This window comes from Limnothrix sp. CMB-01 (assembly GCF_055193175.1).
This window is the reverse complement of record NZ_CM143720.1, coordinates 346029-403699: the sequence shown is the minus strand read 5'-3', so window position 1 is coordinate 403699 and position 57671 is coordinate 346029. Positions and strand designations below refer to the sequence as shown.

52 protein-coding genes and 2 tRNA genes (1 of these 54 only partly in view) are annotated in these 57671 nt (G+C 55.7%); 34 read left to right on the top strand and 20 right to left on the bottom strand.

Translation table 11 applies throughout. The features are described from left to right. Nucleotides 1-42, bottom strand: the 5' end (the start) of a protein-coding gene (gene uvrA, locus ACZA91_RS01655) for an excinuclease ABC subunit UvrA (protein ID WP_463184377.1). The gene continues 2961 nt to the left of window position 1, outside the view; the window shows 42 of its 3003 coding nt (coding positions 1-42); its start codon is at nt 40-42; its stop codon lies beyond the left edge, outside the window. Nucleotides 43-516: 474 nt separating this feature from the next. Here uvrA and ACZA91_RS01650 point away from each other — a divergent pair, with 474 nt between their 5' ends. The 9 genes from ACZA91_RS01650 (at nt 517) to ACZA91_RS01610 (ending at nt 3834) form a co-directional block, all read left to right on the top strand. Beyond that, nucleotides 517-930 carry an element excision factor XisH family protein gene (locus ACZA91_RS01650; RefSeq protein WP_463184376.1) on the top strand — a complete coding sequence of 138 codons (414 nt, stop codon included), beginning with the start codon at nt 517-519 and terminating at the stop codon, nt 928-930. Next, nucleotides 918-1253, top strand: coding sequence for a XisI protein (locus ACZA91_RS01645; RefSeq protein ID WP_099532830.1), 336 nt, complete (start codon nt 918-920; stop codon nt 1251-1253). Before ACZA91_RS01650 ends, ACZA91_RS01645 begins: the two co-directional genes overlap by 13 nt. 99 nt (nt 1254-1352) lie before the next feature. Next, on the top strand, nt 1353-1799 hold the full coding sequence (locus ACZA91_RS01640; protein WP_463184374.1) for a DUF3024 domain-containing protein: 447 nt from the start codon (nt 1353-1355) through the stop codon (nt 1797-1799). Between the two features lie 26 nt (nt 1800-1825). Next, on the top strand, nt 1826-2149 hold the full coding sequence (locus tag ACZA91_RS01635; RefSeq protein WP_463184373.1) for a nucleotidyltransferase family protein: 324 nt from the start codon (nt 1826-1828) through the stop codon (nt 2147-2149). After that, nucleotides 2146-2493, top strand: coding sequence for a HepT-like ribonuclease domain-containing protein (locus ACZA91_RS01630; RefSeq protein WP_190531698.1), 348 nt, complete (start codon nt 2146-2148; stop codon nt 2491-2493). Before ACZA91_RS01635 ends, ACZA91_RS01630 begins: the two co-directional genes overlap by 4 nt. 6 nt (nt 2494-2499) lie before the next feature. After that, nucleotides 2500-2814, top strand: coding sequence for a nucleotidyltransferase family protein (locus tag ACZA91_RS01625; protein ID WP_190353781.1), 315 nt, complete (start codon nt 2500-2502; stop codon nt 2812-2814). Further along, nucleotides 2807-3154 carry a HepT-like ribonuclease domain-containing protein gene (locus ACZA91_RS01620; protein ID WP_190353780.1) on the top strand — a complete coding sequence of 116 codons (348 nt, stop codon included), beginning with the start codon at nt 2807-2809 and terminating at the stop codon, nt 3152-3154. The genes ACZA91_RS01625 and ACZA91_RS01620 overlap by 8 nt, the downstream gene beginning before the upstream one ends. A 43-nt stretch (nt 3155-3197) precedes the next feature. Further along, entirely contained in the window at nt 3198-3530 is a 333-nt protein-coding gene (locus ACZA91_RS01615; RefSeq protein ID WP_190353779.1) for a nucleotidyltransferase family protein, read from the top strand. Further along, a complete protein-coding gene (locus ACZA91_RS01610) occupies nt 3514-3834 on the top strand; it encodes a HepT-like ribonuclease domain-containing protein (protein ID WP_347343115.1) in 321 nt (106 codons plus the stop codon). The genes ACZA91_RS01615 and ACZA91_RS01610 overlap by 17 nt, the downstream gene beginning before the upstream one ends. A 99-nt stretch (nt 3835-3933) precedes the next feature. Here ACZA91_RS01610 and ACZA91_RS01605 read toward each other — a convergent pair whose 3' ends face one another. Next, complete coding sequence (locus ACZA91_RS01605; protein WP_463186493.1) at nt 3934-4194, bottom strand: hypothetical protein; 261 nt, start codon at nt 4192-4194, stop codon at nt 3934-3936. Here ACZA91_RS01605 and ACZA91_RS01600 point away from each other — a divergent pair. The 3 genes from ACZA91_RS01600 (at nt 4102) to ACZA91_RS01590 (ending at nt 6311) form a co-directional block, all read left to right on the top strand. Then, on the top strand, nt 4102-4752 hold the full coding sequence (locus ACZA91_RS01600) for a Uma2 family endonuclease (RefSeq protein ID WP_463184368.1): 651 nt from the start codon (nt 4102-4104) through the stop codon (nt 4750-4752). The genes ACZA91_RS01605 and ACZA91_RS01600 overlap by 93 nt on opposite strands. A 157-nt stretch (nt 4753-4909) precedes the next feature. Then, nucleotides 4910-5431, top strand: coding sequence for a hypothetical protein (locus tag ACZA91_RS01595; protein WP_463184366.1), 522 nt, complete (start codon nt 4910-4912; stop codon nt 5429-5431). A gap of 55 nt (nt 5432-5486) precedes the next feature. Then, a complete protein-coding gene (locus ACZA91_RS01590) occupies nt 5487-6311 on the top strand; it encodes a peroxiredoxin-like family protein (RefSeq protein ID WP_463184365.1) in 825 nt (274 codons plus the stop codon). Between the two features lie 7 nt (nt 6312-6318). Here the strand turns inward: ACZA91_RS01590 and ACZA91_RS01585 are convergent, their stop codons facing one another. Beyond that, nucleotides 6319-7428 carry a tetratricopeptide repeat protein gene (locus tag ACZA91_RS01585; RefSeq protein WP_099532818.1) on the bottom strand — a complete coding sequence of 370 codons (1110 nt, stop codon included), beginning with the start codon at nt 7426-7428 and terminating at the stop codon, nt 6319-6321. A 204-nt stretch (nt 7429-7632) separates the two neighbouring features. Then, nucleotides 7633-9081, bottom strand: coding sequence for a glutamate--tRNA ligase (gene gltX / locus ACZA91_RS01580; RefSeq protein WP_190531707.1), 1449 nt, complete (start codon nt 9079-9081; stop codon nt 7633-7635). Nucleotides 9082-9223: 142 nt separating this feature from the next. On the opposite strand from gltX, the gene ACZA91_RS01575 reads away from it, so the two are divergent. Next, nucleotides 9224-9865 carry a Uma2 family endonuclease gene (locus ACZA91_RS01575; RefSeq protein ID WP_190531709.1) on the top strand — a complete coding sequence of 214 codons (642 nt, stop codon included), beginning with the start codon at nt 9224-9226 and terminating at the stop codon, nt 9863-9865. A gap of 40 nt (nt 9866-9905) precedes the next feature. Here ACZA91_RS01575 and ACZA91_RS01570 read toward each other — a convergent pair whose 3' ends face one another. The 4 genes from ACZA91_RS01570 to ACZA91_RS01555 form a co-directional block, all read right to left on the bottom strand. Further along, the gene (locus ACZA91_RS01570; RefSeq protein ID WP_463184363.1) at nt 9906-10664 is read right to left on the bottom strand and encodes an energy-coupling factor ABC transporter ATP-binding protein; all 759 of its coding nucleotides are present in this window, start codon (nt 10662-10664) and stop codon (nt 9906-9908) included. Between the two features lie 130 nt (nt 10665-10794). Beyond that, complete coding sequence (locus tag ACZA91_RS01565; protein ID WP_099532869.1) at nt 10795-11439, bottom strand: energy-coupling factor transporter transmembrane component T family protein; 645 nt, start codon at nt 11437-11439, stop codon at nt 10795-10797. A gap of 68 nt (nt 11440-11507) precedes the next feature. Further along, nucleotides 11508-12440: an energy-coupling factor ABC transporter permease gene (locus tag ACZA91_RS01560; RefSeq protein ID WP_463184362.1), complete on the bottom strand. Its 933-nt coding sequence runs from the start codon at nt 12438-12440 to the stop codon at nt 11508-11510. A 471-nt stretch (nt 12441-12911) separates the two neighbouring features. After that, nucleotides 12912-13820, bottom strand: coding sequence for a fructosamine kinase family protein (locus ACZA91_RS01555; protein ID WP_463184360.1), 909 nt, complete (start codon nt 13818-13820; stop codon nt 12912-12914). Between the two features lie 161 nt (nt 13821-13981). Between ACZA91_RS01555 and ACZA91_RS01550 the strand changes: the two genes are divergently transcribed. Further along, entirely contained in the window at nt 13982-15184 is a 1203-nt protein-coding gene (locus ACZA91_RS01550) for a DNA double-strand break repair nuclease NurA (protein ID WP_099532809.1), read from the top strand. Between the two features lie 224 nt (nt 15185-15408). Here ACZA91_RS01550 and ACZA91_RS01545 read toward each other — a convergent pair whose 3' ends face one another. Continuing rightward, nucleotides 15409-15531: a hypothetical protein gene (locus ACZA91_RS01545; protein WP_255508510.1), complete on the bottom strand. Its 123-nt coding sequence runs from the start codon at nt 15529-15531 to the stop codon at nt 15409-15411. A gap of 53 nt (nt 15532-15584) precedes the next feature. On the opposite strand from ACZA91_RS01545, the gene ACZA91_RS01540 reads away from it, so the two are divergent. Further along, complete coding sequence (locus ACZA91_RS01540; RefSeq protein WP_463184358.1) at nt 15585-16604, top strand: DUF1565 domain-containing protein; 1020 nt, start codon at nt 15585-15587, stop codon at nt 16602-16604. Nucleotides 16605-16780: 176 nt separating this feature from the next. Here ACZA91_RS01540 and ACZA91_RS01535 read toward each other — a convergent pair whose 3' ends face one another. Further along, nucleotides 16781-17890 (bottom strand): RuBisCO accumulation factor 1, encoded by a 1110-nt coding sequence (locus ACZA91_RS01535; RefSeq protein WP_190353763.1) that lies wholly within the window; start codon nt 17888-17890, stop codon nt 16781-16783. A 334-nt stretch (nt 17891-18224) separates the two neighbouring features. Here ACZA91_RS01535 and nuoH point away from each other — a divergent pair, with 334 nt between their 5' ends. The 4 genes from nuoH (at nt 18225) to nuoK (ending at nt 21311) form a co-directional block, all read left to right on the top strand. Further along, entirely contained in the window at nt 18225-19343 is a 1119-nt protein-coding gene (gene nuoH, locus ACZA91_RS01530; protein ID WP_099532868.1) for an NADH-quinone oxidoreductase subunit NuoH, read from the top strand. 226 nt (nt 19344-19569) lie between these two features. Beyond that, the gene (gene ndhI, locus ACZA91_RS01525) at nt 19570-20169 is read left to right on the top strand and encodes an NAD(P)H-quinone oxidoreductase subunit I (RefSeq protein ID WP_463184355.1); all 600 of its coding nucleotides are present in this window, start codon (nt 19570-19572) and stop codon (nt 20167-20169) included. A gap of 106 nt (nt 20170-20275) precedes the next feature. After that, entirely contained in the window at nt 20276-20875 is a 600-nt protein-coding gene (locus ACZA91_RS01520; protein ID WP_099532803.1) for an NADH-quinone oxidoreductase subunit J, read from the top strand. A 130-nt stretch (nt 20876-21005) separates the two neighbouring features. After that, nucleotides 21006-21311: an NADH-quinone oxidoreductase subunit NuoK gene (gene nuoK, locus ACZA91_RS01515; RefSeq protein WP_099532802.1), complete on the top strand. Its 306-nt coding sequence runs from the start codon at nt 21006-21008 to the stop codon at nt 21309-21311. A gap of 148 nt (nt 21312-21459) precedes the next feature. On the opposite strand, the gene ACZA91_RS01510 is transcribed toward nuoK, so the two are convergent. After that, the gene (locus ACZA91_RS01510; RefSeq protein ID WP_463184353.1) at nt 21460-22551 is read right to left on the bottom strand and encodes an RluA family pseudouridine synthase; all 1092 of its coding nucleotides are present in this window, start codon (nt 22549-22551) and stop codon (nt 21460-21462) included. Between the two features lie 236 nt (nt 22552-22787). Between ACZA91_RS01510 and ACZA91_RS01505 the strand changes: the two genes are divergently transcribed. From ACZA91_RS01505 to ACZA91_RS01495, 3 genes are all read left to right on the top strand, one after another. Then, complete coding sequence (locus ACZA91_RS01505) at nt 22788-23477, top strand: phosphate-starvation-inducible PsiE family protein (RefSeq protein ID WP_463184352.1); 690 nt, start codon at nt 22788-22790, stop codon at nt 23475-23477. A gap of 162 nt (nt 23478-23639) precedes the next feature. After that, nucleotides 23640-25163, top strand: a complete 1524-nt coding sequence (gene ffh / locus ACZA91_RS01500; protein WP_463186369.1) for a signal recognition particle protein — start codon at nt 23640-23642, stop codon at nt 25161-25163. Between the two features lie 195 nt (nt 25164-25358). Further along, nucleotides 25359-25835, top strand: a complete 477-nt coding sequence (locus ACZA91_RS01495) for a tellurite resistance TerB family protein (protein ID WP_463184350.1) — start codon at nt 25359-25361, stop codon at nt 25833-25835. Nucleotides 25836-26719: 884 nt separating this feature from the next. Here ACZA91_RS01495 and ACZA91_RS01490 read toward each other — a convergent pair. Beyond that, a complete protein-coding gene (locus ACZA91_RS01490; RefSeq protein ID WP_463184349.1) occupies nt 26720-30040 on the bottom strand; it encodes a DEAD/DEAH box helicase in 3321 nt (1106 codons plus the stop codon). A 337-nt stretch (nt 30041-30377) separates the two neighbouring features. On the opposite strand from ACZA91_RS01490, the gene ACZA91_RS01485 reads away from it, so the two are divergent. Further along, a tRNA-Thr gene (locus ACZA91_RS01485) sits at nt 30378-30449 on the top strand. A 336-nt stretch (nt 30450-30785) separates the two neighbouring features. Here the strand turns inward: ACZA91_RS01485 and ACZA91_RS01480 are convergent. Beyond that, complete coding sequence (locus tag ACZA91_RS01480; protein ID WP_099532796.1) at nt 30786-31151, bottom strand: VOC family protein; 366 nt, start codon at nt 31149-31151, stop codon at nt 30786-30788. Between the two features lie 1045 nt (nt 31152-32196). Between ACZA91_RS01480 and ACZA91_RS01475 the strand changes: the two genes are divergently transcribed. Further along, complete coding sequence (locus ACZA91_RS01475; RefSeq protein ID WP_463184347.1) at nt 32197-33369, top strand: response regulator; 1173 nt, start codon at nt 32197-32199, stop codon at nt 33367-33369. A 126-nt stretch (nt 33370-33495) separates the two neighbouring features. Here ACZA91_RS01475 and ACZA91_RS01470 read toward each other — a convergent pair. Next, nucleotides 33496-33582 (bottom strand) — tRNA-Ser (locus ACZA91_RS01470). A gap of 274 nt (nt 33583-33856) precedes the next feature. Between ACZA91_RS01470 and ACZA91_RS01465 the strand changes: the two genes are divergently transcribed. Further along, complete coding sequence (locus ACZA91_RS01465; protein WP_099532794.1) at nt 33857-34921, top strand: ABC transporter permease; 1065 nt, start codon at nt 33857-33859, stop codon at nt 34919-34921. Between the two features lie 38 nt (nt 34922-34959). Here ACZA91_RS01465 and ACZA91_RS01460 read toward each other — a convergent pair whose 3' ends face one another. Next, on the bottom strand, nt 34960-35949 hold the full coding sequence (locus tag ACZA91_RS01460; protein WP_463186367.1) for an alpha/beta hydrolase: 990 nt from the start codon (nt 35947-35949) through the stop codon (nt 34960-34962). 775 nt (nt 35950-36724) lie between these two features. On the opposite strand from ACZA91_RS01460, the gene ACZA91_RS01455 reads away from it, so the two are divergent. Beyond that, entirely contained in the window at nt 36725-38095 is a 1371-nt protein-coding gene (locus ACZA91_RS01455; protein ID WP_347343120.1) for an ammonium transporter, read from the top strand. 183 nt (nt 38096-38278) lie between these two features. On the opposite strand, the gene ACZA91_RS01450 is transcribed toward ACZA91_RS01455, so the two are convergent. Then, a complete protein-coding gene (locus ACZA91_RS01450) occupies nt 38279-40540 on the bottom strand; it encodes a transglycosylase domain-containing protein (RefSeq protein ID WP_190531724.1) in 2262 nt (753 codons plus the stop codon). 423 nt (nt 40541-40963) lie between these two features. Here ACZA91_RS01450 and ACZA91_RS01445 point away from each other — a divergent pair, with 423 nt between their 5' ends. Beyond that, nucleotides 40964-41266 carry a hypothetical protein gene (locus ACZA91_RS01445; RefSeq protein WP_099532790.1) on the top strand — a complete coding sequence of 101 codons (303 nt, stop codon included), beginning with the start codon at nt 40964-40966 and terminating at the stop codon, nt 41264-41266. A 20-nt stretch (nt 41267-41286) separates the two neighbouring features. Then, the gene (locus ACZA91_RS01440; RefSeq protein ID WP_463184345.1) at nt 41287-43035 is read left to right on the top strand and encodes a succinate dehydrogenase/fumarate reductase flavoprotein subunit; all 1749 of its coding nucleotides are present in this window, start codon (nt 41287-41289) and stop codon (nt 43033-43035) included. A 224-nt stretch (nt 43036-43259) separates the two neighbouring features. Here ACZA91_RS01440 and ACZA91_RS01435 read toward each other — a convergent pair whose 3' ends face one another. After that, on the bottom strand, nt 43260-45251 hold the full coding sequence (locus tag ACZA91_RS01435; RefSeq protein ID WP_463184343.1) for an amino acid permease: 1992 nt from the start codon (nt 45249-45251) through the stop codon (nt 43260-43262). 213 nt (nt 45252-45464) lie between these two features. Between ACZA91_RS01435 and ACZA91_RS01430 the strand changes: the two genes are divergently transcribed. From ACZA91_RS01430 to ACZA91_RS01420, 3 genes are all read left to right on the top strand, one after another. Further along, nucleotides 45465-46288, top strand: a protein-coding gene (locus ACZA91_RS01430) for an IS5 family transposase (RefSeq protein ID WP_463184342.1) whose coding sequence is annotated in 2 segments (ribosomal slippage) — nt 45465-45843 and nt 45843-46288 — 825 coding nt in all. Because the reading frame shifts where the segments join, the coding sequence is not laid out codon by codon here. Between the two features lie 1656 nt (nt 46289-47944). Then, on the top strand, nt 47945-48982 hold the full coding sequence (locus ACZA91_RS01425; protein ID WP_463184340.1) for a histone deacetylase family protein: 1038 nt from the start codon (nt 47945-47947) through the stop codon (nt 48980-48982). A gap of 331 nt (nt 48983-49313) precedes the next feature. Continuing rightward, nucleotides 49314-49631: a DUF6679 family protein gene (locus ACZA91_RS01420; protein ID WP_099532785.1), complete on the top strand. Its 318-nt coding sequence runs from the start codon at nt 49314-49316 to the stop codon at nt 49629-49631. A 491-nt stretch (nt 49632-50122) separates the two neighbouring features. On the opposite strand, the gene ACZA91_RS01415 is transcribed toward ACZA91_RS01420, so the two are convergent. Together ACZA91_RS01415 and ACZA91_RS01410 are read right to left on the bottom strand one after the other, a co-directional pair. Continuing rightward, on the bottom strand, nt 50123-51589 hold the full coding sequence (locus ACZA91_RS01415; RefSeq protein WP_463184338.1) for a slr1306 family protein: 1467 nt from the start codon (nt 51587-51589) through the stop codon (nt 50123-50125). A gap of 114 nt (nt 51590-51703) precedes the next feature. Beyond that, on the bottom strand, nt 51704-52498 hold the full coding sequence (locus ACZA91_RS01410) for a ComF family protein (protein ID WP_463184336.1): 795 nt from the start codon (nt 52496-52498) through the stop codon (nt 51704-51706). A gap of 370 nt (nt 52499-52868) precedes the next feature. On the opposite strand from ACZA91_RS01410, the gene ACZA91_RS01405 reads away from it, so the two are divergent. Continuing rightward, complete coding sequence (locus tag ACZA91_RS01405; protein WP_463184335.1) at nt 52869-55211, top strand: hypothetical protein; 2343 nt, start codon at nt 52869-52871, stop codon at nt 55209-55211. A 61-nt stretch (nt 55212-55272) separates the two neighbouring features. Here the strand turns inward: ACZA91_RS01405 and ACZA91_RS01400 are convergent, their stop codons facing one another. Next, nucleotides 55273-56052, bottom strand: coding sequence for a photosystem II S4 domain protein (locus ACZA91_RS01400; RefSeq protein ID WP_099532766.1), 780 nt, complete (start codon nt 56050-56052; stop codon nt 55273-55275). A gap of 177 nt (nt 56053-56229) precedes the next feature. On the opposite strand from ACZA91_RS01400, the gene ACZA91_RS01395 reads away from it, so the two are divergent. Together ACZA91_RS01395 and ACZA91_RS01390 are read left to right on the top strand one after the other, a co-directional pair. Beyond that, entirely contained in the window at nt 56230-56748 is a 519-nt protein-coding gene (locus ACZA91_RS01395) for an Npun_F5560 family protein (RefSeq protein ID WP_099532763.1), read from the top strand. Further along, on the top strand, nt 56745-57440 hold the full coding sequence (locus ACZA91_RS01390; protein WP_463184333.1) for a hypothetical protein: 696 nt from the start codon (nt 56745-56747) through the stop codon (nt 57438-57440). Before ACZA91_RS01395 ends, ACZA91_RS01390 begins: the two co-directional genes overlap by 4 nt. The last annotated feature ends 231 nt before the right edge of the window (nt 57441-57671 follow it).

Here is a 57671-nt window from a genome sequence, read left to right as displayed (position 1 = left end):
CTGGCGATCAGGATGGGGACGGGAATTAGCAGAACTAGCCATGGGGGCAACCACCGCAACAAACGCCAGCAAATCGAAAATAGCGCTCTTTATCCTAGCGTTCGATCGGGGTGGGCGGCGGCGCAACGGTCAAGGGTCGCGTGCAAAATTGAACGATGGGAAGCGGGATTCGTTGGCGCTGTCGCCGAAGCGGCTCAAGATTTTGGCTATTTTCCGAGCGATCGCCCTGGGGTGTGGGTGGAGTGTGAGCCGGACGGTCAGTTACGGGATCCGGAATCAATCCCGTTGGCAGATCCAATTCGCGGCTATGTTTTGCGGGAGGTGAAACCGCATGTGGAGGATACGTCGATCAATTTGAGCAAGACTACAATTGGCTATGGGATTAGCTTTAACAAGTATTTTTACAAGCGCCAGTCGTTGTGATCGTTGGTGGAGGCAATGGCGGAGATTCTCCAACTTGAGGCAGAAACGGAGGGCTTACTCAAAAATCTGGTGAATTTTGCGGGGTTATGAGGAATGGCTAGAGATATGTTTCATGATCTGGTCAAGGCTGGATTGGAGGCAGAGGGATGGGTGATTACGGCCGATCCGTTATATCTATCGTTTGGTCGCGTTAATTTTGAGGTGGATTTAGCGGCGGAGCGGGTTATCGCAGCGGAACGGGAAAATCGGAAAATTGCAGTCGAAATCAAAAGCTTTGTGAAGTCGTCATTCATAACCGATTTTTATGGTGCGTTGGGTCAATTTCTAAGTTATCGGTTGGTGCTTCAGAGAGTCCAGCCAGATCGAGAGTTATTCTTGGCAGTGCCGCTGGAAACTTATGAACGCTTTTTTTCACTGGAATTTACGCAATCAGCAATTCAAGAATATTCACTACAACTAATTATTTACGATTCTGAGCAGGGAGGTTTAGTGCGATGGATCGATTAATCATGTATCGCAATGCAATTAAACAATTATTGTCTGAGTACCACTCTGGGGAGCGTGTGGGAAATGCATACGAGTCTCAGTTGATTTTGGATGAGGTTCGCGATCACTATCTTTGGTTAGATTTAGGTTGGGAGGGGTCGAAGCGTATTTACCATCCGATTATGCATTTCGATATCAAGGATGGGCGAGTCTGGATTCAGGAAAATATGACGGATCAAGATCCGGCGGAAGATTTGATCGAGTTGGGGGTTGAGCGATCGGATATTGTCCTGGGGCTACAGCCACCGTTCAAGCGTCCATTTACTAATTATGGAGTGGCATAGTGATGAATTTTCTGAAACATAAGCGATCAGAAGAGCTGAATGAACTAAATTAAGTTTTGATTGTTGAAGCTGTAACCGGAAAAACCAAGGTCTAAAACCATGTCAAAATCAAGAAAATACCAATGGGTTTATTCTCCCTCGAAGCAAAACAAACCCAAAGTCCCCGAAGCCGAAAAACAAGCCATTACCCAACAGGTGCAAGCGCTAATCGACACTGACCTAGCCCCACGCTATCTCCACCAAGACCAACACGCCTACTTCCAAATCGAAAGCCTATTCATCAAATGGCATCGCAGCTTTATTTATCTCTGCTATACCTGCCGCCTCAAGAACTCGGAAGCCGTTGAAGCCGCGATCGCAGAATTCAAAGACAGCGTGATTAGAGAGGCGATCGAAGAGCGATTCACCCGCCTCGAATACGTCGCCCCCGATCAATTTAATCTCGCCTACTTCCGCCACACTGGTAAATGGTGGACAACCCACGAAAACATCACCCTTGATGCCGCCCTCACCACCATTCGCGAATACGAAATCTATCACCCCTAATCCACGCCACCCAGGGCGATCGGCCCATGACCCCAGACACCCAAGCCCAACCCCTCACCGCCGAAACCGTCCTTGCAACCCTGCGCCAACTTTTCCCAACGCTTCAACAACAATACAACATCAAAAAACTCGGACTCTTTGGTTCCTACAGCCGCAACCAAGCCACCGAAGAAAGCGATATTGATCTACTCATCGAACTTGATTCCGACATCACCTTCGGACTCATCACCTTTTGCCACATCGAAAATACCCTAAGCGAAAAACTCGGCAAAAAAGTTGATCTCGTGATTTCTGAAAACCTGAAATCCAGCCTAAAACAAAATATCTTAGACGACGTAATTTATCTATGACTCCCAGAAAAATTAGAGACTTTCTCAACGATATGATTTCCTCAATCGACCTTACTCAGGAATTTATAGCCGGTCTAACCTTTAAAACATTTGAGGATGATCAGAAGACCATTTTTGCCGTAAGTCGAGCCATTGAAATCATTGGTGAAGCCTCCAAACAGATTCCAAAAGAGATTTGCGAACAATATCCAGCGATTCCATGGAAAGCGATCGCAGGCATGAGAGACAAAATGATTCATCACTACTTTGGTGTGAACTTAAAAATACTCTGGAATACTGTTAATAATGATCTACCAGTCCTCAAACCAGAATTACTCAAAATCCTCAACAACCTAAAAGACTAGAAAATTATGCTCAATGAACCAAAGCCAACAACCCTCACCGCTGAAACCGTTCTTGCAACCCTGCGCCAACAACCGAACCTTTTTGAACAATACAACATCAAAACCTTGGCACTCTTCGGTTCCACTGCTCGCAACCAAGCTACCGAACACAGCGACCTCGATTTCTTAGTCGAATTTGTCGGAAATCCCACTTTTAAAGGATATATGAAACTAAAGTTCTATCTAGAAGAGTTGTTTCATAAGCCCGTCGATCTAGTGACTCAAAGATCAATAAAATTAATAATTCGAGACCAAATTCTAAGTGAAGCAATCTATGTCTAGAAATATTCGGCTTTATATTCAAGATATTCTCGAAAGCATCTCTAAAATCCAAAAAGCAACCAGGGAGTATCAAAAGGCAGATCTACTAAAAAACGATATCGTTTTTGATGGTGTTATCTTGAATCTGCAAATCATTGGAGAATCAGTCAAGCAAATTCCGCTATCTATTCGAGAAAAATATCCACAAATTGACTGGAACAGCATCATTGGCCTGCGAAATATCATCGCCCATACTTACTTTTCACTAGATCCAGAAATTATTTGGGACATCACTCAAACTGAACTTAATCCGCTCAAGAGCTGCATCGAAACCATTGAACAGAATGAAGCCCTCGGTTAAATTCAGTCTGACTTAAAAAGTACTATCACGATCAACACAAAAAATGACAAACCTCACCGCCGAAACCGTCCTTGAAACCCTACGCCAACAACCGAACCTCTTTGAGCAGTACAACATCAAAACCTTGGCCCTCTTTGGTTCCACCGCCCGCAACCAAGCCACCGAGCACAGCGACCTCGATTTCTTGGTTGAATTTGCTGGCGATCCAACCTTGAATTTGTATATGAGTCTGAAATTTTTTCTCGAAGACTTATTTCAGAAAAAAATAGACTTAGTAATCCAAGAAGATATTAAACCCCAGATCAAAGAAAGCATTATTCAAAAGGCGATCTATGTCACGCAACCTCAAACTGTATCTAGTGGATATTCTCAATAGCATTGACAACATTCAAAGCGATACTACAAACATAAGTTATGAGGAATTTGTACAAGATCGACGGACAAAAGATGCAGTGATTCTCAACCTGCTCATTATCGGAGAAGCAACAAAACAGATTCCGCAAGATATTCGTGATCAACATCCAGAAATTCAATGGAAGCAAATTGCAGGCATGAGAGATATGATCGCCCACGCCTATTTCAGTATCAACAATAAAATTGTCTGGAATATTATCGAAAATGATCTAGATTTTCTAAAAACCTGTATCAAAAATATTCAAAGCAATGAAGAAGACCGTTGAAATGTTAGAAATAAGGATACTTAGCATGGTCAGCCAAACGAACACACATATTCTAACCACCGAAATCGTCCTCGAAACCCTACGCCAACAATTAGTGGATTAGTCGATCGCAACTACCACCAAAGTGGTAACCCCAGTGACCATGATTCCAACCTCGCGATCGAGGCGGGCGGCGGCGCGGCCGAGACCGAAACGGTAGGATGGAAAGTGACGGGGCGATCGACTCAAGCCAATTTGCCCCAGTTCCCCGGCCAGGAGATTTTGCCCATGATCGCCCAACTGGACAAGCACCCCCAAAGCCTTGTTGTCTACAGCCCGGAAGCGTATCTCGATCGGGAAGTCAACAGCGATCAGCGTCATGAATACCGAGATGGAGTCATCATCCCCATGACTGGCGGAACCCCCCAACACAATCGCATTAGTGGATTGTTCTACGCACGCCTACTATTTGCACTGCTCAATCGTCCCTATGAAATCTTTCATACGGATCAGCGGCTGTGGATTCCTGAGCGGCGGATGTATACCTATCCCGATGTGATGGTGTTGCCCAAGCCGATCGAACTGCAAGCGGGTCGCAAAGATACGGTAACGAATCCCTTGCTGATTGCAGAAGTGTTGTCCAAATCCACTCGAAACTATGATGGGGGCGAAAAATTTGCCGCCTATCGCACCATTCCCAGCTTTCAGGAATATCTCCTAATTGACCAATACGAAATGCGCGTTGAGCAATTCATCAAATTAGAAGATTGTGAGTGGCGATTTTTGGAATATCGCAAGCCTGAATCTACCCTTCAGCTCAGAACCGTTGAATTAACTTTGCAATTAACTGATCTTTATAGCAATATTGATTTTTCGGAAATGGATTCATCGACTGATGAGCTGGCGATGGATCAGCCGGAAGATCAACAGAATATTTGAAACGTCAAAACTGAGAGGCTGCGGATCTTAACAATTGATGCAGACAAAATGCTTAAGCAGCTTGCGCCACAATCGTCTTTACTTTGTTAGTCCCCAAAGATCTTTTTCAGATACCCTCGCAAGCTCTGAGATTCAATTGAAAACCAAATTAACAGGCATGACTCAAAAATTCCAGCAAAATGCCGCTCAAAAGCCAAGCGAGCAGTCCCAAATTCAGCTCAAAATCTTGAAGAATAGGCTCATCAATCGTGGAGCTTGGCTCGGCTCTGGGGCGATCGCGATCGGGCTAATTCTGATGGCTAATCCTTTGCGGGCCCAGCTCCCCAGCAACAGCGATGATCCAAATAATGCGCCCGATCGACAGCCAACTATGGCCTTGATTTTGGAAAACCGTACCAAAGATGCTTTTATTCGGCGGTTTGTGATCCGAGAACGGCGCAATCGCCCTGGAACCGATTTATTAGCAAATTCCATTGGCATTTATCCCAACGAAGCTCGCCTCATGACCGGTAATTATCCGCGTCGGCTTTTGAGTTGTGTGGAGGTGGTTCCTGTCGGAGGGGGCGAGCCAGTCCGCCACATTGATATGGGACGGGTGCAAGTTGCAGGCAATCGGATTCGGTTCAGCATTGAAGGAAATTGGAAAGAATCACCCTTTGCATCGGGCCCTTGCCCCTAGAAAATGTCCGAGAAATTCTAGCCTTGCCAACAGTTTTGGAAAGATCTTGAATGCCATGGATTCTTGCTACCCAATTTTGCAAAATTGCCAGCGTGAACGTGTGAGTGACGGCGCGATCGTCCCTGTTTTGGATGGGTGCGATCGGGCAGCCAAAATTCTGTTTATTGCTCTGCCTCAATTGGGGGATTTTGATAGCTTGGAATATGCCTGGTGGTTGCGTCGGGAGGCCGATCGCCTGCGTGATCACGCAATTGTGCTGCGGGCTGTGGGAATTGGCGATCGCTCCTCGGGGGAAAAGTTTTGCGATTACACGGGGTTTCCCGCTGAAGCGCTGTCGATCGATCCCACGGCGGATCTCCATCGAGAATTGGGGTTGTATGGCGGCTTGACCCGATCGTGGTTGGGCTTGCGATCGGGCCAAAGTGCTTGGGTGAATTTGATGTTGATGTGCGCGGGCATTGGCAGTCCGGGCACGCTGGCGGAGGTGTTTCGGGGTTACCGGGGCGATCGCGCCGCGCCGCAGTTGATCGCTGACGACGAAACGATCGACACGAAATTACTGCCCCCGATGAAGGGTGAATTTTTTGCCCTGGCCGGTGGGCGCGGGTTTCAGCGTCCCTTTGAGCTGGCCACCCTGCGACTGCGAAATATGGTGGAAGTGTTGAGCCACTGGAATCGCTACGTTCCCGATGCTCAATACATGACCCAACGGGGGGGAACCTTTGTGTTCGATCGCGCCGGGACGTTGCTTTATGAACACCGCGATCGGGGAATTCTGGGCTTTGCCGCGAACATGGCTAATCCCTTGGCTTTCCTAGATCAGTTGGAACCGCCGAATTTGAACCTATCCCAGGCCGCGACGGTTGGCGACCCGGCTTAACCGCCCATCACTTGGGCAGGGCATCACGGGCGGCGATCGCATCGGGAACCCCCAAGGCGGCCGCGCGATCGAATGCTTCCCGGGCCTCAAAATTCCGCCCCTGCTTGGCTAACGCACGACCTAATTTGAAATGGGCCATGCCCGTGTTGGGCTGCAACTCCACCAGTCGCCGGTAGCCAATAATTGCCACCAACACATCGCCCGATTCCAAACTCAGATCCGCCAGAGCCTCTTGGGCATCGTAGGAATCGCCATCAGCCGACACCGCCCGTTGATAGGCGGCGAGCGCTCCAGGAATATCGCCCTGTTCCCGCAGAATTTTGCCAATTTGCAGATGAACGGTCGGATTTCGCGGATTCAGTCGAGCTGCCTGGGCAAAAGCCGCCGTGGCTTCCGTGCTGTTGCCGGCCGCCAACCAGGCCACCCCGAGCGAAACATAGGTGCTGTCGCGGCGGGGGTTCAGCTTTTGGGCCGCTTGCAACGCCGCGATCGCCTGTTGCACTTCGCCGGTCTTCAGTAGGGTTAGCCCCACAAACTCCTGGGCAGTCGCATTCCGGGGATCCAGATTCAGAACTTGACGGTAGGCTTGCAGTGCGCCGCTGTAGTTGGCCTGGCGATAGAGCACGGCTCCCAGCCCCAAATGGGCATTCAGGTGGCGCTCATCCAACTGCACCGCACGGTAGTAGGCGGCTAAGGCTGGTTCCAGGTCGTTCGTGTTGGCGAAGCTGAACCCAAGGGCATAGAAAAATTCAGCATTACGCGGATCAAGTACCGTTGCCTGTTGATAGGCCCGGGCCGCTTCTGCGAAGTTGCCGCGCATGGCTTGCACATAGCCAATGCCGGAATAGATGCGGGCATTGTCTCGATCGAGCTGGGCCGCCCGTTCATAGATCACCAAGGCCGATTCCCAATCGCGCCGCTGCACAAACTGCTCGCCCCGCTCAATCAGATCCTGAAGTTGGGGATTATTGCTGCTGTTGCTGACTTGGGCCAGGGTGAGGGGACTGGCTTGGGCTAGCTCGGGGGCCAGCCCGATCGCCCCGAACCAAACCAGTAACCCCAGCGATCGCCCAATCAGCCGACGGTGGCGGGGTTGAAACAGGGATTGAATGGCCATAGTTGCGGTTTCGATCCTTGCGCGATCGAGCGAGTGGAAGCGTTACAGGAGATCTCTTGCCAAAGATTTATTGCTGAAGATCTCTTGCCAAAGATTTATTGCCAAAAATCTCTTGCCGAAGATCTTAGGGCTTGCGGGGCCATCCCATCTGTGGACAGGCAACCAAAGACAAGGGGCTTCAGCCCCTTGCCATCCTGCTGGGATCTACCCTTGGGCGATCGCCTGGCCCGCCGCAATCCGGGCGCGATCAAACCCGCGTTGGTTCAGGATCTGCCAAGTGGGAACCATCTCCGGCCCCTGCATTGCCCCCATCAAGGTGGCCCGCAGGGTGCGCATCACCTGGCCCTTTTTCGTACCCGTGGACTTCACCACCTGATTAATCAGTGCCATGGCCGCGTCGTGATCCAAGGGCTGGTCGGTCAAGCCGGCCGCCAGCGCCGCCAAAATCTCCGCGCCGCCGGCCTGGGCCAGTTGGGCCTTAGCTTCGTCGGTGTAGTCCACCGTTTCGCTAAAGAACAGCTTGGCCGCCTCAGGCGCTTGATCCAACCGGACGATCGCCGTGGCCAGCAGACCCGCCAAAGCCTCCAGCCAGGGGCGATCGGCTACGGGGTCGAAGCTGTAGCCCGCACCTTGCCAGTAGGGAATCAGGCGATCGAGCAGCTCGGCTGGCGGCATCTTGTGCAGATATTGGGCGTTCAGCCAGTTCAGCTTGTCCCAATCGAACTTCGCGCCCGCCTTGTTCACGCGATCAATCTCAAATTGGGCGGCCGCTTGCTCCAGCGAAAACACCTCGTCCATCCCCTCCGGCGGGGCCCAGCCCAGCAGGGTCATGTAGTTGGCGATCGCCTCGGATAGATAGCCCATGTTGCGGAATTCCGACACCGACGTGGCCCCGTCCCGCTTCGAGAGCTTGCGCCCTTCCCGGTTCAGGATCAGCGGCGTGTGGGCAAATTCGGGAACCGTTGCGCCCAGGGCTTCGTAGAGCAAAATTTGCTTGGCGGTGTTGGCGATGTGGTCTTCACCCCGGATCACGTGGGTGATTTGCATATCAATGTCATCAACCACCACGGCCAGATTGTAGAGCGGTTGGCCCACATCATCGATGCCGGCCGCGCGGGCGACCACCATGTCGCCACCCAGGTCAAAGCCTTTCCATGTGACTGTGCCGCGCACTCGATCGTTCCAAGCGATCGTCCGCTTGTCGTCAATTTTGAAGCGGATCACCGGCTGGCGACCTTCGGCGATGAAGGCGGCTTCCTGCTCGGGGGTCAGGTTGCGGTGGCGGTTGTCGTATCGGGGCGCTTCGTTGCGGGCTTTTTGGCCCTCGCGCAGTTGCTCCAGTTCTTCCGGGGTGGTGTAGCAGCGGTAGGCCAAGCCCTTGTCGAGCAGGGTTTGGATCGCTTGCTTGTAAAACTCATTGCGCTTGGACTGGTAGAACGGGCCTTCATCCCAGTTCATGCCCAGCCATTGCAGGCCTTCGAGGATGTTGGCTTCAAATTCGGGGCGCGATCGCTCGGTGTCGGTGTCTTCAATCCGCAGCACAAAGGTGCCACCCGTGCGACGAGCATAAAGCCAGTTAAAAACGGCGGTGCGGGCCGTGCCGATGTGGAGATTTCCGGTGGGGCTAGGAGCGAGGCGAACGCGAACGGACACGATGGTGTTGGGGGCTAAAGGATTGTCATAAAGCGGCTTTGATTGTAGCGGGTTGCGGCCCTGACGGGGGGCGATCGGGTGACTGGCCTGGCTTGATCGATTGCGATAGTTTGGAAAGGTGTTCGATCTGAGGATCAACCCCATGACCCAAGTTTGCACGCCCATCGAACCGGCAATTCAACTCATTCAGCCAGAACCACCCCAGTCGATCGCCCTTAGTCAGCCCTATCGTTTCACGGTGACGGAATACCAGCGAATTTATGAGGCCGGTGCGCTCGCGCCGGACGCTCGCACGGAACTCATTGAAGGAATCATTGTCAAAATGTCGCCCATTGGATTTCGTCACCAATCCTGTGTCAGTCAACTAGCTGAGGTGTTTTTTGATCTATTGCGAAAACGGGCCACGCTCAATGTCCAATGTTCTTTGCAACTGACGGATTCACAGCCTCAGCCGGACTTGGCTATTCTGCGACGCGACCCGAAATTTTATAGAACTGGTCACCCCCAGACTAGCGATGTATTACTGCTGATTGAAGTGGCGGATAGCACGCTGAAATCTGATCGCGAGGTCAAAGGGCCACTCTACGCGCGATCGGGGATTGGCGAGTTTTGGCTAGTGGATTTGGAGCACAAAAAACTCGAGGTTTATCGTGATCCCAGTCCCGAGGGCTATCAAACCAAATTCACCCTCACCGCTGCCGATCGCGCCGCTTGCTTAGCCTTTCCCGACGAATCGATCGCCCTGTCAGACCTTTTTGGAAACCCAGCAGAATCATCCGCATAATTCGAGATATTGGTTGCTCGCCATTGCGCCAATGATTTTGCTAATAATCCAGCGGTAAATCGTAGGATTCCAACAGCGCCCGATCGCCCAATAATTCCGCCGTGGGTCGATCTTCTCGGATCCGCCCATGGGACAAAATCAAGGCTCGATGGGTGGTTTTGCCAATCCATTGCAAATCATGGGAAGCCACAATCAGCGATTGAATGGGTAAGGTTTCCAAAACCTGAGCGAGCGATCGTCGCCACCGAGGATCGAGGCCCGTGGTTGGCTCATCCAACACCAAAATGGCTGGCTCCAGGGCCAGCACGGCCGCCAAGGCCGCCAACCGCCGCTGCCCCCCCGAAAGTTCATGGGCCGATCGCCCCTCAAAGGCCAACAGATCAAAACGGGCTAGGAGTTCCCTGGCTTGGTTTTTGGCTTGGGCGATCGGGATGCCATAGTTCAGCGGCCCAAACATCACATCTTCCAAGATGGTCGGCATAAACAATTGGTCGTTGGCATCTTGGAAACAAAAGCCCAAGCGGCGGCGAATGGTGGGCAAGGTGCGCGGCTCCACCCGGGTTTCCCCAATCCACACAGCGCCTCGGCTCGGTTGCTTCAGGCCAATCAGTTGCTCCAAGAGGGTGCTTTTGCCACAACCGGTGGGCCCCAACAGGGCCACCCGATCGCCCGGCTCCAAGGCAAAGGAAATGCCCTGCAAAACCGGCGGCTGTTGGGGATAGGCAAATTGCAAATCTTGCACCAAAACGGCGGCCGACACTTCAGCACGATCAAGCTCGCATTTAGAAAAAAGGGTCATGAAACTGTTGCGGCGGCCATGCGATCGAACTTTATTCCTGCTTGATCAACCTTAAAGGGATTAGGGCGACAGCGCCAAACCAGCACCCGTTGGCATCGTCCCAAAGGGAGGCAAACCTGCGCCAAAATCCCTACTCAAAACCGTAGGAGCCGATCGCTAGACCAGCAGCCCCCACCGCCGCCCCCCACAACCACCAGCGATGGTGTGGCGGGCTGGGGTGCAACAGGGGCAAGGCTCCCCCATAGCCCCGAACCACCATGGCCGCGTAGACCCGCTCAGCGCGATCGAGACTGCGCAAATACAAAGAGCCGATGGTGGCGGCGCTGACATAGCGCAACCAACTGCCCGGCCCCGACAGCCCCCGACAGGCGGCCGCCCGCTGCATCCGTTGCACCTCGTCGATCACAATTTCCAGGTATTGCCCCGCCAAGAGGGCCGTTTCTCGCAAAGCGGCCGGCAGCGGCAAACTTTTCAAGGCGATCGCCAAACTATGGGGCGGCAGGGTCAACAACACCCCATTCATCAGCAACAGGCAAACCAGCGATCGCGCCATCAGGAAGCTGGCCCGTTCCCAACCGTGGGGCAAGGCCGCCAGGCTCAGAAACACCAGTTCCGCTCCCAACAGGCCCAGGAGCGATCGCGCCGGAACCCGCAACCAGCAAACCCAGGCGATCGCCAAACTGCCATAGACCGCCAACGGGGCCCAAGCACCCACCCGCAAGCAAGCAGCCCCCAATACCCAAATCAGAGCCAACCGCAACCGCAACACCACCAGGGCCGGGCCCGGAGTCGATCGCTCCGAACCCCATGTTGATTGGCGATTGGCATTCAGGCTGATTTCAATCACGACTCTTCAGCTCGCTTGGGTTGCACCAACTTGGCGATCCCGAAGGCTGCACCAAAGGAAACCACACTGCCTAACAACCCCGTAATGGTCGTGCCCAAGGGCCCTAAGCCTTCAATGCCATAGTCCGCAAAGGGCGTAGGCACGGTAATTCGCACCTCTTCCGCCAGCCGAATAAAGCCCAAATCTTCCGCCACCTTTTCCAAGCCATCGGGCCAGGAAGATGCCAATAAAGACAGCACCCCCGCCACCAACAGCACGCCGATCACCGGCCCTTGCCACTGTTCCAAACGCGGCTTGGCTCCCGGCAGCAGGTCGGGGCGAGCCTTGGTCAAATAGCCAATGACACCAGCGGTGATGATCCCTTCGCCCAAGCCAATCAGGATATGGACTCCGGCCATGGCGGGCACGGCGAGCTGAAAGGCCGCCGTCCCGGATAACACCAGCTCGATCGCACAGGCGATCGCCGCCACCACCACACTCAACCCCGCTGCAATTCCGGCCGCAAGCGGCAATCGTCGCTGGGATCCCCCGAGTAGACGCTGAATCACCTGGGTCAAAATCCAGCCCGTCCAGACTCCGAAGACGGCCATATTCAGAATGTTGGCTCCCAAGGCCGTGATGCCGCCATCGGCAAACAACACCGCCTGAATCAGCAGGACTGTGGCGATCGAGAGGGTTCCCGCCCAGGGGTTACCCATCAACACGGCTGCTAGCGTTCCCCCCAGCAGGTGGCCGCTTGTGCCGCCAGCGACGGGGAAGTTCACCATCTGAGCTGCAAAGACGAAGGCTGTGGTTAGCCCCAAAATTGGCCCCTGTTTGAGGCCATAGGTCGATCGGGTGCGCACCAAGGACAGGGCGATCGCCCCGATTGTGGCCGCCGATGTGACCGTTGCCACGGGCACTGAAACAAAACCGTCAGGAATATGCATGAAACCAGCCAGCGTTAATCACACAACAGATTGCCATTCCAAAAAAACAAGTTCAGCCCCAAAAAACAATCCCTACCGAGGGGATATGAATCGCCCGATGAAGTGGTGGGGTTGCTGCCCTTGGAGTTCTCAAATACCCATCTTCCAAACTTGCTCAATTGGCTTTTCAGAGTGATGCAGAAATTGGTCAAAAACCATCTGCCAATTCAATTTTTCCTGACTAAACCGATTGATTCTCGCTATTGATTTCTCAGCGAAATTATCCTTCTGCTCGAAAAATGAAGCGTTGGGAGGATGCTCAATTCAATGCATTGAGTCTTGATCAAGTCGTGATTGAGCCTTGATTGGGGTTACCTAGCGTGAAGTAATCTGGGTTTAGATTTATTCGCAATGCCGCTTTAGGATTGCCACTGATCCATAGTGATGGATTGCATCCCTATCATGGCCCAGATTTTTCAAACCCCTCAAGAATTAACAATCTTTTAAAAGCCGATGAATCATCCCATTGGCTTGGCTACCATAGCTACCGCCAAATAGATTAAAGTGATTCAAGATATGGTAAAGATTGTAAAGATCTTTGCGGATTTCATAACCTGATTCCAGGGGATTCACTTCACCATAACCTTGATAAAAGCTGTTGGGAAAGCCGCCAAATAATTCAGTCATGGCTAAATCTGCCTCCCGATCGCCCCAATAGGTTGCCGGGTCAAAGATCACGGGTGTGCCATCCACCATCACCGCCGCATTACCCGACCACAAATCCCCATGGAGCAGGGCGGGTTGGGGGCGATGTCCCTTCAGCAAGCTGGGAATGGCGGCCAACAGGCGATCGGCCTCGGGGAAATGGCCGCCACGCCGCTGGGCCAACTGCAACTGAAACCCAATGCGCCGCTCTGTCCAAAAGGTGACCCAATCATCGGCCCAATCGTTGGGTTGGGGGGTGGAGCCGATCGTGTTGCCTCGCCACCACCCAAAAGCCCGCTGCCCGGAGGCCGGCTGCCAACGGTGCAACTGCGCTAAATTTCGCCCCAATTGGGCCCAGGCTTCATGGTTGCCACGGCCCAACTCCAGCCACTCCAAAACCAAATAGGCGCGATCGCCCGCTTGGCCATAGCAGAGGGGTTGGGGCACTTTTATGGCTTGGGTGGTGGCTAGGTCTCGGAGGGCTGCGGCCTCGGCCGTGAACATTTCCAGACCGCTGGCCTGATTCAGCTTGACAAAGTAAACGGGGGCGTTGGCAGCGTCGCCAAAACTCAGGCGATAGGTTTGGTTAATGCAACCGCCACCGACCGATCGGGCCGTGGGCGACTCCGCTGAACCACCGCCCTGTTCCCGAATGGCTCGGGCGATCGTTGCCCATAGTGCTGACAGGTTTTCCATCACAATGACCTAATTGAATGACTCAATATCTAATGACCCAATCTTTAATGACCCCATTTGTAGTGCGTCGCTTGATTTGTAATTTGCAATTCTTGCGGGATTCAACCATTGTTGAAATAGCATTCAAATCAATAGCATTCAAACGAAATTGAGAGCGGGCTGTGCTGGATTTGGTAAAGCTTTCAAAACAAATGCAGGGCATGGGCCAACAGCTCACCCAGGAGTCGCGGGCGGCGCGCCAACGGTTGACGATCGCCCAAGAATTGCTGGCTCAAGTGCAACCGGAACAGGACTATTGGGTGGGGCAGCTTCACCAATGGCGCGATCGCCTGGAATTTGTGGCGGCCGAGCCGATCGAACCCTTGGACAAGCGCGAACCCATTGGCTCCGCCCCGATCGCCCACAGCTTGATCGCCACCGATGGTTCCCAAATTGCCCCCAGCCACCACGAAATCGCCTACTGCTACTTGATCAACACCGGGCGCGTGGCCCTGCACTACGGCCAAAAGCGTTATCCCATGCTGGATAGTTTGCCGGAAATTTTTTACAAACCCGAAGACCTCTACATTTCCCGCCAGTGGGGAATCAGCACCGAAGATTGGATGGGCCATCGGCGCACCGTGGCCGAGGCGGAAGCCCTGGCGGATTTGGGCACAGACTTAGCCCACAGCATCACCACTGGCAACAGCAAGGACGCACCGCCCACGCTGGCCATGGTGGATGGCTCGCTGATCTATTGGTTTCTCGATCGAATGCCGAGCACAGCGGTCGATCGGATTTTGCCGCCGATTTTGGCCGCCTGGGAACGGTTGCGGTTATCGGGCATTCCCCTGGTCAGCTATCTAAGTGCTCCCCGCAGTGGCGAGGCGGCTAACTTTTTTCGGCTCAAAACCTGCAACCAAATCACGCCCGATTGCAAAACCCACTGTCCTGGGCGAGCTGATGAGGCCCCTTGCAACCGGCTCAAACCGCTGCGGGATGCGGCCCTCTGGTCGGTGTTGCTGGAGTCGGGGGAGCGGGGGCCCCTGTGGCGATCGAATGCTCGTGTACTGGAGGACTATGGCCGCCACCGAATCTATTTCTGTTACCTGCATGTGGGAACTGAGGTGGCGCGGGTCGAAATGCCGGAGTGGGTGGCGACCGATCGCGCCTTGTTGAACCAGTCCTTGAGTCTGATTCTCAGTCAAGTGCAAAAGGGCTATGGTTACCCGATCGCCCTGGCCGAGGCCCACAACCAGGCGGTGGTGCGTGGGAGCGATCGCAGCCGGTTTTTCTCGTTGCTGGAGCGGGAAATGGTGAAGGCCGGCCTCAGCAACATTGGCACTTCCTACAAAGAAGCCCGCAAACGCAACAGCATTGCCTGAGGAATCCAAGAACGATCCAAGAACAAGCCAAGGCTGTTGCCCTTGGCCATCGATCAATTAATCTCTCTGGCGTTTTGGATTTATCGATCTCTGGATTTATCGATCTCTGGATTTGGCGATTTGTTGATTAACCCTCATCCTTCTGGATTGCCAGGGAAAATCCGGAACCGCTTGGGGCATTTTTTGAAGGGGCCGGGCGATCGGGCGGGGACGGGATTGCCCAATCACGCTGGCACGGGGATCGATCGCCGCGCCAATTGGGCGAGTGGAATAGGGGAACTGTGGCGATCGCACCACTGGCCAAGGGCTTCCGGAATTTGGCAATTGCTCAGGGAATCTGAACCCAAGAGACGAGATTCAAATCCAATCGCTCCTTTCACACCCCCATCAGAGACGACCTATGGCTATGCTGCGCCCCCAAGGTATCTACCAATCCCGTTCGGCTCAAACCATTCTGGCTCTGCTGTTGACTCTGCCGATGGTGCAAGGTGTTGCAACTCCGCTGATGGCCGCTGAAGCGGTGCGAGCCGCCGGCCCCGAGCCGATCGCCAGCACCCTGCCCAGCAATGCCCGCATCTTGCATGTGAACCCTGCCATGGGCGCGGACACGGCCCCCAGCGGTAGCCAGCGGGCCCCCTTCCGCACCATCGCCTACGCCCTCAGCCAAGCTCAGCCGGGGGATGTGGTGCAGTTGGCCCCGGGAACCTATAGCGCCGCCACGGGTGAAACGTTTCCGCTGATGGTTCCGGAAGGGGTGACTCTGCGGGGGGACGAAGCCGCCGAGGGCAAAAACACGGTCATTCAAGGGGGCGGTAGCTTCATTAGCCCCAGCTTTGCTCGCCAGAACGCGGCAGTGCGGGTGCAACGCAACACCGTCCTGAGTGGCATCACCGTCACCAATGGCAACACACGCGGCACGGGCGTTTGGGTGGAGTCTGCCAACCCAGTGATTCGCCGCAGTGTGTTTAAGGGCAATCACCGCGATGGCATTTTTGTGACCGGGAACGCTGCGCCGACGATTCAAAACTGCCTGTTCCATGAGAACAAGGGGAATGGCATTGCGCTGACGCGGGCGGCCGGTGGGGAAATTCGTGATAGCTGGTTCCAAGCAACGGGCTTTGGCCTGGCGATCGGGGGAACGGCCAATCCGTTGGTGGTGAACAACACGATCGTCAATAACCAGGATGGCGTGGTGATTTCTGACCAAGCGCGGCCGGTGTTGCGCAATAACTCGATCGAGAACAACGGGCGGGACGGCATTGTGGCGATTTTGCGCGCTCGCCCCGATCTGGGAACCAGCGCGGCTCCGGGCAACAACCGAATTATGGGGAATGGTCGCTTTGCGGTGAATAACGCCACGGGGAACGCCTTCAGCTCGATCGGCAACCAAATGGGCCGTAGTCGTGTCTTTGGCCTCTAGGCGATCGCGGCGAGACCGTTAATGCACTGAATATCAGCATTCTGTGCTCAGGGGGTCTGCACTTAGCATTCGCTTTCGTTGCTTCCTTACACCGAACTGAGTCCGTAGCATGGCTGTTGAGGCTGGCTACGGACTTTCTGTGTGAATTTTTGTGGCGTGTCTTTGTGCAGCAACCGCTACTCATCCACTTGCCAGAGTTCTTTGGCGTAGTCCTGATCGAGACCCTTCTTGGGCCGCAAGACGAGAATCAGCTTACCCAGGAGCGATCGCTCGGGTTCCGCGTCAAACCATTCAAAGGCTAAGTTCTCGTCACCATCAGCCACCGCAAAAAAGGCATCATCCCGCCAGGTGCGATCGGCTCGATCGATCACCAGCATCACTGATTCCGGGCGATCGTCCGGTAGGGCGGCCGGCAACTGTTCCGGCAAGGCCAACAGGGCGATCGGGTCTTCGGCATTGCGCAACACCTGCCAATTGGGCAGCGCCACCCAAGCCCCCTCACCCGAAAACCGCACCATGCCAAAGGGCCCTTCCGACTCAATCAGGGGCACAGCTCGCAAGGCCGCCACGGGCATTGGCAACTGGCCCGCCACCGCCAGCAGGCGCGGCTCTTCTTCGTCGGAATCAATCCGATAAACCGGCATTCGGGGGGCACTCTTGGGAGCCACCACCGTGAAGTCCATCAACAGCTTTTCCAGTTGGGCCCGAGCTTCCGGCGTTTGGGCAAACCGCAACCCCTTGGCAATCAGGCGCGATCGACTTTGCAGATCCGTTTGCTGCCGGGCCGATCGCCAACATTGCCAGGCCAGCGCATCCCCCGGCAATTCCGCAAATCCTTCCGGCTGCTGTTTCAGGTAGGTCAATTCCTTGAAGGCTTTCACCACCTCGCGGGCCTCATCAAAATCCAACCCCCGCTCCACCACCAAGGCCGCCGTCGAAAGGCGATCGTCTTCGGACAAAACCCGCATTTCATACAGAATGTCGCTGCCCTTGCGCCCAAAGTGCTCTTGCACCGGCTCCGGCGCATCCAGTTTCAGCAGGGTTTGGTAAACCTGGGATCCGACAATCACTTGGTTTTGTTGGATTGGCTCAAAGCCCGTGTCTTCAAAGATTTTTTGGGGCCCCAGGCCGCTTTGTTGCAGCTTTTGGCAGGCTTGGCCCCACTCGACCCACGATCCTTCCTTGCGCCGCAGTTGCAACAACAGGCGATCAACCTCCTCTGGAGCCAGGCCTGCCTTGGCCGCTTGAAAGGGTTGGGAGGGGTTGCGATGAAACGAATCAGTCATTCTGGAAACCTACAAGACAAACCTGGCCCCATGGGCCCGGTGGCGAGCGTCGGGCGGCCATGGACAGGGCGATCGCGCTGATGCCCATGCTAGGCCAATCGGGCGTATCAGCAGAACCAATCAGCCCCAGCCGATCGAAGACGGGGCCCGTTCTCGTACAACGATATACTAGGCACGGAAAGCCCGCTGAACATCTATGCCTAGCCTCTATCACTAGCGTATTTCGGGTGATTTTGAGCAATTTCTCTTGGAAATTTTGGCTCAATTTCCCCCACTGGCTTGCCGCGATCGCGCGGCCCGGCTTTCCTCCAGACCCGCTCATCGCGCTGAAGCTATGAACCAAGGAATCGACCTCCAAAGCAGCTTCGTGCAAGCGCTCGCCGACTTCGGACTGCCTGGCGATTTCGCCCGCGCCGTGTGGATTCCGCTGCCGCTGCTCCTGATGCTGATTACTGCCACCGTCGGCGTGCTTGTCGTCGTGTGGCTTGAACGGAAAATTTCCGCCGCTGCCCAACAGCGGATTGGTCCCGAATATGCGGGGCCCCTCGGCGTGTTGCAACCGGCCGCCGATGGTCTGAAATTGCTATTTAAAGAAGACATCGTGCCGGCCAAGGCGGATCCTTGGCTGTTCACGATCGGGCCGGCGCTGGTGGTGGTTCCCGTCTTTTTGTCTTACATCATTGTGCCCTTTGGCCAAAACGTGAACATCACCGACCTGGGGTTGGGGGTGTTCCTGTGGATTGCCCTCTCCAGCATTGCCCCGATCGGGCTGTTGATGTCGGGCTATTCGTCCAACAACAAGTACTCCCTGCTGGGGGGCTTGCGGGCCGCTGCCCAATCGATTAGCTACGAAATTCCCCTGGCCTTGGCCGTGTTGGCGATCGTGATGATGTCCAACTCCCTGAGCACCGTGGACATCGTGGATCAACAATCGGGCTACGGCATCCTGGGTTGGAACGTCTGGCGGCAACCGCTGGGCTTCCTAATCTTCTGGATCGCCGCCCTGGCGGAATGCGAACGGTTGCCCTTCGACTTGCCAGAAGCAGAAGAAGAACTGGTGGCCGGCTACCAAACCGAATATGCCGGGATGCGGTTTGCCCTGTTCTATTTGGGGTCTTACGTGAACCTCACCCTGTCGGCGCTGCTGGTGGCAGTGTTGTACCTGGGGGGTTGGGAATCGCCCGTCTCGATCGAATGGTTGGCTGGAACCCTCGGCTTGGATCTGAGCACGGCTTGGGTGCAAATCATCGCCGCCGCCCTCGGCATCGTGATGGTGCTGTTCAAGACCTATCTGCTGGTGTTCTTGGCAGTGTTGCTGCGCTGGACGGTTCCCCGGGTGCGGATTGACCAACTGTTGAACCTGGGTTGGAAGTTCCTGCTGCCGGTCGCTCTGGCTAACTTGCTGCTGACGGCGGCCCTGAAACTCAGCTTCCCGGCCTTCTTCGGCGGCTAACGGGGCCTAAAACCCCAGCCCCGTCCGCTTTGCTTCGCCCTTTGCACCCGAACCGTTCCGAGATCCCCGAAGGGTTCGGATGGGGGCGATCGGGAAGCACCGCGCAACCGCAAAACGCGCAACAGCGAAATGATCCGGCGGGCCCGCCGCCCGCCCCAAGGTTGGACTGACTGAACGCGAACCAACGTTTGTTACCCGCAATCTTGTTAACAGAGAGGCAAACACCATGCTGAACTTCCTCAAGAAAGTCAGCGACTATGCTGGCGAGGCAGTCCAAGCGGCCAAATACATCGGCCAAGGCCTGTCGGTGACGTTCGACCACATGCAGCGCCGCCCCGTGACGGTGCAATATCCCTACGAAAAGCTCGTGCCTTCGGAGCGTTACCGGGGTCGAATTCACTACGAATTTGACAAGTGCATTGCCTGCGAAGTTTGCGTGCGGGTTTGCCCAATTAACCTGCCCGTGGTGGACTACGAATTTAATAAAGCCACCAAGAAGAAAGAACTGAAGAGCTACAGCATTGATTTCGGGGTTTGCATTTTCTGCGGTAACTGCGTGGAATATTGCCCCACCAATTGCCTGTCGATGACGGAAGAATATGAACTGGCGAGTTTCGATCGCCACGATTTGAACTTCGACAGCGTGGCCCTGGGTCGCTTGCCCTACAAGGTGACGAACGATCCGATGGTTACGCCGCTGCGGGAGTTTGCCTACTTGCCTTCTGGGGTGATTGATCCCCACGATGTGCCCGCCGGATCCCAACGGGCCGGCAGTCGCCCAGAAGAAATTCTGGCCACCCTGGAAAAGGACAAGCCCGACGCTTAAGCGGCGCGAGGCCCAGACAAGGGGCTTAAGCCCCTTGCCTCTTAACCCTGGGATAAGTCCAGCGATCGCGATTGAGAAGTAGGGAAATTACGGAGCGGAGGTAACGGTGAATTTAGGCGAAAGCGTACAACTGGGGTCATTCGCAATTTTGGCCCTGATGATGCTGGGTTCGGCCCTGGGTGTGGTGCTGGCTGGCAACATCGTCTACTCGGCCTTTTTGCTGGGGTTAACCTTCATCAGCATGGCCGGTTTGTATTTGCTGCTGAATGCGGATTTCGTGGCGGCGGCGCAAATTCTGGTCTATGTGGGCGCGGTGAACGTGCTGATCCTGTTTGGGGTGATGCTCGTGAACAAGCGCGAAGACTACGTACCGGCGGCCGGGGCCCTGCTGCGGCAGGTGGTGACGGCGCTGGTTTGTGCGGGGTTGTTTGCCCTGTTGGCGGCGGTGGTGCTGACCAGTCCTTGGCAGTTGGCCACGGATTTCCAAACGGTGGAATCCTCGATCGTCACCTTGGCCAAGCATTTCTTTAGCGATTATCTGTTGCCCTTTGAAGTGGCTTCGGTGTTGCTGCTGATGGCGATGATTGGGGCGATCGTCCTGGCGCGTCGTGATCTGCTGGTGGATGACCCCACAACGGGCCAACCGACGGAAACGGAATTGGCGTTGCCGGAGCGGCCGAAAGAATTGGCCGCCACCGATCGCTAGTTGCCCATCCCCATCAGGCAAGGGGCTGCCGACTGATCGCTAGTCGATCGCTAGTTGCCCACTCAAACTAGACAAGGGGCTTAAGCCCCTTGTCCCAGCACTTCAAGGCAGTTTTCAGCAGGAGCGAGCAATGCAACTGGAATATTTTTTGCTATTAGCGGCGGCGCTATTTTGCACCGGAATTTTTGGCTTGGTCACCAGCCGAAATGCAATTCGGGTGTTGATGTCGATCGAGCTGATGCTCAACGCCGTGAATTTGAACCTGATGGCCTTTTCTAACTATCTCGATCCCCAAGGGATCAAGGGTCAGGTGTTCGCGGTGTTTGTGATTACGATCGCGGCGGCCGAAGCGGCTGTGGGTTTGGCGATTGTCCTGTCGATTTACCGCAACCGCGACACGATCGACATGGAGCAATTCAACCTCTTGAAGTGGTAAATCCAGTTGGATTGATCACGATTGGTCAGTATTTGCAAGTATTTTCAAGTATTTCAAGGGCTTGCCAATACTGGCAAATTTGCAAAACAGCAGGGGCGCGATCGAGCCGTGTCCCTGTTGTTGTATGGAGCATGACCTCAGCAGAACTCTAAAACACCGGCCCCGATCGACGACGCAGCACCTCCAGCAGCGTTTGGAAATGTTCCGGTAAGGGCGCTTCCGTATCGATCCATTCGTAGTTCAAGGGATGCTGAAACCGGAGTTTCCAAGCATGGAGCGCCTGCCCCGGTAAATTCACCCCAATGCTGCGGCCCGAGCCATAGACCGGATCCCCCACGATCGGGTGGCCTAGTTCGGCACTGTGGACACGGATTTGGTGGGTGCGACCCGTTTGCAGCTCAAAGCGAATTAGGGTGTAGTTGCCCAAGCGTTCTTCGATGAACCAATGGGTGATTGCCTTGCGGCCGCCTTTTTCAACGGGAACGATCGCCTGTTTTTTGCGATCAACCGGATGCCGCCCGATCGGCAGATCCACCACCCCCCGATCGTCCCGAGGCGCACCATAGACAATCCCCAAATAGGTGCGTTGGGCCACCTTGTAGCGCAACTGGGCTTGTAGGTGTTGATTGGCCAAGTCGGTTTTGGCAAACATAATTGCGCCCGTGGTGTCCCGATCGAGCCGATGCACCACCCCCGGCCGCTGCACGCCATTAATCGACGGCATTTCCATTCCCGGCAGGGTTTTGCAGTGGGCCAAGAGCGCATTCACCATCGTGCCGTCCGGATGCCCCGGAGCCGGATGCACCACCATGCCCGCCGGTTTGTTAATCACAATCACCTGCGAGTCTTCATACAAAATATCCAGCGGGATCGCCTGGGGTTCCAAGCTCAGGGGTCGATCGGGCGGAATGGTCACCACAATGCGATCGCCCGATTTCACCTCCCCATGCTTGTTGGTGCAGGGCGCATCATTCACCTGCACTTGGCCCGCTTCAATCAGCTTTTGAAAGCGCGATCGAGACAAATTGGGCCACTGAGCCGCCAGGAAGCGATCGAGCCGCTCCGAGCGATCGGCTGTGCAAGCATAGGTCGCCAAGTTGCTTTCGTCCGCCGCTTCCAGTTCCGTGAAATCCATTCCAGGGTCTGCCGACGGATCGAGCGATGGGTCTCGCGCTGGATTTCGCGATAAATCCAGGGAATGATCCTTTTCGTCCGTTTCGTCCGTCCAAGGTTCACTCACCGGACTCGGAACGGGGGATGATGATTCTGATGGGCAGCCCAATGGTTCAACTCCGCAGCGCGATCGCGCTTGGCATTCTACTGCAAACGGTTGATCAAACAGTTTGCAAATCTATTTTTGGGTGATTGCCAGGTCATGATTGCGCCTGACATTTAACTCAACTTCTGAGCCATTGCCAGACGATTACTGAGCCTGACGCTCAACTTAACTTTCAACCTGACTTTTTGAGATTTCCCATGCGCCGTTCTGCTAAATCTTTTTCTCTCAATCGATTGGTACGTTGGATGATTCGGGCCAGCTATCACGATCGGGAATTTTTGAAACTGGCCGATGGCATTGAAGGGATCATCTCTCGGGCCCTGTCCCTAGCCACGATCATGGTGATCATCGTGGCAACCGTGGATTTAATTCTGTTGCTTTCTGGGCAATTATTCCGATCGCCCCTAGGCTTTTTCAACTCATCTCTGCAAGAGATCTTTGGCTCACTGCTCAGTATCCTCATTGCCCTAGAAATTCTAGAAAACATCACCGCCTATTTGCGCAAACATGTGGTGCAAGTGGAGTTGGTGGTGGCGACTTCTCTCACCGCCGTCGCCCGAAAAATCATCATTCTGGATCTATCCAAAATTGACGGTCTAGAGCTAATTGGGCTGGGGTTGGCCATCGTGGCCCTTTCCGCCAGCTATTGGCTCATTCGACAGGCCAACCAGCAACCGCCATCCATTAATCCCTATCATTCCAGCGATCACGATCCTGACGAATCCTCAGATCACGAAACGGATCGTCTACCCATCACAAATCGCCCTGCGCCGGCCGCCATGGTGGTAGATCAGATGGTTGCGGATCCGGTGACTCCCGACTTGGGCCCCGACGCACGGACCGATCGCCCCGCAGACCCCTCCAGTCCGCCGCCGCCCCAGGCCTAAGGAGGCGTTCGATCGGTCGTGCCGGCCGCGAGCGATCGCCCACCGCGCTATCATCAATACGCATTAAATCCCTCGCTGAAAAACTCCGCGCCGATCGGGGCAGGTCTTGCCCATTTCCCGACCCGGCGCGATCGACCCGACTCACCCGAACGCGCCCTGCCCATGTTTGACGCTCTTGCCGAACGCTTTGAATCCGCCTGGAAAAAACTTCGTGGCCAGGACAAAATTTCCAGTGCCAACATCCAAGACGCGCTCAAGGACGTGCGGCGGGCACTGCTAGAAGCCGACGTGAACTTGCAAGTGGTCAAGCAGTTCATTGCCGATGTGGAAACCCGGGCCCAAGGGGCCGAAGTGGTTTCCGGCGTGAACCCCGGCCAGCAGTTCATCAAGGTGGTTTACGACGAACTAGCCGCCTTGATGGGTGAAAGCAACGAACCCCTAGCCCAAGCGGAGACGGCCCCCACGATCGTGCTGATGGCCGGCTTGCAAGGGGCCGGGAAAACCACCGCCACCGCCAAGCTAGCCCTGCACCTGCGCAAGGAAAAGCGATCGACCCTGATGGTGGCCGCCGACGTGTACCGGCCCGCCGCGATCGACCAGCTCAAAACCCTCGGCAAACAAATCGACATCCCCGTTTTCGATCTGGGAGCCGAGATCAGCCCCGTGGAAATTGCCCGCCAAGGGGTCGAAAAAGCCAAGGCCGAAGGCTTTGACACCGTGTTGATTGACACCGCCGGTCGCCTGCAAATCGACGAGGCGATGATGGGCGAGCTGGTGCAAATCAAAGACACCGTGCAACCCCACGAAATCCTGTTGGTGGTGGATGCCATGATCGGTCAGGAAGCCGCCAACCTGACCAAAGCCTTTAATGATGCGGTGGGGGTCACAGGTGCGATCCTGACCAAAATGGACGGCGACGCGCGGGGTGGAGCCGCCCTCTCGATTCGGCAAATTTCTGGCCAGCCGATCAAATTCATCGGAACCGGCGAGAAGGTCGAAGCCCTGCAACCGTTCTATCCCGATCGGATGGCCTCCCGCATTTTGGGCATGGGCGACGTGCTGACCCTGGTGGAAAAAGCCCAGGAAGCCGTGGACTTGTCCGATGCGGTCAAGATGCAGGAAAAAATCCTCACGGCCCAATTCGACTTTGACGATTTCCTGAAGCAAACCCGCTTAATGAAGAGCATGGGATCGCTCGCGGGCATGGTGAAGCTGATCCCCGGTTTGGGCGGCAAAATCAAAGCCGAACACCTGGAGGAAGGGGAGGCCCGCCTCAAGGTGGCCGAATCAGCCATTAAATCCATGACCTTGGAAGAGCGCCGCAACCCAGATTTGTTGGCCAGCACCCCCAGCCGCCGCCGCCGGATTGCTCGCGGTTCCGGCCTCAAGGAAGAGGACGTGAGCAGCCTGGTGTCCGACTTCCAAAAGATGCGCACCCTAATGCAGCAGTTGGGGTCGGGGCAAATGGGCTTCCCGGGCATGGGCGGCATGAACCCCTTTGGGGGCATGAATCCCTTTGGCGGTATGGGCGGTGGCATGGGCGGCATGGGTGGCGGTAACCCCATGGGCCTGGGTAATCCGATGGGGCAAATGCCTGCACCGGGTTTCCGAGGCTATAACAATCCCAATGCGGCCAAGAAAAAGAAAAAGCCCGGCAAGAAAAAGAAGGGGTTCTCGGATCTTTAGGCCTTGCCCGATCGGCCTAGGGCGATCGCCCCCCATCGCAACTGACCAAACCCCAACGGTGCTTACCTTCGGGGATGATTCGTAATTTGCTTGACATCCCCAAGCAGAAAAATTAGCTTGGGGCTGTGGTTGCCGGCCAAAGCCGCTCGATTGCGCCTCAGTATTTCCAAACTTTTGAGAGACTAGGACGTTTTTATGCCTCGTCATCTGCCTGCGAAAGCGGATTCCGATCTGATTGATTTAACACCTGAAGAGGCAATCATTGCGATCGGGTTAATCACCATGATCGTTGATGAGTCCGTCGAAGACATCGAGGCCGAATTGCTGGCCGATGTTGCAGCGGAATTTGAACTGTTTGAAGACTATTCCGATGATGAACTCGTCGAGATAGTCGATAAAGTGGTTGCAGCCTCGGAGGAATCCGATGCGCAGACCCTCCTGGGCAGTGCCTTAACAGTGGTCACCCAAAATGAAGATTTGGCAGAAATTGCCCTAATCACCGCCATTCTGATCGTGGCCGCCGATGGCGAAGTCCCCGAATCAGAAGAAGACTACTTGAACGAGTTGCAAACGGCGCTGGGCGTTTCTGACGAGCGTGCCAACGAAATCGTCGAGGCTCTCTTCAGCGATGAAGAGGACTTTGAGGAAGACGAGGAGGAAGAGGAAGCCTAGAGCTTGTCGTCGAGTCGCCTGAAACCCTGATTCCACCGTTGGCAGATCGTGGGGGACAAGGGGCTTAGTTGGCAAATCGTGGGGGACAAGGGGCTTAAGCCCCTTGTTACAACGACTGGGACATGGAAAATCGATCATTTCCGCCTGATCCTAGGAAATGGCGACAGGCCCTAGGGATTGGTTCCCCTCAGCTAGCCTTCCAACTCATCTCAACCCCTGCCTAGCAAAACTGGATGAACCGGGCCTGCTCTTCCCTCAGGGCAGGCTTTTTGCAATTTAGATGAAGACAAAATTGATACCAGTTGCCTGAATTGCGGGAAATTCGCTGGGCTGAAGGGGTTGCCCCGAGGGCGGTTCAGGGAATTTTAAAGAAAAGTTGAGGAACTTCCCCAGTGACCCCACTTTATGGAAAACTGGTTTCTAGATAAAAAGGGGTCACCCAAATAAAGGCCCTTGTTCATTCAACCTGTGGGGATTTTGCCCCGTTAGGTATCAGCTCAATGGGGTTAATCGGCAGTAACCGGTTTGCTAACATTTGCCGATGTATGCTAGTACTCGCATGTAGCCTATTCAGCCCGAAAACCAAGGGGAATTGGCTTCATTGGACTCCGGTCAATGAATCGGGATCTAAATAGTGCTCGTGGAACTTTCCTGCGGGCATTGGTTGATACGCCTTGGTTGAGAGACCATCTCGACTTATGTATTTGTTAGCGTTTGCTAGCAAAAAAGTATCGGTTCAGCTCGTACTGTTTAAAGACCCTTCACCAATAGACTTCGCTCTCGGGCAAGCAGGGAATTATTCATACAAATAAATCCCGCCCTAAGTTTGAACAGGAGCGCTGCCCGGATGGGTGGCGCTCTTGTTTTGACTGGGATTTTGGAATTTAGCGATCTTCGATGATGGCCGCTCGATCGAGCAGCAGCAGATCCCGTAGGGCATCGGTGTCCAAATCTCCGAGCCAGGTTTCGCCGGTTCCCACAATCTGCTCCGCGAGGACTTTTTTGCTTTCGAGCAGGTCGTGAATTTTCTCTTCCAGCGTGCCGGTGCAGATGAATTTGTGAACCTGAACGTTGCGGGTTTGCCCAATCCGGAAGGCGCGATCGGTTGCTTGGTTTTCCACGGCGGGATTCCACCAGCGATCGAAGTGAAACACGTGGTTAGCCCGAGTCAGGTTCAAGCCCGTGCCGCCGGCCTTGAGGGACAGGATAAAGATGGGCGGTGATTGGGGATCGTTTTGGAAGCGTTCAACCATGGTGTCGCGCTGCTTTTGGGGAGTGCCACCATGCAGGAACAGCACGTCCCGTCCCAAATGCTGTTGCAGATAGGCTTGCATCCAATGGCCCCAACGGGCAAATTGGGTGAAAATCAAGGCCCGATCGCCCTCGGCCACCACTTCTTCGAGCATTTCGCCCAACCGCTGCAATTTGGGCGACTCGGTGGGAACCAGCTTCGGGGCCCGATCGCTCGGTTCCGGTTCCCCTTCGCCTCCCACCAGGGCGGGGTAGTCGCAGACCTGCTTCAGCTTCACCAACAGGGCCAAAATTTGCCCCCGTCGCTGGATCCCGTCGCTGGATTCGATCGCGGCTAGGGCTTCGTCCACCAAGGCTTGGTAGCGCTCCGCTTGGCTGGCGGAAAGGCCACAGAACAGGTTGAATTCTTGCTTTTCGGGCAGATCTTGAATAATGGTTTTGTCGGTTTTGAGGCGACGCAAAATAAAGGGCTGAACGAGCGATCGCAGGGTTTGCAGGGAAGCGCCATCCCCAAACCGCTCGATCGGGGTGGCAAACCGGCGCTGAAAGAAGGTCTGGGTTCCCAAATAGCCTGGATTCAGGAAGTCCATGATTGACCACAGTTCCGCCAGGCGGTTTTCTACGGGAGTCCCAGTCAGGGCAATGCGGAAGGGTACGGGACGCGGTTCCTCGCTGCTGTCGTCGTCGGCAACGGCCGCCAAGCGCTTCACGGCTTGGGATTGCTTGGATTCCGCATTCTTAATGTTTTGGGCTTCGTCCAGCACAATGCCACACCAAGGCACGGCCTGGAGGGTCATTTCATCCCGAAACACCAGGGAATAGCTGATCAGCACCACGTCCAGGTCTTCGGCGGCCCGTGCCAGGGCCTTGCCCTTCAAGCGGCGATCGCCATGGTGCAGCAACACACGCAAATCGGGGGCAAATTTTGCCAATTCCCGTTGCCAGTTCCCCAAAACGGAGGTGGGACAAACCAGCAGGACGGGCCCAGCCAGGGCCGCGCGATCGCGCAAATGCAACAGAAAGGCGATCGTGCTGGGGGTTTTACCCAAGCCCATGTCGTCCGCCAAACAGGCCCCCAGACCCCAACGCTCCAAAAAGGACAACCAAGCTACGCCGCGCTCTTGGTAAGGGCGCAGTTGACCTTGGAATTTCGGGGGCGTGATCACAGGTTCAATGGCCGCGCGATCGCCCAAGGCGTTCATTAACTCCGCCACTGCGCCCGAGGATTCAAATTGCACCACGGGCAACTTATCGATCGTGGCGTTCTCGCCGGTCGTGATCCGTAGGGCCTCATCTAGCGTGAGGTTTAAGTTTCCCTGGCGCTTGGCCAAAAAGTCCCGGGCAGCACGTACTTCGTGCGGCCGTAGTTCCACCCACTCGCCCCCAATTTCCACTAGGGGCATGGTGTCGAGGTCTGTCTTCGCCAGCAGGGTTTCAAAGTCCTGGGCACTGAGGGCCCGATCGCCCAAGGACAGTTCCCAGCGAAAGTTCAGCAAATTGCGCAGACCCAAGTTGGGGCGATCGGTGGCGAGGGGATCGCCGGCCAACAACCGCACCCCCAGACGGTAACTGGTTTGATTCCGTAGGCTGGCGGGTAACAAGGCTCCTAAGCCGTTGTCTTGGAATCGTTGGGCATAGAGCCGCACGAATTGATAGGCTTCCACGGCCGACAGCTCGCAGCCGCTGGGCATGGGTAAATCCAAGGTGGCTTCCAGGGCAGGAAAAAGGCGCGCCGCCAACCCTAAACCCCGCAACAGGGTTTCCTGGGGCCGATTCACCACCCGATCGCCCGATCGCAGCCGCTCCACCGGGAATCGCCACACTTGCTGGGCTGGAATCCAAACTCCGGCTTGGTCGATCGACTGGAGGCCATATTCCAAATACCAGCGATCGGCCGAGGGTTGGGGCGGGTGCAACCGAAAAGCCGCACAGAACCCGGCAATGGTGGCCGGATCGATCGCCAGGGGAGTTAACCAGGTTTGCAAACTCCGCGCCAAGGGCACCAACTCTGTCAGGGCGCTTTGGCAAGTGCCATTGGCTTGGCCCAATGCGCTCAACCAATCGCGGGCCACGGGCGGTAACCCGATCGCGGTGGTCAGGCCGCCTCGGGCCGCTCCCCGTCCCCCCACGCGCCGCTCACCGGGCAAGGGTAGCGTGGCCGCCGTGGCCCGCAGTCGAGCATCGACCATTTCGCCCAAAAAGTCCGATAGCAGCGCCGCTGGCACAGCCGGTAGTTGCATCGAAATGGGCTGAAACGTGCTGATCCGCACGGGGCCGCTAGAGCCTCGGAGCGATCGGGCATTGCTGGCCGTGGCCCGCTGCTCCACCGGTCGCTCCAGGGTTTGGAAAAATCGGCAACTACTGGGCATCTGTTGCGTGAAGTGCTCCAGGCGCGATCGATCCACCGCCCCTTCCAACAGCGGTTGCCAGCGCGATCGGGCAACTCCCTCCGCCGTCGGTGCAAGGGTGGGCACTGCCTTGGCCCGAGCCACCAAATCCAGTCCCCAGCGGGCCGCATGGCTCCAAAAGCGCAAATCGCCCGCGATCGGCGTTTCATCGGCCGCCAAGGGCAACCCCTGCAACAAATCAGGCACCAACGCCGCCGGAACCCAAAGCCCTTCCACCCACCAAAGATTAATTTCCAGGCGATCGAACTGTTCTGGCTCCACCGTTGCTCCCGCCAGCAGGGGAGTCCCATTGCCGCGCAATGTGGGCAGCCCGATCGCCCGCCATTTGGCAGACCAATCCTTCAACCGCTCGATCGCCCCCGGCTTCAAGCAACCGCTTTCCACCAGCGTGGGCAACCAAGCTTTCAATTCCTTTGCCGAGAGCGATCGGGGGTGATCCGGCACCTGCCACTGGGTCGGCGGCTTCCCAACCGTCGGTTTCCAGGCCTCTGCCCACAGAAACAAAGCCTGCTCTCCCAGTTGCCAGCTACCATGTAAAACCGCCATGAGCGCCTCATCACCCCCGACTTAACAGAACAAAATCGCCATCAGCCCATTGCCTAACCCTCCCCGCTGAGCTGCAACAGGGAGTTCAAAACGTTAACGGAAAAGGCAGTGCTTAATTGTCGGATAAATTGGGGCCGATGCCGCATTTCGGGCGATCGGGAGTCTCATCGAGCGATCGGGTCAATCCAACCTCACGACCCAACCCCTAGCACCGCGCGATCGCCCGGTTCACCACGGCCGTTGCTGCCAGCGCCCTGGGAAATCAGAAAAATTCTTCTTGCGATTTGTAGCCATTTGGGCCAATGCTGCTATAATCTTTAAGCGCCTTTTGGGGCAAGCCGGTGTAGCTCAGTGGTAGAGCACTCGATTCGTAATCGAGCGGTCAGGGGTTCAAATCCCCTCACCGGCTTTCAGATGTCAGTCAGCGTTAAGTTTAAAGGCTCCTTCAAGCAGTAGCTGAAATTTGCCGCTGTCCAGATTTTGGAGCTGTCAAGTTAGAGGAACCCTGCCCCGATCGCGCAGCTAGTAGCGTAGCTGCCTTAATTCGCTGGGTTAAATTATATGGCTGTTACCGCCACCAAATCGTTAGGCAGCAAGGGGCTTAAGCCCCTTGTTACTACGACCGGCTCCGCAACTTTGACCCAATGTATTAAGCCTGTCACGCAACTAGAAACACGGGAGAGATGGGCAGATTCAGCACAACGCCCATCTCCCCCGCCGCCATCACGATCGCGCAACCTGCGAACTAGACTGCCGCTGGCACTGGCGCTGGCTCATAGAGATACTCAAACCAGTTGCCGTCCAAATCACGACCATAGAATGAAGCCGTGCCGTCCCGGTGTTCATGCACCTGCGTCACATAGACTCCCTTCGCTTGCAATTCCTCATAAGCCGTTTCCATCTCAGCACGTTGGTCAAAAATGAAGCCAAAGTGTGGCCCCGCTTGGTCATATTCCGGACTCAGCAGCGCCAACCCATCTTCACCCGCCTTCAGATAGGCCCAATCTCGATCTTGCCAGGCCACCTCCATTCCCAAGTCCTTGTAGAATTCCACGGCCTTGGCAATGTCCTGAACACAGATCGCCACATGTCCTAAGCGTTTCAGTTGCATCGTTCTGTTACCCACAATTTTTCAGGGGAAAATTTTTCAGTGAAATCACGCAAATCATCACGCAAATTAGGCCACCACTGCTCCATAGCAGCCCATGACATCAGCACCAGGTTAATTTGACGTGGTGTTAATTTAGGGACGTTATTGAGCGAATTTGGCAACTTTGGGGCTGAATTAATTGAAAAATCCAAACCGCCACAATCACGGTTTGAATGACAGCCGTTTAGCATTTTGCTCTAGGATGGGGTGAGTCGTACCAACGTACCGATCGCTCATGAGATCATTCTCCAAAATACTCAGTGACCGCGAGGAATTTTCCTGGGCTGTGCTTGTTCCCCTGAAGCCAACCAGCCACCAGACAATTGACCTCAAGGGCTGGAATTTTTGAGAGACAATCTCCAAGGTTGATCGGGAACGGGTAACGGATTTGGCGCAAGACATCAGGGAGTGCAAAGATTGATTAGTCATTGGTTACCCACAAGCCAGTTGCCCAATGGAGCATTGTTGTTGGGTTGATAAAAACCATGAGTAACGCAATCGTTCAGCCTAAATGAGCCAGCATGATCCAGAACTGGCTGAAATGATCTGGCTGAGGTTGAGGACTGAAACTTGGGATTGGAACAGTGTTGTTGATGGCTTTCATGACTAACTTAGTCTTCTGCTTTGCCATTTACAGACTATTGTAGCGGCGATCACTGGAGATGTTGTCAACCATGATCGACAACTCATTATGAGCATGACCAAAGTCAAGATCTGAGTCATAACGAAATTAATGGATGAGTTGTGTAAGATTGCCCAGCGCCGTGAGCCAGATTGTGCCAATTGAAAGAAGAGGATCAGCCAAGATGGGGCTAATTCGCGGAGCTAATTCAAGGCTGTTCAGACTTACCCCTAGAGCAGGCTAGAAAATTCTCGAATGTTGTGAAATGATCATGATTTGATCATTTTCGTTTGATAACTTCAGTGTTTTTATAAGAGTACTCACTAAAAAGCTTGCCAGCGGGGTTTCCGTATTCACCAAGTTGGAGATTGATCCCTCAGGGCCATGCCAGAAAATTTCCTCAAGGCCATGCCAGAAAACTTCCATGACTCGCAATTGCGTTCATTTCTACTGCTGGCCTATCGACAACAGGCAACGGGTTACCTGAACGTGGAGCTGGATCACCATCGTTGGCAAATTTGGCTCTATCGTGGGCGGCTGGCCTGGTGTACGGGCAATCGCCATCGGTTGCGACGGTTGCAGCGGGCAATCAAGCTGCGCACGGAGTCGCAGGCGCGTGAGGGATGGAATAGGCTGGTGGCAGCCACAAAGCAGAATTTGAGTGATCCCCTTTGGGAGGTGCGCTGCCTGGAGCAGGCGCTGGTGGAGGAGTTGTTGGCGATCGAGCGGGCCCAAGCGATCGTGATGCAAGCGGCGATCGAGGTGTTTTTTGTGGTTGACCAACCCTCAGCGCGTTTTCAGTGGATTGCCCAGCCGATCGATCCCATTCACCCTAACCTGCCCCTTTCCTCTGCCTTGATGGGCGAAGCCCTCACCCGCGCCTACAACCTGCAGCGCCATTGGCAACGATTGCCCTTCAATCCACTGTGGGCCGATCGGGGCTGGATCTATCTCCCGGGCAATGAAACCGCCGCCGACACCTCCACCACCATGACCCTGGCTCCCCTGTTGGATGGTAAGCGCACCTTCTGGGACATTGTGGCCAAGCTGGATCCTAACTATGCCAACTTGGGGGGCGTGCTCAAGGTGTTTCAGCTCCTTTGGCAACGCAAACAGTTAGCCGTGATTGAGTTACCGGACTTGGAAATGAGCCACCAAGCGCCGCAGGCTAGTTTTTCCCTAAAGGTGGCTTGTGTGGATGATGATCCCAAAATCTGCGAAAAGATCGAAAAAATAGTGATTGGCAATGGTCACCAGTTTTTAGGCTGTTTTGAACCCTTGGCGGCGCTGCCCAAGGTGATTGAAGCCAAGCCCGATGTGGTGTTTTTGGATGTGGTGATGCCGGTGATTAATGGACATGAGCTTTGTGCTCAGTTGCGGCGCGTGCAACAGCTTAGCCACACGTCGATCGTGATGCTGACGAGTGCGGATGGGTTGTTCGATCGGGCAAGGGCCAAACTTTCGGGTGCAAGTAGCTTTGTCAGCAAGCCGGTCACTCCTGACAAGGTGCTCGCCGCCCTCAAGCGCCATCAACACAACCAAGTGGTGGCCCACTAGCGCTCGACATGGCCGTTGGTTAACCCTTGGCTTTTGCCCAGAGTCAAGTTTTAGCATTGGGAAGCATTGGAAAACGACAAAAAAACGATCGCTCGGCCTTAATTTGCGATCGTTTCCTGTCTCCGACGGAGAGGGGGGGATTCGAACCCCCGTTGACGTTGCCGCCAAACTTGATTTCGAGTCAAGCGCATTCAACCGCTCTGCCACCTCTCCAGGTAAGCGAAGTTAATATTAGCAGCAATGCCGCAATTTGCAAATTGTTTTGCGCTGGTCTGCCGAAAGCTCTGATTGCGCTGGGGTTGGGTCTTTGGAAGATGCCGTTGATTAGCCCACGAACTCCCAGACCCCAGCGGAGGACGGATCGTTGATTCTTCGGTATCCTGTTGTCCAGACCATCGATTGACAGCGATCGGGGTGGGCCCCAGGGGCCCGCCCCTGTCGAGCCGTCATTGGGGCCACGCCACGGGGCTAATCCACCACAAATGCCATGCCGGTTTCAAAGCGGGTTTCACAACCAGACGATTACCTCGCACAGTTGCTTCAGCGGCTTTGGGCGATCGCCACAGGAGACACCAGCACCTACATTCTCAAGCGCACGTTGCAAGCCCTCTTAACCTTGCTGTTGGCTTCGGCCCTGTGCTTTGTGATTGTGGATCTGGCTCCCGGCAGCTATTTGGACACGATCGCCCAAAATCCGCAAATCAGCCGCGACACCCTCGCCCTCTACACCAAGCAATTTGGTTTGGATCGCCCCGCCCTTGAGCAATATTTGCGCTGGTTGGGTCAGGTGGTGTCCCAAGGGAACTTCGGCACGAGTTTTGTCTATCAACGATCGGTCACATCCCTGCTGGCGGAACGGATTCCCGCCACTCTCTACATGGCGGTGCTGTCGCTGCTGGCCACCTGGGCGATCGCCCTGCCGCTTGGGATTGTGGCCGCCATTCACCACAACCGCTGGGTCGATCGCGCCTTGCAGGTGATCAGCTACTTGGGGCAAGGCTTCCCCAGCTTCATCACGGCCCTGCTGTTGCTGTTTGTGGCCCAAAATCTCTCGCCCCTGTTGCCCGTGGGGGGCATGACCAGCCTGAATTTCAGTGAACTGTCCCCGATCGAGCAACTCTTAGACATTGGTTGGCATTCCATCTTGCCCACCATTGCCCTCAGCATCACTGGTTTTGCCGGTTTGCAGCGGTTGATGCGCGGTCAGCTTCTGGATGTGTTGCGCCAAGACTATATCCGCACTGCCCGGGCCAAGGGATTGCCCGAAGACCGCGTGATCTATGTCCATGCGCTGCGCAATGCGGTGAACCCGTTGATTACGCTCTTGGGCTTTGAATTTTCCAGCCTGCTGGGCGGTGCGTTCATCACGGAATATTTCTTCAACTGGCCGGGCTTGGGTCGGCTGATTTTGCAGGCGGTTCAAGTCCAAGACTTGTACCTAACGATGGCGAGTTTGATGATGGGTGCAGTGATGTTGATTTTGGGAAATTTGTTGGCGGATTTGTTGCTGAAATTTGTGGATCCACGGATCAATTTGCAATCCATGCAATAGGTTGGCAAACCATTGCCCAAAGCACGAATTGATTGCAGCTAGCTAAAAGCAAAATCAATGGCGGTGGTCTCCGGCCCGCCAGACCAAGGCCGATCGCCCAATCGGGATTTCGACTCAAGCTGTTTGGGCTTGGCGGTTATTAGGGATTGGGGGGTTGGGCTTTCGAGGGGGCGAAAAAACTGCTGCTGAGAAAATTGCTGCTGAAAGAATTGAGAAATGGCCGTTGCCACCGCTGGCCCCTCCACATCCAGGGGCAACACATGGCCCGATCGATCAAACCATTGCAATTCCACCGGGCCCGCCACCCGATCGCGCACCCACTCCGCCGCCTGGTAGGCAATGGTGCGATCGGCGTGGGAATGGGCCACAAACACCGGACAGGTGATCCGCTCCAGTCCCGCCTTGGCCCGTCGCGACAAGCGCCAGAGCACCCGCCCCGCCCGCGCATTTTCAAACTCATAGCAGGGGGCATAGAACCGGCGATTCAGACGCTTGGGAATTGAAAAATTGAGCCAGCCTAAATATCGCGCCAAGACGGCTCCTCGGAAGGGCAGTTGCAGCGCCGGAGCCGTTACCGCACAGGCATCGAGCAGACCTTCCGCCGCCAGAATCAGGGCGATCGCGCCGCCCATGGAATCGCCATACATGGCCACAAAGTCATATTGCTCCCGGGCCCGGCGCACTTCGTCTCGGGCCGCCGCCAACAGTCGATCGGGCGTGATTTTTGCAATTTCCCGTTCCTGAACGGGGCGATCGCGCCAGCCATGGCCCGGCAGCAAAGGCGCAACCACATCCAACCCCTGCTGGGCGATCGCCCGGGCCACAGGCCCCACCCCGTAGGGCATGGCAGTGAACCCATGGAGACAAATCACCACCCCGCGCGATCGTCCCTTGGTCGTCTCCTTGGCCGTGGTTAAAGCAGCCGCTAGCTGAAAAGGAACCGCGTCCGGGTGCAATTGAGCGCGTTCTTGGGCCGACAGGGCCTCGAAACCGGAGAGGTAAGGACGGGCAGACAGGGGGGTGGCCATGGCAGTCACGGGCGATCAACAGCGGTTGAAAAACAGAGGTCAGCCATTGCACCAGCGGCGGGCAAGCCACCTTCCGCAAATTCACTGACTCTGGGTTCAACCTATCCTGTCCCTGCTCCCCGGCTCAAACCCCCACCAACCGCTTTCTGAAGCGCCCCGATCGCCCTCAACCAATCTCCCCCGCGCGATCGGGCAAATCACCCAGAATTCCTCTATTCACGGGCCATGGGACGGCGAGCGGCTAGCCCCCGCAGGCAAATACTCAAGGACAGTTTGGAAAATGGCACAGCTTCCTAGGATTGGGATCAGCCCAATTTTTCCAGTCCGATTACTGCCGCCTACCACAAAAACCCGTTGCCAACCCGGTTGTTTGGCTGCCTTGGAGTCCACTGCCCATGGCTTTGGTTGCAACCCGTGAATATTAGTGGTGTTTCGTGAAAATCATCAAATATCGTTGCGAGATTGAGCAATTAGTGACTTTCTATACAGTTTCTAGGGGTTGGTCGCGCAATATGGTTTGAACCTTAAATAACTTCCCATCCAAAAAACGGATTCGAGGCCATTTTTTCTCGAATCCGCAGCTCCGTTTATGGGTTTGTTGTGCATAAGGCGACGGCAACGAACAATAACGAACAATTCTGAATACCTTGCTATACCTATGGCTGACTTGTACTCACCTCGATCGGACGCAGACAAATCCCCCCATTCCCACGCCTGGTTAGCCAAGATTGGACGGCTTTCGCCCCCGCCGCGCCCCCATGTGCAACGGGCAAGGCTGAAGTTGTTGGTGGCCTTTGGAATTCCTGTGTTGATGTCGATCGGGGCTGGCTTGTTGGTGGGCTGGTTTGCCGACCCGGCCGCGGCCCAAGGAGCCGCCGAAGCACCCAAAATCGACACGGGCGACACGGCTTGGATGCTGGTTTCCACGGCCTTGGTGCTGTTGATGACTCCGGGGCTAGCGTTTTTCTATGGGGGCTTGGTGCGATCGCGCAATGTGCTCAACACCATGATGATGAGCCTGATTGCGATGGCCGTGGTGGGCGTGACCTGGGTATTGTGGGGATATAGCCTGAGTTTTGCACCCACGGTGATTAACCCCGGCGGGACACCTGCCTTTGAAGCCAATGCTTTGATTGGCAGCTTGAAATGGTTTGGCTTCCAAGGAGTGGGTCTCGATCCGGATCCGGTGGGCTACGGGGCAACGATTCCTCACCAGGTGTTTGCCCTCTATCAAATGATGTTCGCCATCATTACGGTGGCGCTGGTCTCTGGTTCGATCGCGGAGCGCTTGAGCTTCAAGGCCTATTTCTGGTTTGTGGTGTTGTGGTCAACGTTAATCTATTGCCCTTTGGCGCACTGGGTTTGGGGCAAAGGTTGGCTGGGCAACATGGGGGCCCTGGACTTCGCTGGGGGAACGGTGGTTCACATCAGCTCCGGTGTTTCCGCTCTGGTGGCGGCTTGGATGCTGGGCCCGCGTAAGGATTGGCAAGTTAAGGCGATCGTGCCCCATAATGTGCCTTTTGTGCTGTTGGGAACAGGGTTGCTGTGGTTTGGTTGGTTTGGGTTTAATGCCGGCAGCGCCATTGCTGCTAACGGTCTCGCGGCGACGGCATTCACGGCCACCATGGTTTCCACGGCGGCGGCGGGGTTGACTTGGACGGTGGTGGAGTGGCTGTTGGGTCGCAAGCCAACGGCGATCGGGATTGCCAGTGGCTTTGTGGCAGGTTTGGTGGGTATTACGCCGGCTGCGGGTTTTGTTGATCCCCTGTCTGCCATGGCGATCGGGGTGATTACGGCCCTGTGCTGTTTAGGAGCCGTCACCCTGAAGGTGCGGCTGGGATTTGATGATGCTTTGGACACCTTCCCGGTGCATGGTGTGGGTGGCACGGTTGGAGCAATTCTGACGGGGGTGCTTGCCTCAAAGTCCGTGAACTCAGCCATTGACAGCGGGCTGCTGTATGGCGGAACGAAAACCTTCACGGCTGGCGTGGTGGGAGTGCTGGCGGCCTATGCCACGGCTGCGATCGGGACATTTTTGATTCTGAAGGGCCTGTCTTTGGTGATGGATTTGCGGGTGTCTCCAGAGGTGGAAGATCAGGGCTTGGATGTCCCTGAGCATGGCGAAGATGCCTACGGAGAGCCATAGGACGAGTGTTGAGCCAGTTCGACTGACATCCATTACCAATGGGCGATCGATCAGCATCGATCAGCGCAGAATCGATCAGCGCAGACAAGGGGCTTCAGCCCCTTGCCCCCGCGACGAGCTAGTAATGGGTGGAGGCTTCAAACCCCTTGGCAGATCCCCTCTCAAGTCTTGAGGTTCATTCAGTTATGGCAGCAGACGGCTGACGAAATTGCCCCAGACCGCTGCCGCTTGGCCGCTGTTGCCATCGGTGGGTTTGCGGGTGTCGTTGCCCAACCAAACCCCAGCCGTTAGGTTGCGGCCAGGCACATAGCCAATAAACCAAAGGTCGGCACTGTCATCCGTTGTGCCGGTTTTGCCCACGGCTCCGGGCACATTGGCGGCCGATCGCCCCGTTCCTTGCACCACAACCCCCCGCAGCAGATCCGTCATGGTCTGGGCCACTTGGGGCGAGAGCACCGGTTGGTTAGCACCGGGCTGATCTGCCTGGGCATCGTACATGACGCGGCAGGTTTGCAGGTTTTGCGGGTCGGTGCAATCGCTGGTGTCCAGAACGCGAGTGATCGCCTTAGCGTGGTTAAAACGGCCATTGTTGGCCACGGCCGCAAAGGCTCCGGTCATTTGCAGCAAGGTGGCTTCGCTTTCCCCCAGCACGAGGCCGGGAGTTTTGCGCAGGGGGCTGGTGACTCCCAAGCGCTGGGCCAAGCCAATCACCTCATCCAGCCCCACCGCTTCGGCCACCCGCAGGGCGATCGGGTTTTCGGACAGGGCCACGCCGCTGACCATGTTCAGGGAACCACTGCCCGATCGACAGCCTCGAAACCGTTGCCCCATCCAATTCACGGGGGCGCAACTGTAGGCGGTGTTGGGGCTGATGCCTTTTTCCAGGGCGGCCGCATAGGCAAATAGCTTGAAGGTGGAGCCGGGCTGGCGCAGGCCGTTGGCGGCGCGGTTAAATTGGCTGTCTTCAAAGCTGCGGCCGCCACTCATGGCCAGAATGGCCCCATCGGTGGGGTCGATCGCCACGATCGCCCCTTGACTGACTCCGGCCCGGCCGCCCTGGGCATCAATGAACTGTTGCAGGGCCCGATCAGCTTCGGTCTGGGCTGCTAAGTTCAAGCGGGTTTCAATTAAGAAATTGCCTTCGCGGGCCACGCCGGAACCAAAAAGCTGCTCCAATTCCTCAAAAACGTAGTTGAAGAAGTAGGGCGCACGGGTCGATCGCAAAATTTCCCGTGCTCGGGGACTCACCTCCACGCGCGATCGCCGGGCCCGCTTGAACTCCTCCAGGGTGACAGCGCCCTGATCCAACATCCGCTGCAAGACCAGATCTCGCCGTTGCACCGCTGTTTTGTAATTGCGGGCCGGGTTCCAGCGATTGGGGGCCGGCAAAATGCCCACCAGCATCGCCGCTTCGCCCAGGTCTAGATCCCGTGCGGATTTTTCAAAATAAAATCGAGCGGCATCCTCAAAGCCGGCCAAGTTGCCACCCAAGAACACTTGGTTCATGTAGGCCAGCAGCAACCGATCTTTGCCATAGAAACTTTCCAGCTTCAGGGCCACAATCGCCTCTTTGATTTTGCGACCGGCGGAATTGTCTGACCCCACATAATCCCGGTAAAGGGTGCGGGCCAGTTGCTGGGAAAGGGTGCTGGCTCCCTGTTGCAATTCCCCTTCCCGCGCGTTCACCACCAAGGCCCGCAAAATCCCGATCGGGTCAACGCCAAAGTGCCAGTAGTAGCGTGCATCCTCCGAAGCCAGCAATGCTTTTTTGAGGTAGGGCGAAAATTCTCCCAGGTTCTTGGCTTCCTGGTGGGCCCGCCGCTCGATCGCCTGGAGCGGTTGCCCATCCCCCGCCACCACAATCACCGGGCCGCGCTGGGCCTGGGGCAGGGGCAAAATCTGAATGTCCTGCCATTGCCAAATCACCGCCAAACTCACCAGCCCGATCGCCCCGGCTAACCCCGACAGGCCATAGCGCAGGACTTGCACCAAGGGCGTTGGCGGATCCACATATTGCAGCCGCACCGAGTCCGCCAACTCCGGCGGCCCCAACACGACCATTTCCCGGTGGCGCAAAATTTGCCCATTGATCCGTTTCTTGCCGCTGAATGTGCCGTTGGTGGAATCGCGGTCTTCAATGGCAAAGGTGCTGCCCAAAAAACTGGGAACCCGCCGCAAGCCCGCGTGGGTGGTGCTGACCACGGGGCTGTTGAGGGGGATGTCGTTGGCCTTGCTCGATCGCCCCAAAAGGTAATAGTCCCCCAACAGGGGATAGTCTCGGGGTGCGCTGCCCGCCTCATAGATCACGATGCGGGGCGGGTTGGCATTAGCCGCCAATTTCAGCCGGGCCAATTGCACCCGCGAAAGCTGGGTCACCGTTTGGCGCAGGCGGCCCAGGATGGTTTTGGCGGGTTGAGGCGGAGGCGGCGTAGGATTTGGGCCCATAGGGCGATCGGGATCAAAACGACAGAATGGCCATCATTATTTCAACACGATCCTAGGAAAGCGCGTAGCGATCGCCGGCCACTGTTCACCCATCCTCGGGTCGATCGAGATCATTCCCAGCACCAACGTCCTAACACCCGATCCCAAACGCCAGATCCCAAACGCCAGATCCCAAACATTTCGGAAACTCTCAAAAACTTCCAAAGTTTTCAGAACATTCGGAATTTTCAGCTTTTCGAGAAATTCAAGGGTTTCTAGAGTTGCCGAAATCTTGTCAAGAGAACTTGAGAAACGCAAGGATTTGAAACGAATTCGAGAAAAATTGTTGAGAAACATCGACAACTATGGACGCTCCGATTTAGCCCCCCTTAGGCTGGGGAGATAGTGTTCAATCTGGCAATCCGCAGGCCATCGAATCGAACCATGAACCCACAACGCTATCAGTTTCGCTGCACCCTGACCTTTGGGGACATCTACGGCCAAATCATGGCTTGGTTGATCGTGATTTTCCTGAGCCTGGCCAGCGCGCTCGCCCTGTTGGGAGCCAGCAAGCCCCTGTATGCCCTGTCCATGGTTGGGTTGATTTTGGTGCTATCCTTGCCTTTCCTGTTGTTCGCCTTTGTCACCACCCTGCTGAACCACATTGAATTTGTGGCGGTGGACGCGGCGGCGGACTTGGCCACTGGTGGCGGCTACGAACCCACCCAACCGGCCCAGGCTCTTTAGGACAATTGGGGGGCCTGCCCATGAATGAGCCGCTAAACGAGTTAATTCACGATGTTCTGATCGTGGGGGGCGGGCTGGCCGGCTGTCGGGCAGCCCTGGAAATTGCCCGCCAAAATCCCAAACTCAGCATCGGATTGGCGGCCAAAACCCACCCGATTCGATCGCACTCGGTGGCCGCCCAAGGGGGAATGGCCGCCGTGTTGAACAACGTGGATCCCGAAGACACCTGGCAAGCCCACGCCTTCGATACGGTAAAGGGATCCGACTACCTCGCGGATCAAGACGCGGTGGCCATCCTCACCCAAGAAGCCCCGGAAGTGGTGGTGGACTTGGAACGTTTGGGGGTGTTGTTCTCGCGCCTGGAAGATGGGCGCGTTGCCCAGCGGGCCTTCGGGGGCCATTCCCACCGGCGCACTTGCTACGCGGCCGACAAAACGGGCCATGCCATCTTGCATGAGCTGGTGATGAATCTGAAGCGAATGGGGGTCACGCTCTACGAAGAGTGGTATGTGATGCGCCTGATCGTGGAAGAGGGCGAGGCCAAGGGCCTGGTGATGTTTAATCTGCGGGATTCCCAGCCAGTGCTGGCCCGGGCCCGGGCTGTGATGTTGGCCACGGGGGGCTATGGCCGCGCCTTCAACACCACCTCTAACGATTACGCCTCCACAGGAGACGGGCTGGCCATGGCTGCTCGGGCCGGCATTCCCCTGGAGGATATGGAGTTTGTGCAGTTTCACCCCACGGGGCTTTATCCGGTGGGGGTGTTGGTGTCGGAGGCGGTGCGGGGTGAGGGGGCTTACCTGCGCAATGCGGCGGGCGATCGATTCATGGCGGACTATGCCCCCAGCCGCATGGAGTTGGCTCCTCGGGATATCACTTCCCGGGCGATCGTTAAGGAACTGCTAGCGGGGCGAGGCATTCATCTCGATGGCAGCGCGGGCGGCCCCTTTGTGCATCTGGACTTGCGACATTTGGGCGAAGCAACGATCATGAGCCGCGTTCCCTTTTGTTGGGAAGAGGCCCATCGCCTGCTGGGGGTGAATGCGGTGGAGGAACCAATTCCGGTGCGCCCAACGATTCATTACTCCATGGGCGGTATTCCCACCGATGTGAATGGGCGGGTTCGCAGCAGTAGCACCGGGTTTGTGGAAGCTTGTTTTGCGGCGGGCGAGGCGGCCTGTGTGTCGGTGCATGGGGCCAATCGCCTGGGCAGTAATTCCCTATTGGAATGCATTGTGTTTGGCCGGCGCACGGGTCGGGCGATCGCCCAATATTTAGACAGCGGGCGCAAGTTGCCATCCTTGGACGGATCGCGCTACCTGGCGGAGGCCCGGGCCCAACTCCAGGCTCTGTTGGGGCATTCAGGGCCAGAGCGGATCGCCCAAGTGCGCCAAGATTTCCAAGACACCATGACCCAATATTGCGGGGTGTTTCGGACAGCGGACTTGATGCAAACGGGGCTGGAAAAGCTGCGGGAAATTGCCCAGCGCATCGAAAATACGAGGCTGGACGATCGGGGAACCTGTTGGAATACGGAACTGATTGAGGCGTTGGAGCTGCGATCGCTCTTTACGGTGGGGCAAACCATTTTGACCGCTGCTGAACGTCGCCAAGAAAGTCGCGGGGCCCACTGCCGTGAGGACTACCCCGATCGCAATGATCAGGACTATCTCAAACATACGCTGGCCTATTGGTCGCCCTCGGGCATTGACTTGCAATATATGCCGGTGACCTTAGGCCTGTTTGAACCCCAGGCTCGTCAGTATTAATCTCCCAATTCATCTCCTAGCTCAACCCCTGCTGGGTTCAGTGGCCTTGAAATCATCTGGTCTTGGGTTGGAATTCACCCCTAGTAGCGCGGCTGCCTTAATTTGCTGGATCAACTTACATGGCTTTTACCGTCACCCGATCATTAAGCAGCAAGGGGCTTAAGCCCCTTGTTACCACGACTGGCTCCGCAACTTTGACCCAATGTATTAAGCCTGTCGCGCTACTAGGATTTACATTTGGCTCCTAGGTTGAGGGGAATTTGAATCAAAAACTCAGTTCCTTCACCCACCTGCGAAAAGCATTCCAGTTTACCTTGGTGTTTTTCCACAACAATTTGGTAACTGATGGACATGCCCATCCCGGTTCCTTTCCCGATCGGCTTGGTGGTGAAAAAGGGGTCAAAAATGCGCCGTTGGATGTCTAGGGGAATACCGGGGCCATTATCAGCAATGCCTACCACTAGCCACTTAGATCGAGTGCTGGACTTGCTATCACTCAGCGAAGATCCGGTGGGATTGGTGGAGGGCAGTTCTATTTCTTGAATTCGAGTCCGAATCCGAATCCACTGACGCTGGACTTGCAAGTCTTGATAATCGCGGCTAGCGGTGGCTTCCTCAAGGGCATCAATGGCATTGCTCAGAATGTTCATGATCACTTGATTGAATTGACCGGGATAGCACTCGATCGGGGGCAGGTTGCCATATTCGCGAAGGATATCGATCGCGGGGCGATTAGCCTTGGCTTTTAAACGGTGCTTAAGGATTGTGATTGTGCTGTCAATGCCTTCGTGCAAATCTACGGCCTTTAATTCCGCCTCATCCAACCGTGAAAAATTGCGCAGTGATAACACAATCTCGCGAATGCGATCGCTCCCTACCTTCATGGAAGCCAAAATTTTCGTCAAATCTTCCTCTAAAAAATCCAGTTCGATCGCCTCTTGTTCCTCCTGAATTTCTGCGACTGGCTCGGGATAGTACTTCGCGTATAACTGCAATAGTCTCAACAAATCCTGAGCGTAGGTACGTACATGCTCCAGATTGCCGTAGATAAAGTTCACCGGGTTATTAATTTCATGGGCAACCCCTGCCACTAATTGACCCAAACTGGACATTTTTTCGGACTGCACCAGTTGCAATTGGGTTCTTTGTAATTCACTCAGAGTGCGTTCCAGTCGATCGCGGGCTTCTGTCATGGCGGCCATTTGGGACAGGCTCGTCCAACAGGCGATCGCCACCCCCAAAAATGCCACCGTAATTAACACAATGCTGAACACGGCTCCGTGGCTGCCGAAGGAAAATCGATCCAACCCAGCCCGCGCGAACCAACCAATGCTGACCGCGCCACAAAGCAGCAGAATCAGCACCGTGACCTGAAACACCACCCAATCGCGTTGGATGTTGATGGGCCTTGGGCGGTAGCGGTGACTCCACCAGGCCGGCTGACAGAGGGCGATCGGGCAATTTCCCACCCCCTGGGCCGCCACGCCGACCGCCATGGGCAACAGCAAGCCAATCAGCCAATCTTGCCAGCCCCAAGCCAAGCCACCCACCACAAACACGATCGCCTCCATGACCAAAAACAGCAGCGACCATCGGGGCCAGCGCACTTCCGGGCGTTTCCGTTGCAGCCACAGCCCTAAATGGATGCCCATCATGGCGCTGAGGTAACCCGTCCCGGTAACCATCACCACCCGCGACACATTGCCCCAAGCCAAACAGAGCAAACTCACCCCCAAGGTGAATAACAGGCCCGGCTCCAAAACTCCGCGCGGCGAAACCACCGAAAACAGGGCCGGGAGATGGCGGTCTTGGGCTAACTGGTAAAGCACCCGGGGGCAGTTGGAAACGGCCGTGGCGGAACTGAGCAGGCAACCGGAAGCAATCAAAAACGTCACCAGCCCGGGCGTGAGGCTGCCCCAAAACGGCCCCGCCGTCGCCATTAGGTGCAAATAGGCGCTGTCACCTAACCGGGGAGAAATGGCCAACCGCGCCAACAACCACGACCCCAGGACATAAACAATGGGTAGCGCGATCGCAGCGGCCACCAAGCAATCCAGAGTGCGGCGGGGTTTGCGACTGTCAGCCACAAAAGAGGAAGCCGTTTCACAGCCATAGACCGCATAAATGGCCACAAAAAACCACTTGGCCCAATCTGTAAAATCCAGGTTGAAAGGAATCGGTGCAAACAGCCCTGGACTTTGAGGCGAAAAACTCAACCAACTAAAGCCTTGAAGGCAAAAAACTAATAAGCAGCTAATAGCGGGAATGACAAAAAAGGCATGTAAAATTCCGACGGTTCGGGAGTTGCTGAAGGTGACAATATAAGGCAGCAGGGTGAATAAGAGCTAATTCATAAAGAGAAGCTAAAGCCGACTTGGCAGCTCTAAATTCGGTTTTAGGCTAGACCTACCCGAAGTATCACCCAGCTCATGAGTCGTCTCCCGGTCATTGCCAATCCTACCCGCAAAGCCTATCCCAGTGATTTGAGCGATGATGAGTGGGTGCTCCTCCAGCCGCTGCTGCCCGCTCCTAAAGGCTTTGGACATCCGATAGAAGTTGATTTCCGAGAAATCCTCAATGGCATCTTTTACGTCCAGCGCACTGGCTGCCAGTGGGAAATGCTGCCTCACGATTTACCCCCTTACAGCACGGTCTACCATTACTTCCAGAAATGGCAACGGAAAGGAATTTGGCAGCAAATGCATGACCAGATGCGAGAGCAACTGCGGAGCAAATTAGGTCGTTCAGAGCAATCTAGTGTCAGTATCGGTGACTCTCAGTCGGTGAAAACAACGGAAAAAAGGGGGTGGTCTACGGCTTCGATGGTGGCAAAAAGGTTAAGGGACATAAACGCCACATTATCGTTGACTCGCAAGGGTTCCTAATGGGGGTGTTGGTGACTGAAGCGAATGCTTCTGAGCGACTGGGAGCGATTGTGGTGTTAGAGGAAGTGAAGGAGAAGCTATCTCGGCTAGAAGTTGTTTGGGTCGATCAGGGGTATTCCGGGAAAAAGTTTGCGGATGCTGTGAAGCGTGTGTGTGGTGAGAGTGTGCGCGTGGAGGTGATCAGCCGAATCGGTAGAGGGTTTGAGAGGTTGCCCAAGCGATGGATTGTCGAGCGGACGTTTGGCTGGCTGAACCGATTTCGGCGATTGAGCAAGGACTATGAGTTGTATTCGGAGACGAGCGAAGGGATGATCTACGGCTGCTTAATGCATTTGATGGTGAAACGATTAGCGGGGATGGCTGATTAATATTGTCTTTATAAATCAGCTCTAAAATGCGAAAAGCGGTGACTGGACAATCCACCCCCAGCGGTTCCAAGCTGACCTGAATTAGGTCGGTCAAAATGATGGCATTCATGGGTGGAACCGATACCCAACCCAGCCAATAGCCGATCGCGCTGTAGCGGGCTAAAAATGGGAGCTTATGGAGTAACTGAGTGGCATAGTTTGGCGTTCCGCCCGATCGATCTTGGTCATGGATCCCAAGCTGTCTGACCTGCAAATTCAGCAAAGTGCCAATCACGGCTCCCGGAATCCAAACCCACAGGGAGCCAAGACCCAAGGCCGCATTCATTGCCGGTGCGGTTCCCAGCCAAAGCAACAAACCGCTGAAACCAAAACTCCAAGTTTCAATGGAACCCAAAGTGCGGGGCAATTTAAATGCAAACCGGGAGGACTGAGACATGGATCACAAAAATTCCGTAGACACTGAAAGTTTCTGCAATGGCAAAAACTGGCAAAAGTGAATAAAAGGCGATTTTTGATTGACTGAATCAGGAATCAGTTGTGGACTGATGTGAGTCGTTCAACATCCTGTTAATAGTGATTAAAAAATTAAAAGTGGCTAAAAAATTGTGACTATGGTAACCAAAAAGGTTTATCCAACAGTTCATAAAATAATTTAACTACTCCTTAGTTTAACGCTAATAGATGAGTTACTGACAATCAAAGTTTAAACAAAGCTCCAAAATCAAGCCTTAAGTTGATTGAAATCCTCAATCTTCAAGAGCTTGCTTTGAGTTTCCGTATTTTTTGAGGCCTGCTTGGTGGTAAAACGCACCAAAATCAAAAAAACGGGATTCAAAATGGAGTATTAGCTGAAAAACTGATTAATGGTTCAGTGATGGTAGTGAATAGGTACAAGGACACTAGAGATCAATATAGAAGAAAAATGAGGATGAGTATCAAAATCATAAATTCCCTGAGTTGGTGTTTTGGGGCCAATCATAATCAACAAGGGCTAAATTGTTTTAGGTGTAAACATGATTGAAAGTTGTTTTGGGAGGTGGTTAATGAACTGAATATGATCTTAAGATTAATCAAGACTTATTTTGATTGATGCTTAAATTCATTGATATCTTTAGACTTGTCATCAAAACAAAGATCAACCAAAGAAATAGTTAAATGAGTGCCTTAACTTGACCCATCAAGGAAGATAATCGACCTAAAACCTTGCAATCAGTCGAAAATCAATCACTAATTCGTGATTTGGGTTGAATATTCTTAAAAATCTCTGGATTTATCGGATTTTTGATAGATCTTTGAAAATTCCTATGGATCAATTATCTTGAAAACTCAGTAGCCTTGACTGGGTAATGTCAAAACGATTGTCTGATCGAGTCCATGAGGAAACAAATATTGAGTATCAACCTGCTGGAGCGAGCTGTGCGGCTGAGATGTTGAAACTTTGATATGAGAAATAGAGCTGTGAAATTAGTTAATGGTGAAATAGGGTATTGAAAATCTGATCGGTCTGACCTTGTTTTGGGTATTTTTAAGTCAAGTTAACGTAGCGAGTGAATGGTGTTTGAGCCACGACCAATTGTGTTGGCTAGGCTGTGAGAAAAATAGGCATGGAAAACCAAAAGGTTGCCGTGAAATTACTGGGTTATGGGGAGATGGTGAATGCTGAATGAGCAAACCCCAAATACTGAGGTTCGGGCCGAGGGGCGCACAGAAGCAGGCGCGGAGGCACAACCGGTGACAGCAGGGCCGATCGACAATGGGACGGTCACGATCGTGTACAGCGATGAGTTTTTGCTGCATGACACGGGCTGGGGCCACCCGGAACGGCCCGATCGCCTGAGGGCAATTGTGGCGGCCTTGCAAACGGCTCCCTTTGCCGATCGGCTCCGTTGGCATAGCCCCCAGTTAGTGCCCGCCAGCGATGCTCCGATCGACCCGCTCACCCAGTCCCTGCGCCGGGCCCACGAACCGGACTATATCAATCACGTGCGATTGCTAGCCAATCGGGGGGGTGGGCAACTGGAGGTTGACACGCCCATTTCTGCCCGGAGCTACGAGGTGGCTCGCTTGGCTGTGCAGGCTTGGTTGGATGGCATGGACGAGGTGATCGCAACGGGACAACCCGTGTTTGTGGCGGCGCGACCACCGGGCCACCATGCCCTGCGCCATCGGGGGATGGGGTTTTGCTTGTTTGCGAATGCGGCGATCGCGGCCTTGACGGCCTTGGAGGCGGGCCAGGCACAGCGAGTGGCGATCGTGGATTGGGATGTGCATCACGGCAACGGCACTGAGGCGATCGTGCGGGATCATCCCCAAATTGCCTACTGTTCCATTCACCAATCACCGGCCTATCCGGGCACGGGTCGCCCCGGAGTTGCCGATCAAGATCATCAACTGTTGAATTTGCCCGTGCCCCCGGGAGCCGACGGCAGCACCTATCAGGCCTTGGTTGAGGCGCAATTGTTGCCGTTCTTGCGGAACTTTGATCCCGATTTGTTGATCATTAGCGCGGGGTACGATGCCAATCGAGACGATCCGTTGGCGCAAATTCATCTCCAACCGGAGGATTATGGGTGGCTGACGCGATCGCTCCTGGGCATTAGCCGCCGAATGGTGCTGGGGTTGGAGGGTGGCTACGATCTCAACAGTCTGGCGCGATCGGTCTATGAAACGATCCTGGCCTGTCTCTCGTCCTAACGAACAGCCAAGCGCTAGGATATGGCGTAGGGATGCTTGGCCACCCGGAGCGCTGAAAGCTAACCCCGTAGCCTAGAATGGGGGAAGCAGTCGAGCAATCTTGACCCGCTTGCTCGATCGTCAGCCGACAACTCAAGCAAATTGCCATCATGGCCAGCATGGAAGTTGGATTGGGGATCGACTGGGCCAAATTCCCCCGATCCTGTGGTTGTCATTAGCGCTGAATGGTTGCTTGGCAGCGCCAGTGAAGCCACTGCCCCCCAATCAAACTTTGAAACTGCAACTCCACTCAATTGCAGGGGCCAGTTCACCACCTTAGAAGAGGCAAGCTATGCTACACCGCAAGATTTATCAGCTCTGCTGTGACGGACAGGAAGTGTGCATATTCCTGCGCGATCAGCAGCGCTGGATCGAGCGCGCACAAATCCTTGACATTGAAGGCGACCTCGTGACCCTGCGCTACGAAACCGAAGAGGACGACGAAACCTGTGCTTGGGAAGAAATGGTGCGCCTCGAAAGTATCGGTTCGGTGACGCGCAAGCTTGCTTCGGTGTCTCGGCGCAGTGTCTTAGATCTGCCCGTAGCGGAAGAATGCCCGGAAGCGGAGCAAATTCGCAATCACTCGGATAAGAAGGACGCGGATAAGTAGCAGGGCGAGGAGGGAATTTTCTGGGAATTTTCCCGGTTTTTCTGTCCACAGCTAGCCCTAGTAGCATGGCTGCCTTAATTCACTGGGTTAAATGACATGGCTGTTACCGTCACCTGATCGTTAAGCAGCAAGGGGCTTAAGCCCCTTGTTATCACGACTGGCTCCGCAACTTTGACCCAATATTTTAAGGATGTCGCGCTACTAGCAATGGGGTTCGATTCCGGTAATTGAATCCAGCCCAATCAAGCTGAGTATCAAGCTGAATAACGAAATGGGAACGACTGCTAACCAGTCGTTCCCATTTTTTGGGCCTCATTTTTTGGGTCCCTCAATTGGTCAGCAAATGGGGGCCTAGTGGGCCGGGCGGGTTTCAGCCGGTGTCTTTGAATGCTGATTTCTGAATGCTGGTTTCTGAGTGCTGGTTTCTGGTCTGCTCAGTTTCCGGGTCGTGCGCTCAAAAAGACTCTAAGCAAAGGCCATCAGCGTAGGTGTTAGTTGGGAGCAGCGCTGGTTGCAGCATTGGGAAACAGTCGATCGCGCCCTTGGTCGATCAGGGTTTGGATGATGGTGCTTTGGCGGGTTTGCTCGAAGACGCGCCGCAGAATGGTGCTCAGGCGATCGGGACTGAGCCAGTTTTCGCCCTCCGGTTGGCCGGCCCATTCCGCTTCCACATGGGCTTGGAACAGTTCCACCAGGCTCAGACCCGCCACTCGGGTTAGGTAGGCCGCACTGAGACCCTGAATTGCGCCGCCGGCCAGGTAGGTGAGGGCGCTGGTTTTGAGGGCGGTGGCGATCGCCTGGCTGCCCAGTTCCACCAACCCGAGCTTGAGCATGACTTCCCCGAGGGTTTGGGCGATCGCCTGGGCCCGATCGAGGGAAAACCGTTGCTGATAGATCTGGCCCAAGTCCATCACCAATTGACCATTAATCGCCGCCGTAGCCAGCAAGTCCAGGCCGGGCAACGGATTGGCAAAGGCCGTGGCAGCGGCAATCCATTGACTTTGCTCGATCGCTCCGATGGCGCGATCGCGTCGATCGGCTTTGAGGGTGGTTTGCCACTGCTGCGTCATTTGCCGAGTTCGCCGCAGAGTGGTGCGCCACCGCCAGCGATCGCCCTCTGCCATGAGCGTGTTTTGCAAGCCGGTGACCAAGGCTCCCAAGTCCGGCTCCGGCTGCTCCAAGAATTCTCGCACCGTGCCATCGGCCGCATGTTTCCGGACTTTGATCGCGGCTGGCGCGGCGGCGGTGGGGATGATGGCGGTGGGGGCTAGTTGCCCATGGAGCCGATGTTGAATCGTGGTTAACACGGTGTCGCGATCGGCGGGCAGGTAGCGATCGGCCTTGTTGAAGACCACGATTGGGGCCTGCTCGTGAGCCAACAGCCATTCCAAAGTTTCGTATTCCGTTTCGGTAATGTCGCCCGCTGTCACAAACAGGGCCCGATCGGCCTGGAGGGCCAAGTCCAGCGTGATCGGATCTTGGGTTTCGCCCCCCACAAACAGGCTGGGCAGTTCTTGGTAGTCGATTGCCAGGGCCGCCGTGCCCAAGCTGTTGACCAACGCTGATTTACCAACGGCGGGGGCCCCCAAAATCGCCAGGGCCAGGCGCGATCGATCTAAATCTTGGGTCAGGCGATCGAGTTGGGTTTGCCAATCTTGAGCCGCAAAAGTGGGTAGTTCTGCCGCCACCAAATTCAGTAGGCCTTGGGCCCGCGCGATCGCCCGTTCCGCAGCAGCTCGATCGAGGGTGCTCGGCTCTGTCACCGGGGCCACCGGGAGCGATCGTCGTCGCGTTAACCACAGGCCCGCGCCCACGGCCACGGCTCCGGCCGGCAGCCAACTGCCCAGCCCATGGAGCGCTTGGTTCAGCACCTCCAGCGCCAACCACACCCCGGCAACCCCCGCACCCAGCAGCCAAAGGGGTTTATCAGTCAGGGATTTGGAGAGGGGCAGCGCCATGAATCTGGCTCCTTTGAAGAAGTAGGCAAGGGGGAAAGGACGGCGGCCATGGCGATCGCGCGGCGGCCGTGCAACCGAATTTTAGCGGACGAGTTTTCCGGTCGTTGCGATCAATTAAGAATCTCTACGTTTCGGGCGCGTTGGGGCCGATCGGGTCGGTGGGTGGGTTCCGGGAGCGGGACGCTGGGCCGATCGGGCCACCACCACCACCGCTGCCACCGTCCAGCCGCCCGCCCGCAGGCTGTTGCTGGCCGCTTGAACCGTGGCCCCGGAGGTGTAGATATCATCCAGCAAAATCACCGATCGGGGGCGTTGTTGCCCCAAACCCGGCCCCAAGGCAAAGGCCCCCTGCACATTGGCTGCCCGATCGCCCTGGCCTAAGCCAAATTGCGCTTGGGTATCCCGAATCCGTTGCAGGCCATTGGGGATCAGGCGATGGCCGGTTACATCACAAAAGTGCTTGGCCAACAATTCCGCCTGATTAAAGCCGCGTTTTTGCAGTCGAGCTTCATGGAGCGGAATCGGGATCACCCAAGGGGCCGCTCGATCGAGCTGTTGCCAAGGGGTTGCCATTGCCCGATCGGTTCCTGGTTCCAACCACAGACGACCCAAACCCTGGCCCAAGGTTGCGGCCAGCTTGGGATGACCTTCGTATTTCAGGGCCGCGATCGCCCGTTTCAGGGAGCCGTCATAAAGCCCCCAAGTCAGGAACAGGGGAGCCGACGAAACAAGGGCAGAGGGCAAGCGGCCCCACCGTTGCTCAAGGGGCAGTTGACTGGTGAGCAGGCGACGATCGCAGGCGAGGCAGAGGCCTTGATGCTTGGCCGGGCGATCGCATAGCTCACAGGATCGCTGCCAAACTAAATCTGACAGGGCCTCAATCGATCGGCTCACCCAAGATTTCGCCACAGACCACCCCAGACGTTACCCTTGAAATCGGTTTTGAAATCAGTTAATGAATCCATCATCTCGCATAAACATGAAAAGCGTTAATTTCATGATGATCCCAGCCCCTGAATCGATAGCCATCCCGTAGCGATTTCGATCGTTTTCCAGAGCGCCGGACGGCCGTGATATGGTTTGGGCAACTTTTTCGATGGGTTCGATCGCTTGGCTTGGGTTCTGCCCTCGAGCAAGATGCTCTCAAGATGTGCTCAACATCCGGGGCGACGGAATTCGGGGCGGCAAAATTGAAGACAATTCAAGACGATCGAGCAGGGCCACAACAACCAGCCCAACCCAAGCACAGTAGACAAACGCATTGCACGAAGGGGTTTTGATGGTGACGAGTTCCAGTGCAACCCAGGGCAAAACCCACTGGGCGATCGCGATCGGGATTGGTCAATATCCTCTGTTGCCGCCGCTGCCCGAAGCGGAGACCCGTGTGGTCACCGTGGCCCAGGCTTGGCAGAGCCAAACGAGCGGCTCGGCGGGAACCCAATATCGAACCGTGATCTTGAGCGATCGCTCCTTGCCCCTGCTCGATCGCCCCACCTATCCCAATCGCGAAAATCTGGAATATTGGCTGGATTTTGCTGCCACGGAATTGGTGAACCCCGGTGATACCCTTTGGTGTTTTTTCAGTGGCTATGGGGTGAGCCATCGCGAGCGGGATTATTTGCTACCCATCGAAGCCAGCCTTGATCGGACGGCAACGGCGGGGATTCCCCTGCGGCGAGTTTGTGAATATTTGAAATTGGCGAGCGATCGGGTTGGCCCTGGTGGGCAAGTGCTGCTGGTTTTGGACTTGAGCCGGCCGCCCACCGAAAACCTGGCTCCGGTGGGCGGTGAAATTCCCCTCTTGGCCCAAGAAATGGGGTTGTCGATTTTGTTGGCAGAGCCGGGGGCGGGTCGCCAAAGCAGCGGCCTGTTGGCTCCGGCCCTGGCGGCGGCCCTGGGCCAATCCCAGGGGATGAATCTCTATGCCCTTTCGCGGTTTTTGCGGGAAACGACCCGCGCCTTAGCTCAGGAGCAGGGCCAGGTTGCGCCCCAGGTGCAGGTGTTTGCCCATCCCCATGAGCGGCTCTATGAAACGGTGGTGGGGCGGATGGTGCCAGAGCCGCCGCTCCCGATCGAGTCCTTTGTGGTGTTTCCGGCCAGTGCGCCGGCCTTGGCTGTGGAACCCCCGATCGCCCCCTTGGGAAATGGGTCGCCCAGCGATCCACCGCTTGATCCCCAGCCCGATTACCCAGTCAATCCACCCAACTCACAGCCCAACTCACAGCCCAATTTGCAACCTAATTCACAACCCGACCAACCGCCAGAACTGGGCGTGTTTGGGTCAGATCAGGTGCAAAGTCCGGCTTTGGATGATGAGGCGCTCGATCGATTCGCGTCCGCCGCCAATTTGCCTGATGCTTGGGCCACGGAACCCAGCGCCTTTGAGGCCCTGTTTGCCAATGATTGGGTTCCAACGGAAAAGGCACAACCGGGACTGGCCAAACCAAATCCCCTCACATCGGCTGTGGGCGATCGCCCGGCGGAGTCGGCCAACTTGCGGCCCCCAAGTGCGATCGCGCCCGTGCTCCCGATCGAGACGACACATTCCCCCAGTTCCCCCAGTTCCCCGCCGCCCAACGCCCTGCCGCCGGAACCGATTCCCGAGTCCCAGCGAGATTTGGCCCTGGTGGGTTCGCTCACGGCTGGTCTCAGCGCCAGCGACTTGGCCTTTGCGCGCCAGTTGGTGACTTGGTTGGGAATTTTAGGAATTGTGCTGTTGGCGGCCGTGGTGGCTCGCAACTATGCGGCCCTGTTTGGAGCCAGCATCACGGCCCCAACGCCCAGCCCGGCCGCCCCTTTTGGAGCGAATATACCCCCCGCTACCCCGCTGCCTGCGCCGGCCAATGGGGCATCGCCCCCCACCGGCTCCCGGACGTTGCCGCCGCCGGAAGCTAGCCCTCTGGCGAGTCCCCAGCCCACTCCCGTTGCTCAGTCGGGTTTGCCCAGCCCCAAACCCAGCCCCCCAGTCAGTCCTAACCCCAACCCCAACCCCAGCCCCGCGCCGCCGGCCGCCAGCCCTGCCGGGGTGAACCAATTGAACTTGGCACGGATCCCGATCGGGACGAATCAGGCTTCGGAATTTGGCAAAGCAATTTTGCGAGCCCGAGAAATCAAACCGGGAGATCCGGGCTACGGTCAAGCCCAGCAGGCGATCGACCGCTGGAGCCGGGTAATTTTGGATTTGGCCAAGGGGCGGGCCCTCAATGGCGACTTTGGCGGGGCGATCGCGGCGGCCAAAATTGTTGCGCCCGATCGGGGTGAAGTGTACCAAGAGGCGCGTAGCTCGATCGCCCAATGGCAAACCCTCCAGCAGCAACAGGCCAACAACCGCGCCATTTTGCAAAAAGCCGCCGGCCAAATTCAGCTTAATCAAGCCTCCAGCTATAACCGGGCGATCGACCTGGCCCGCAGCGTGCCCGTGAACCAACCGGGATATCCCGCCGCCCGCGACCAAATCAATCTTTGGAGCCAAGAAATTCTCAAAATTGCCCAAGGTCGCGCCAATGCCAACCAACTGGCCGCCGCCATCCAAACGGCCAGCCTAGTGCCGCCCAACACGGCGGCCTATGCCAGCGCCCAACAGGCGATCGCCCAATGGAAAAAACGCGCTCCCGCCCGCTAACGGATGTTTGGAAGATGCCCTAAAAATATGCAATCGGGACGGCAGCGATCGCGATACCCCCCTAAACAAATCGCGTGAGCTGCACCCGATAGCGATCTTTCTTGGTGGTGGCAATTTCCCCGATCGAGAGGCGGCCCTTGCCCGCCAAAACCACCAAATCCCCCGATTTCAGCAAATGGCTGGGGCTGGTGATGTCTTTCCAGTTCACCCGCACATCGCCCCCGGAAATTGCTTCCGCCATTTTGCTGCGGGAGATGCCAAACCCGGCGGAGGCGATCGCGTCTAGGCGCAAAGAAGCCTCCACCGTCGTCATTTCCTTTTTCTTGGGTTCGCGAACCTTCAGTTCACTGAGGGGAATGGCGCGGGTTTTCACCGGTACTGATCGCACTTGAGTGAGGTTCAGTTCCAAAAACTCCACCACCTCCGGCGCAACCAGGGCTTGGGCCCCGCGTTCCCCCTGCACCAACAAATCGCCCACCTTGTCGCGCACCAGCCCCGTCCCCAACAGGGCCCCCAAAAAGTCCCGATGGGTGGCCGGGTCAAACAAAAAATTCCCGGCAATTTCCAAGGCCGCCACCTCGATCGCGTCTGTGATCAGCGGCAATTCCGATCGGGCAAAGGCCACCCGCTGCCGTTCCGCTTGGGGATAGCCCCCCCAAGGCATGAATACCACTTCCGCCAAGCCACTGAAGACGGTTTGGATATCGGCAATTTCCGGCGGTGACAGAAAATCGCTCACGGCCGGTTCCCAGGTTTTTAGGCTCTGGTCTGCCAGGTCAATCGCCCGGGCGATCGTTTCTCGGTGGGTTGCACGTTTCAGCAGGGTTTCGCGAGGTAGCACGGTCTTTTTGAAGTCAGCGTTGGAGTCAGCGGATGCGGCAAAAACAGCAAAAACAGCGAATCAAAACCAGTGCAGCCAAGACCGCCTGTTGATTAGCCCTAGCTGTTCAAGCCAATCTTGGGTTAAAAAATACGGTAGCGTTGTCCATACGATTATTAACCCCATCCCATTGCCGTGATGCAAGCCGACGGATTGAACGGTCAAGCAGCCCCAGCGGAAATTGCCCGCTTGCGTGATGAACTGCAAATGCGCGATCGCTTGGTACAGCAGCTTTCGCAGGAACTGTTCCGCTTGGTGAAGGGCAATGCGGGCCTGGTGCCCACCTCCGACCAGCCAGAGCGCCATCAGGCGGAATTGCAGGCCCTGCGCGATCGGGTGCGGGAAGTGGAAGAACAGGTGGGTTTTTATCAAGATCAATTGGCCGATCGAGACGCGGAAATCTACCAATTACGCCAGTCAGTGCAAGAACTGGGCGATCGGAGCCGAATGCTGGAGCAAACGATTCAGGAATTGCCCAACGTCTATCGCTCCAAGTTTGAAGACCGCCTGAGCGCCATCAAAGAGCGCGTGAGCCAACTGCAACAGGAAAACCGTAACCTACAGGCAGAATTGCAAAGCGTCAGCTATCGACTCGCGGTCAGCAGTCGTCGCCCCGGCAGTCTTGACCTCCCCGAATTTGCTGGCGAAACTCCATGACCTGTCTAAGAGTTTGGATTGATCGGGCGGATTTGCTGGCCGCTGGGGATTGGCTGTCGGTGGCGCTCGATCGATTGAAGTCCGTGGCGGTTGACCTACGGCTTGACCCGCAGATCGTTGTGGTGGGTGATGAAACTCCTTTGCCCGGCGGCCCGGGGGCGATCGACTGTCCCCTAACGTTACGAATCCTGGAGGACGATCGCTTTCCGACGGACTGGGTTCACCGCTCCACCTGGGTGACCTGCGCGGCGGCCGAGAGCTTGCGATCGCGGGTGACGGCGGAATTAGATTGGCCCAACGGCGAGGGGCAGTTGTGGCTACCCCTGATCGTGACCGCCAAGGGACCTCTGTATGGTGAAGCGATCGCCCTTGGTGCGGAATCTGGCTCAGCGGAATCTGGCTCAACGGGTCAGTTCCTTCAGCCCCATCACCTGTCCGATCGCGATCGACAGGCGGCCTATCGGTTGGGCTTTGAGCTAACGAATTGGCTCCGGCTTCCCCCCGGTTTGTATTTGATGCAATTCGGGTTCGATCGCCCGGACAAAGATCCAAATCCCGTCTATTTCGATCGGCTGTTGCCTTTCCCGGCGGCCCCCGCGATCGCCAGCATTGGAGTCCAAACGCCCGACCTGTTTGAGTGCCATCTCCGTTGTTTGCTGCATCAGCCGCTCCGGGAAGTCGCTATTCTATAGCCATTGTCTTTAGCTGATTGACGCTTGGGCTGATTGACGATTGGTGCAATTCAGTTCAATTCAATGCAGCTCAATTCAACTCAATTCAACAAACTGCGTCCTAGCCCCGCGAACTGGGCGATCGAGTCCTTCCCAATTCTGGGCAATCGATCGCCAGGTTGAACCTGATCCCATGGCAATTCAACTTTGAACCGTTTTGAGCATCTGTAGCTGGGCTAAGTAGAACCAAAT

What these genes read in the sequence shown, in the direction of transcription:
- ACZA91_RS01425 (WP_463184340.1), top strand. Translation starts at nt 47,945, where the DNA reads ATGCTGAATGAGCAAACCCCAAATACTGAGGTTCGGGCCGAGGGGCGC.
- ACZA91_RS01450 (WP_190531724.1), bottom strand. Translation starts at nt 40,540, where the DNA reads ATGGGCCCAAATCCTACGCCGCCTCCGCCTCAACCCGCCAAAACCATC.
- ACZA91_RS01645 (WP_099532830.1), top strand. Translation starts at nt 918, where the DNA reads ATGGATCGATTAATCATGTATCGCAATGCAATTAAACAATTATTGTCT.
- ACZA91_RS01590 (WP_463184365.1), top strand. Translation starts at nt 5,487, where the DNA reads ATGGATTCTTGCTACCCAATTTTGCAAAATTGCCAGCGTGAACGTGTG.
- ACZA91_RS01395 (WP_099532763.1), top strand. Translation starts at nt 56,230, where the DNA reads ATGCAAGCCGACGGATTGAACGGTCAAGCAGCCCCAGCGGAAATTGCC.
- ACZA91_RS01585 (WP_099532818.1), bottom strand. Translation starts at nt 7,428, where the DNA reads ATGGCCATTCAATCCCTGTTTCAACCCCGCCACCGTCGGCTGATTGGG.
- ACZA91_RS01560 (WP_463184362.1), bottom strand. Translation starts at nt 12,440, where the DNA reads ATGCATATTCCTGACGGTTTTGTTTCAGTGCCCGTGGCAACGGTCACA.
- ACZA91_RS01405 (WP_463184335.1), top strand. Translation starts at nt 52,869, where the DNA reads ATGGTGACGAGTTCCAGTGCAACCCAGGGCAAAACCCACTGGGCGATC.
- ACZA91_RS01505 (WP_463184352.1), top strand. Translation starts at nt 22,788, where the DNA reads ATGCGCCGTTCTGCTAAATCTTTTTCTCTCAATCGATTGGTACGTTGG.
- ACZA91_RS01650 (WP_463184376.1), top strand. Translation starts at nt 517, where the DNA reads ATGGCTAGAGATATGTTTCATGATCTGGTCAAGGCTGGATTGGAGGCA.
- ACZA91_RS01465 (WP_099532794.1), top strand. Translation starts at nt 33,857, where the DNA reads ATGCCGGTTTCAAAGCGGGTTTCACAACCAGACGATTACCTCGCACAG.
- ACZA91_RS01415 (WP_463184338.1), bottom strand. Translation starts at nt 51,589, where the DNA reads ATGGCGCTGCCCCTCTCCAAATCCCTGACTGATAAACCCCTTTGGCTG.
- ACZA91_RS01390 (WP_463184333.1), top strand. Translation starts at nt 56,745, where the DNA reads ATGACCTGTCTAAGAGTTTGGATTGATCGGGCGGATTTGCTGGCCGCT.
- ACZA91_RS01445 (WP_099532790.1), top strand. Translation starts at nt 40,964, where the DNA reads ATGAACCCACAACGCTATCAGTTTCGCTGCACCCTGACCTTTGGGGAC.
- ACZA91_RS01555 (WP_463184360.1), bottom strand. Translation starts at nt 13,820, where the DNA reads ATGGAAAACCTGTCAGCACTATGGGCAACGATCGCCCGAGCCATTCGG.
- ACZA91_RS01600 (WP_463184368.1), top strand. Translation starts at nt 4,102, where the DNA reads ATGATCGCCCAACTGGACAAGCACCCCCAAAGCCTTGTTGTCTACAGC.
- ACZA91_RS01495 (WP_463184350.1), top strand. Translation starts at nt 25,359, where the DNA reads ATGCCTCGTCATCTGCCTGCGAAAGCGGATTCCGATCTGATTGATTTA.
- ACZA91_RS01570 (WP_463184363.1), bottom strand. Translation starts at nt 10,664, where the DNA reads ATGACCCTTTTTTCTAAATGCGAGCTTGATCGTGCTGAAGTGTCGGCC.
- ACZA91_RS01575 (WP_190531709.1), top strand. Translation starts at nt 9,224, where the DNA reads ATGACCCAAGTTTGCACGCCCATCGAACCGGCAATTCAACTCATTCAG.
- ACZA91_RS01490 (WP_463184349.1), bottom strand. Translation starts at nt 30,040, where the DNA reads ATGGCGGTTTTACATGGTAGCTGGCAACTGGGAGAGCAGGCTTTGTTT.
- ACZA91_RS01615 (WP_190353779.1), top strand. Translation starts at nt 3,198, where the DNA reads ATGACAAACCTCACCGCCGAAACCGTCCTTGAAACCCTACGCCAACAA.
- ACZA91_RS01480 (WP_099532796.1), bottom strand. Translation starts at nt 31,151, where the DNA reads ATGCAACTGAAACGCTTAGGACATGTGGCGATCTGTGTTCAGGACATT.
- ACZA91_RS01440 (WP_463184345.1), top strand. Translation starts at nt 41,287, where the DNA reads ATGAATGAGCCGCTAAACGAGTTAATTCACGATGTTCTGATCGTGGGG.
- ACZA91_RS01630 (WP_190531698.1), top strand. Translation starts at nt 2,146, where the DNA reads ATGACTCCCAGAAAAATTAGAGACTTTCTCAACGATATGATTTCCTCA.
- ACZA91_RS01535 (WP_190353763.1), bottom strand. Translation starts at nt 17,890, where the DNA reads ATGACTGATTCGTTTCATCGCAACCCCTCCCAACCCTTTCAAGCGGCC.
- ACZA91_RS01475 (WP_463184347.1), top strand. Translation starts at nt 32,197, where the DNA reads ATGCCAGAAAATTTCCTCAAGGCCATGCCAGAAAACTTCCATGACTCG.
- nuoK (WP_099532802.1), top strand. Translation starts at nt 21,006, where the DNA reads ATGCAACTGGAATATTTTTTGCTATTAGCGGCGGCGCTATTTTGCACC.
- ACZA91_RS01635 (WP_463184373.1), top strand. Translation starts at nt 1,826, where the DNA reads ATGACCCCAGACACCCAAGCCCAACCCCTCACCGCCGAAACCGTCCTT.
- ACZA91_RS01605 (WP_463186493.1), bottom strand. Translation starts at nt 4,194, where the DNA reads ATGACGCTGATCGCTGTTGACTTCCCGATCGAGATACGCTTCCGGGCT.
- ACZA91_RS01640 (WP_463184374.1), top strand. Translation starts at nt 1,353, where the DNA reads ATGTCAAAATCAAGAAAATACCAATGGGTTTATTCTCCCTCGAAGCAA.
- ndhI (WP_463184355.1), top strand. Translation starts at nt 19,570, where the DNA reads ATGCTGAACTTCCTCAAGAAAGTCAGCGACTATGCTGGCGAGGCAGTC.
- nuoH (WP_099532868.1), top strand. Translation starts at nt 18,225, where the DNA reads ATGAACCAAGGAATCGACCTCCAAAGCAGCTTCGTGCAAGCGCTCGCC.
- ACZA91_RS01620 (WP_190353780.1), top strand. Translation starts at nt 2,807, where the DNA reads ATGTCTAGAAATATTCGGCTTTATATTCAAGATATTCTCGAAAGCATC.
- ACZA91_RS01540 (WP_463184358.1), top strand. Translation starts at nt 15,585, where the DNA reads ATGGCTATGCTGCGCCCCCAAGGTATCTACCAATCCCGTTCGGCTCAA.
- ACZA91_RS01460 (WP_463186367.1), bottom strand. Translation starts at nt 35,949, where the DNA reads ATGGCCACCCCCCTGTCTGCCCGTCCTTACCTCTCCGGTTTCGAGGCC.
- ACZA91_RS01595 (WP_463184366.1), top strand. Translation starts at nt 4,910, where the DNA reads ATGACTCAAAAATTCCAGCAAAATGCCGCTCAAAAGCCAAGCGAGCAG.
- ffh (WP_463186369.1), top strand. Translation starts at nt 23,640, where the DNA reads ATGTTTGACGCTCTTGCCGAACGCTTTGAATCCGCCTGGAAAAAACTT.
- ACZA91_RS01625 (WP_190353781.1), top strand. Translation starts at nt 2,500, where the DNA reads ATGCTCAATGAACCAAAGCCAACAACCCTCACCGCTGAAACCGTTCTT.
- ACZA91_RS01420 (WP_099532785.1), top strand. Translation starts at nt 49,314, where the DNA reads ATGCTACACCGCAAGATTTATCAGCTCTGCTGTGACGGACAGGAAGTG.